Raw genomic sequence first — 57,671 nt, forward strand, 5'->3', positions numbered from 1 at the left:
CCCTCCACACGGGGAGCGAAAGGCCGAACCAAAAAAAATTTGGCACTGACATTCATCGACACACTATTGAGTTCTCAAAGAACACACGCACACACATCCAATCCGGAAACAACCGGACCTTCAATGAGGCAACTTTTCCAGCCTAATCGGAGCCTAGATCGAAGTCAAGCCTCGTCCAAGATCGTGATCTTGCGGTGTTATCAGGCGCTCCTCGTCCTACCTCGTTTCCCAGTCCTTCCGCTCAGCTTTTCCGCTGGGCTTCTCGGCTCCGGGTCGGTGTCCGTGTCGCTCTGACTTGGATAAAGTTACGCGGCGGAAAACGCTACGTCAAATCGCGTGAACGAGTAGGCGTTTCAGCAGGTCACAGGCTCGCAGACCGGGGAGAAGCGGGCTTGAATCACACGGATGTGACTCAAGCCACTGCGATCTTCATGCGTCCGCCCGCAGAACCCCCGCCAGGTTCTTCTTGCCGCGCCGTAGTACCAGCCACCGGCCGTGCAGGTAGTCGGCGTCAGCCGGGGTCCATTCGATGTCGGAGACCTTGACGTTGTTCGCCGATGCCCCGCCTTCCTGCACCGCACGCCGGGCGGCGCCCCGGCTTTCGCAGAGACCGGTCGCGACCAGTAAATCCACGATGGTGTTCGGCTCGCCCGCCTTGACCTGCGCGACCTCGCCGTCGACCGCGGCTTCACGCAACGCGGCACCCAGCGTCAGCTCATCGAGGTCACGCAACTCCCCGCGCCCGAACAGCGCCTGGCTGGCCAGCTGCACCGCGAGTGTGTTCGCCTCGCCGTGCACCAGTGTGGTCATCTCGGCCGCGAGCCTGCGCTGCGCCTCTCTGGCATGCGGCCGCTCGACGGTCGCGCGCTCCAACTCGTCGAGCTCCTGGCGGGACAAGAAGGTGAACCAGCGCAGGTACCGCACCACATCGGCGTCGGCGGTATTCACGAAGTACTGGTACCAGGCGTAGGGGCTGGTCATATCGGGGTCCAGCCACAGACTGCCGCCGCCGGTGGACTTCCCGAATTTCTTGCCATCGGCGGAAGTGACCAGCGGCACGGTCAACGCATGCACGGACTCGCCGTCGACGCGGCGGTTCAGTTCGACACCCGCGATGATGTTGCCCCACTGGTCGGATCCGCCTACCTGCAGCGTGCAGCCGTAACTGCGACGCAACTGCAGGTAGTCGTTGGCCTGCAGAAGCATGTAACTGAATTCGGTGTAGGAGATGCCCTCGCCGTCGAGCCGCCGTCTGATGGTGTCCCGGGCGAGCATGACGTTCACCGAGAAATGCTTGCCGATGTCGCGCAGGAAGTCGACGACCGACAGCGGCCCGGTCCAGTCCATGTTGTCGACGATGACGGCGCCGGTCGGCGAATCGTCCAAGTCGACGAAGCGCGCCAGCTGGGAGCGGATCCGCTCGGCCCAGTCGGCCACCGTATCGGTCGAGTTCATCGTCCGCTCGCCGACGTCGCGGGGGTCACCGATGAGTCCGGTGGCGCCACCGGCCAGCACGATCGGGCGATGACCCGCGCGCTGAAAACGCTTCAACGCGAGCAGTGGAATCAGATGACCCGCGTGCAGACTGGCGGCGGTGGGATCGAAGCCGGCATAGAGGGTCAGCTGCCCGGCGGTCGCCGCCGCGCGCAGCGCATCCAGGTCGGTGGACTGCGCGATCAGTCCGCGCCAGGTCAGTTCGTCGATGATGTCGCCGGTCACGCTGTCCTATCTTTCCGCACGAAGTCCGCGGCCCTGTCCGCGCCTCGGTGTCCTTGCGTGGCGTGGACATGTCCAGAGTTTCGGCGGGTCTCGAGCAACCCGGCCGATGTACCACCGGAGAACACCGAAGACGTCGCGCCTCCGCAGAGCGTCACGACGATCGGCGAACCGAAGTCACCGATCGTGGTGTTGATCGAAGCGCTCAGCGAGACGGCAGCTGCGACATCGAGACGGTGGTGTAGCGCCGCCGGTATGCCATCCCGACGAAAGATATCGTCAGTACCAGGGAAGAGCGGCGCAAGGCCCGGAGCGCCAAGACAAACGTCTGCGTGCCTGCGGCCAGCACCGCGACGGTCGGAAGGCCGGTCGCGGCAAGCCCGCTCACCCGGGGCAGCGCACCGAAATTGTTCGAGCGGTGGTCACACTGTTTCCGCGGCGGTCAGCGCGGCGCGGGGACTGCGCCGATAGACCGAAACGGCCCGTGAACCGGACAACCAGAACCGCCACGGCACATCCGCCGCGCTGCTCACGCCCACCCGGGGACCGCTGGCGATCTCGGCAGCCTCGACCGGCCGATGCAACTCCATTCGAATGGCGGAGGATGGATCGAACAGCGGGGTTCCATAATCGCTCAGTGCGATTCCCAGCGCACCGCCGAGGTTGCCAGGGCCGCGCGCGAAGTCGAGTTCGGAACGCGCGCCTGGACGCCGCGGCCGCACCGTCTCCCGCCCGGCGATCACTTCGCCGGAGCGGATCAGTACGGCACTGGCCGTCCCATCCGGTCCGGTCGTCACGTTCACGCAGGTATGCATGCCGTAGCTGAGATACACGTACAACACCCCGGCCGGTCCGAACATCACTCCGTTGCGCTTGGTTCGCCCGCGTCCCGAGTGCGAGGCCGGGTCCGGCCACGGCCCCGACGGGTCTCCCCCATATGCCTCGACCTCGACGACGCGTACCCCGACCGATCCCGACCACAGCGTTGCCCCGAGCAGACGCCGCGCGGCGGCGGGCGGTTCGACGGCAAGTTCCTCGGCAGACACAACCGCCATTGTGCTCGACGGCCACGACGAAATATTCGCAGGCCACCCGGAGCCCCCGTCGGCCTTGCGACGGTATCGGCCAACGACCAGGCAAAGAATCGGATACCTCCCGGAGGGGGTCCGCACTGTGTCGATCTCGACCGTCGTGCCATGCCGTCGGATCCGGCAGCACAGCTGACCGCGGGGTGTCGTCATCCTCGGTTCATTCGGGTCATCGGTGGTGCTTGTCCGAGTTCTCTGCTCTGGCAGTTCTCTGCTCTGGCACGAAGACCAGAGAAGCTGGGCCGGTTCGTGGCCGCGGACCTGGGCGAGGGCAGGGACATTGTCGCGGCACGAGGGCGACACCGATCTTCCGTGGGCGACACGCGATCGTGTCTTGCCCGTCTGTCGGGACCGCGCTAAATTCATCACACAGTGAATTCAACACTCGATGAATTGAGCCGACCGTGTCGCAACTGCTGTCACCTCCCGTCGTCGACGTCAGGAACCTGCGGGTCGTCCGCGGCGGCCGCAAAGTCCTGCACGATGTCTCCCTGACCATCCCGCGCGGCTCCATCACCGGGCTGCTCGGCCCGTCCGGCTGCGGTAAAACCACGCTGATGCGCAGCATCGTCGGTACCCAGATCGTCGAATCAGGGGACGTGTCCGCGCTCGGCCTCCCCGCCGGCTCGGCCGCGTTGCGCCATCGGATCGGTTATGTCACCCAGGCGCCGAGCATCTACTCCGATATCAGCGTCCGCGAAAACGTCGCGTATTTCGCCGCGCTCTACGGCCGCGATCGCGATGCCGTCGACGACGCGGTCGCGGCGGTCGGACTCGGCCCGCACGCCCGACAGCGCGGTGACGAACTCTCCGGCGGCCAGCAGACCCGTGCCTCGCTCGCCTGCGCTTTGGTCGCCCAACCGGAGCTGCTGATCCTGGACGAACCGACGGTCGGTCTGGATCCCGTTCTGCGCGTCGACCTCTGGAAACAGTTCCGCGAATTGGCTTCGAGCGGAACGACATTGCTGGTGTCCAGTCATGTCATGGACGAGGCCGACCACTGCGACCGCCTCCTACTGATGCGCGAAGGGCGCCTGCTTGCCCAGCTCAGCCCCGACGAGCTGCGGGCCGAAACCGGAGAGCAGAACCTGGAGACCGCCTTCCTCACACTGATCACGATGGGACAGAACGCATGACCGCCACTCTCCCCCTGACGCGACGGACACCGACGCTGCGCCCCTACGCCGCGACCACCGGCCGAATCCTTCGCCAGCTGCGCAACGACCATCGGACGGTCGGGATGATCCTGGTGGTCCCGGCGCTGCTGATGGCACTGCTGTACTTCATCTACCAGGACACCCCGACCAGTCCGCTGAACCCGGTCTCGCTGTTCGACCGGGTCGGCATCAGCATGCTCGGAATTCTGCCGTTCATCGTGATGTTCCTGATCACCGCCATCGCCATGCAGCGCGAACGCGCCTCGGGCACGCTCGAGCGGCTGCTGACCACGCCGCTGTCGAAGCTCGATCTGCTCGCCGGATACGGCACCGCCTTCTCGCTGGCCGCGGCCGCGCAGGCGGTGGTCGCCTGTCTGGTCTCCTTCGGCCTGCTCGGGCTCGACTCGGCGGGCAATCCCGGCTGGGTGGTGCTGATCGCGGTGATCGATGCGGTATGCGGGGTCGCCCTCGGCCTGCTGGCAAGCGCGTTCGCACGTACGGAATTTCAGGCCGTGCAGTTCATGCCGGTTGTGGTGGCGCCACAAATCTTCCTGTGTGGCTTGCTCGTTCCACGCGGCCAACTGCCCGGTTGGTTGGAGGCGATCAGCAACGTGATGCCGTTGAGTTACGCGGTCGATGCGCTGCAACGGGTTTCGACACATCCGGAGGTGACCGGCGAGATGTGGGGCGACCTGGCGATCGTCCTCGGATTCACGATCGTCGCGCTATGCCTGGGCGCTGCGACGCTACGACGGCGGACCGCGTGACGGCCGCGGACGACGGATCCGACGACACCGACCGTCCCAGCCGATCCGGCCGCAGACCCGGACAGTCGGGCGCCCGCGAGGCCATCCTCGCGGCCGCCCGCACGCGCTTCGCGGATGTCGGCCTGGACAAGACCTCGGTGCGCGCGATCGCTACCGACGCGGGTGTCGACCCAGCCTTGGTGCACCACTACTTCGGCACCAAACAACAGCTTTTCGCCGCGGTGGTGGAACTGCCGGTGGACCCGGAGGCCACATTGCGGATCATCGAATCCGCGCCACTAGACCATGTGGGCGAGAACATCATTAGCGCGGTGTCCGCCGTGTGGGACTCGCCCGCGGGACCCGGTGTCGTCGCGGTGGTGCGCAGCATCCTGACCGGCAGCGACAACCCGGCCCTGGCGAAGAAGTTCCTGTTGGAAGTCGTCTTGGAGCGCGTCCGGCAACGTATCGCCACCCCGGACGATGATGGCCGCACCAGGGTCGCACTGGTCGCGTCGCAGATGATCGGTGTCCTGGTGGCCCGCAAGATCGTCGGCGTCGAACCGCTGGCCTCCATGCCCGCGGCCGAACTGGTCGCAGCGGTCGGCCCGACGCTCCAGCGCTACCTCACTGGCGACATCGGGCCGATCCAGAACCCCGATCCGCTCGGCGGTCAGCGCATTCGCGGCGACGCGGCCGCCAGGTCACTTCACGACTTCGACGATGTCACCGGGCCATAGATACTCGTAGAACTCCTTGGCGGCCTCATGCAGCATCCGAACACAACCGTGCGACTTCTGCTCGATCGGTCCGACATGAAAGGCGATGTCGCCGTTGAAGAAAACCGCATACGGCATCGGAGCGTTGTGCATCGTGCTCCAGTGGAACTCCTTCTTGAACGACACGCGGAACACCCCGGGCGGCGTCTCATATCCCGGCATGCCGTGTGAAATCGGAGTCGGGCCGTAGACCACCCTTCCCTCGTCCATCAACCAAGCGTCGTCGGTCGACAGGCGCAGACAGGCGCGCGCAGCCGTGGAACACGGCGCCGTGGGCGGTGGAGGCGCCGGGGGTGGAATCAGTGCCGGCATACCAGGAATGTCGGGGCCGCCCGGCCACAACGGTTCGGCCTGCGCGGGCACCGCCATCGCCAACCCCGCCGCCATTACACCGAGAAGAATCGCCCATCGGGCTGTCCAGTTACGTAAACGCGGTCTGCTCATTACGTTCCTGACCTCTCTACCCTTACGCCACCTGTGTCGTTCACCAGGTTGGTCGGACCGCTCCTTCGCCGGAGCGGGCGGAGCTTTCTGAGGTGTAAATGATCATGGCGGACTCTGCTTCACACGGTCAACGTTCGTACCCGAACGTGACGGATCCGTTGCCGAGCGGTCTCGGCGACCGCCGCGTCGCCGCCGCGTCGCCGGTGCGTCACGGCAGGACAAGAGTGCGCGGACAGGAAGAAAGCAGCGGGCCACGACCGGCCAGGTCTGGTCTCGCGCAGGGATCAGATGTCGGACTGCGCTCCGGTGAACGCATCGTGTTCTGCGTCGGTGACATCGCGCGCTTCATCGATGAGTAGCACCGGGATGCCGCCCTCGACCGGATACGCCCGGCGCAGGCGCGGGTTGTAGAGCAGCGTGCTGCCGTCGGCGGCATGGACCAGCTGCAGCGGGCCCTTGTCCTGCGGGCAGGCCAGCAGGCTCAGCAGTGTCGTATCCAAGGTGGTGTGCTCAGGCATAACGTGAACCTACCTGTCGTCCGGGTCCGGCCGGGAACCGTCGGCGTCGGCCGCTGGAGTGCGACGAAACGAGATGTGCCGGTGCGCGAAAAAACTGGCGGCCGCGACCAGCGTCATCACCACGACCGCCGACGGAATACTCGGCGCGTGCAGGACTGACACGGCGAGCTGGAGCAACACCATGTTCATCAGCAACCCGCCGGAATTCACCGCGACGAATGCGACGAAATCGCGCAGCAGACGTCCGTGCACCCGGAACACCAGAGTGCGGTGCAGGACGAACGCGACGAACACGCTGAGGGCATACGCCGCGGCAGGCGCGACCGCGGCGGGTACCCGATCGCCGAAAACCGCGAGCCACATCACCGTCAACACCATGCCGAGGCCGGTATTCACCACACCCACGATGGCGAAAGCGATCTCCTGCCGTCGCACCAACCGCAGCAACGGCCCCGGATCCGCGGTAACCGGCGCGGGTACATCGACGCGGCCGGGCCCGCTCACTGCCGGAGTCGGCGTCTCGGCCACGGGTACCTCGGTGGGTGCCGTGGTTTCCGGGCGTCGCGGGCCCGCTGTGCGCGCGCCGACCGCGTCCGCCGCGCTCATCGGACGGCGTCTGCCAGACCGGACTCGGCCGACTCGGGGGCAGCGGCGTCCGGTGGCGTCGGCTCGTCGATCGGCTCGGCGAGCTCCTCCGCACGTCGCCTGCCGCGCAGGTATGCCCACTCCAGCAACCCGACGCCGAGCAGCCCGAACACTATGGCGGCGCCGCCGATCTTCCAGCCGGGCGGCCGCCAGGTCAACACCAGGTCACCGGACTTCGTGCCCGCCGGAATATCCACCGCGACAAAGGTCTTCGCGACCACATCGAAGGGAATGTCGCGACCGTCGAGGGTCACGCGGTAGCCGGGCCAGCCCAGCCGCGCGAACACCACCCGTCCGCCGTCATCCGAACTCACCCGCACCCGGCTGGTCAGATCCGACTCGGCGATCGAGGTGGCGGTCCCGCCCTGCATCGCGGCCACCCGCCCGTTCCGCGTCGAGATCAGGCCGCCTTCGCGTTCCAGCACCGCGATGTACTTTTCGTGGCCCGGGTAATCGACCCATTTCCAGCCGGGCGGTGCGGGCTGGTTACGCGCGTCCGGATACAGCGCGCGCTGTAGCACAACCCGATCGACTTTCATCAGGTCGACGATGGTTTTTCCGGTGGCCGGCTCGGTCGCGAACGCCCGCCGGTAGGCGTCAGGGCAAACACTGGTGTCCCAGCGCATGCACAGCATGTCGCCGAACCAGAAATGCCCGTTCGGGGTGTATCCGCTGACGTAGGTGAGTTCGAGATCCTTGGCGTAATTCCCGAACACCAGCGACCCGTACGCACCTTGCAGAGTGCGCTCGCCCGGCGGGATCAGCGCACGGTCACCGAGCTGCAACGTGGTACCGGCAAGATCAGGGAACGCGGCCTTCATCTCCGACCGGTTCTCCGGCAGATTCCAGCTCATCGGCGTCGGCTGGGCCGCGCGCACCTGGAGGTACACGATCGGGAATGCCGAAGCGATCACCAGTGCGCACGCCGCGGCCATGCCGCGGTTGCGCCCGAGCCACACCACGGCGGCCCCGAGCGCCGCGACACCGAGCGCCGCGACGACGTGCCACACCACCTCGTGCGGCGCCGCCGAGAACGATCGCACCCAGAGCAGGCCGATGAGCACTGCGGCGGCGGCTCCGCGCCGCCGCCATCCGTCGAAGGTCGCGAAACGCCCGAGTAAGACGCACACCAGCACCAATAGTCCGAGCGCCACCATCGGAAGCACCCTGGCCGGCCAGCGCAGGGGGCCGATGGTGCCCGGCCCCGCGGTCCACATCAGGGCCATCACCGCGAACAGTGCGGGCGCGCTGAGTTCCCGCGCCGAATCGCGCGCCTTGCGCCAGTCGACGAAGGCCAGCGCCGGAACAAGGAACCAGGCGATGTAGACCACCGGCATCGGCTGCACATAGCCCCACCAGGAACTGAACGCGGGCAATGTGCTGGGCAGGCTCGCGTTCAGCGACTCCGACCACGGCACGGTGAGGAACTGATCGTTGTTGATCTGCGCGGTACCCCGCCACGTCACCTTCGCTGACAACATGCTCGGCAGGTAGGTCGCCAACCCCGCCAGTGCGGCGAAGGCCGCCATCGTGAGCAGGCGCAGCGAGGGACGCCACGCCTTCTGATAGACGAGTTCGCCGAGCGCGACGGCACCGATCATCAGACCGGACTCGACCGCAGGGAAGATGTACTGCACCGAAATCGCCAGGTACAAGAACACGAAGGCCGGAATGGGACCGCTGCGCCCGCGCGCGTATCGCACGCCGGACGCCCAGGCGTGGACCATCCACGCGGTACCGGTGAACGCGGTCATCCAGCTGGCTTCGTCGAAGAACAGCAGCCATCCGGTGAACGGGATGGCACTGCCGGCCACCGCCGCCCAGGACGCCTTCGCACCGTAGACCAGACAGATCCGGTACACGCCGAGCCCCAGGATGATGGCGAAGATCAGTTTGACCACGGTGACGTACAGCACAAGGTTGTCGACCGAAGGCGCAATCAGATCGATCAGCAGCTGCGGCGGATTGAGCAGACCCGCCTCTTCGATGGTGTAGTTACCGGCCATCCAGTGCTCGGGAACCAGCGCCGGTAACTGCCCTTCGCGCAGATGTCTACCGAGCATCACCCACAGCGGGGTGTACTGCGACTCGGTGTCGTCGGTGTAGAAATGCCGGACGTTGGCGAGCAGAACGGCAACATATCCCGCGACTACTCCGAGCGCGGTAATGATCCCCCACTTGTAGACGTCTCGCGAAGCAAGTGTGCTACTTTCCACCACGAGTCACAGACCCTACAGGCAAGCCGCTGCGCTGGCATTGTCCGATGCCGCAAAGTCGATGTCGCCGTAGGCCCGGCGACCGCACGGCCGCCGCACGAACCCCGCCGGATCGCGTGTTAGAGTTCACGGCGGCTCGGGCTCAGCCACCAGCGACGAGTTCCTGGCACGCCCCGTCGTCGAAAGTCGATCACGCAAATGCCGATTCCTTCCGCACATACTCCCCGGTCCAACCTGGTGGCGTCGAGTGTCCTGTCGCATGCCGGGTCGAATCGCAACGGTTCCGAGCGAGTGCATTCGGTCTCCGTCGTAGTCCCCGTCTACCGCGGCGAACAGACGATCACCGCACTGGTGCAGGAGCTGGACCGATATAGTCGGCCGAGTCGCACCAGCGGTGGCATCCCGTTCATCGTCGACGAGATCATCCTGGTTCATGACAATGGACCGGATCGCTCCGATGTCGTGGTGCAGCGTCTGGCGCACGATTTTCGCCAGGTCCGCGCGGTCTGGCTGAGCCGCAACTTCGGCCAAGACGCGGCGACCATCGCCGGCATGGCGGTCGCGCAGGGCCAGTGGATCGTCACGATGGACGAAGACGGACAGCACGATCCTGTCTTCATCGCGGACTTCCTGGACGCCGCGCTGGCCGAACGGGCCGATCTGGTCTACTCGAAGCCGACGAACACCCGGCCGCACGGCTTTCTGCGCAATCTCACCTCGCGCGGATCGAAGATCGTGCTCGCCACGGTGTTCGCCTTCCCGGACTCGACCAGATTCGAAAGCTTCCGGCTGATCCGCGGTGACATCGGCCGCCAGCTGGCGGAGGTCGCCGCCAACGGCGTCTACCTCGACGTCGCCCTGACCTGGGTGGTCGGCAACGCCATCTCGGCACCGGTGGTGCTGCGCGCCGAAGGACGCGAGGAGTCCGGTTACAACTACCGCCGGCTGTTCTCGCTGTTCTGGAAGATGGTGCTGTGCAGCGGAACTCGTGGCCTACGCTTGGTCAGCCTGCTCGGCGTGACGCTGGCGCTGGCCGGCGGTGTCATGGCAGCGGTCATCATCTGCCAGGCACTGTTCGGCGCCAACAATGATCCCGAGGGCTGGGCCTCGATGATCGTCGTGCTGCTGCTGTGCTCGGGCGCGATCCTGTTCTCACTCGGCCTGATCGCCGAGTATCTCGGTGTTGCCCTGCATATCCTGGTCGGCAAGCCGCTCTATCTCACCGTCGACTCACCGACTCCACGCCCGGACAACATCGCGCGGACGAGCAGCTCCGAACATCGTGTAACCGAACACCACGCTGCCGTCGTAGCGGCAGTCGCGACCGAGAAGGGCCAGGGGGAATGACGACAGACCGCATCATCTTCAGTCGGCCGTACCGCGCCGGACGCGAGCTGGCGAACCTCGAGGTGGTGCTGAGTTCCGACCACAGTCATGGTGACGGGCAGTTCACCAGATCGGTGACGGCGCGGCTGAAGGAGATCACCGGCGCGCCGCACGCATTGCTGACCACCTCCTGCACCCATGCCCTCGAGCTGGGTGGACTGCTGCTCGAACTGGGCCCGGCCGACGAGGTCATCGTGCCGAGCTTCGCGTTCACCTCAGCCGCGACATCGATCGCCCTGCGCGGCGCGACCTGCGTGTTCGTCGATATCGACGAGGAGACCGGCAATATCGATCCCGCGTCGGTCGCCGATGCGATCACCGAGCGCACCAAAGCGGTGCTCGTCATGCACTATGGTGGCGTCGCCGCCGACATGGCGGCGCTGCTCGCGTTGGCCGATCGGTACGGACTCGCCCTCATCGAGGACAACGCGCACGGCCTCGGCGGCACCTGGCGCGGGCGCGCGCTCGGCACCATCGGCACCATGGGCACGCAGAGTTTTCACGACACCAAGAATGTGCACTGCGGCGAGGGCGGCGCACTGCTGCTGGCCGACGACATCCTGATGGGGCGCGCGGAGATCATGCGGGAGAAGGGCACCGATCGTGCCCGGTTCCTGCGCGGACAGGTGGACAAGTACTCCTGGCAGGACATCGGCTCCAGCTATCTGCCGAGCGAACTCAACGCCGCGGTGCTCGATGCCCAACTCGACGAGTTCGACACGATCCACCGGCAGCGGCACCGTGCGTGGGACACCTACGCCGCCGCACTCCCCGACTGGGCCGGGCGCAACGACGTCCGGCTCATGCAGGTACCGCCGGATCGCGAGCACACCGCGCACCTGTTCTACCTGCGGATGCCAACCGAGGAGAGCCGCGACGGCATGATCAGGCACTTGGCCGCGCAGGGGATCGTCGCGCCATTCCACTACATTCCCCTGGATTCCAGCCCAGCGGGATTGAAGTATGGGCGCACACCGGTTCCCTGCACACGCAGCGCCGAGTTCTCCGCGACGATCGTGCGTCTGCCGCTTTACCCCATGCTGACGGCCGAGCAGCTCGATCGGGTGATCGACGCCGTAACCGCATACTCGTGGTGAATAAGGCGTCGTGCTGACGCGATGCGCCTCCTCCGGGGGTTCGGCCGGGGCTCTCGACGCCGGGGCCGACCGCCGCCATCAGTCGCCGAGCAGCATGTGCGCTTGGTCCTCGGTGAGGACCTCGTATGCCTCCGACGCTCGGTTGTACCACCAGGTGTCCGGACCCGGCTGCGGACGACCGGCTGCCTGCACCGCTCGGGCGGAGGGCCGGTAGGACGTACTGCGCGGGATTTCCCGCACCGTGTAGATCAGGTCCGGACGCTGGTCGGGTTCCAATGCGTGCAGCGCTTCGGTGAGGTCCTTCGGGTCGAGCTGGAAGCCCTCGCGCACGCAGACCGCGGACACCGCGAGGCAATGGTCACCGACGTCGAGGCCATAGACGACCTCCATGTCGACCGCGGAGATGTCATTGAGCACGTCGACGATCGGCTGACCGAAAACCGGTCCGCGAGGGGTGCGGATGACGGTGTCCGTCCGGTCGATCAGCCAGAAGTCACCGTCACTGTCGCGACGGAACAGATTCTCCGTCGGCATCCAGGCGTCGCCGGGGGCGAACACTCCGCGTAGGCCGCCAGCGGAGAGATCGACGCCGTCGGAGGCTTTTCCGAGCAGCAGACCGACCTCGTTGTCCGCGCAGCGACGGGCGAAGCCGGTCCGATCGAGCAGGATCCGCTCGGTCATGGGGTCGTAGGCGACCAGCTCCACTTTCGCGGTGCCGGGGACCGGCCTGCCCTTGCAACCACGCTTCACCCCGGTCACGTTGGCCAGCACCACATCGCCCTCGATCGAGGCGTAGAACTCCAGTACTCCGGCGGGATCGAACTGCTCGACGGTGCGTCGCCACAGACCCGCCGGCATACCGGATCCGATGAACAGACGAATCGGGTGGCGATGCCCGGCCGGGAAGACCCTGGCGTCCAGGATGTCGCGCAGCATGGTCCAGGTGTAGGTCACCACGGTGACGCCGTAGCGGTGCACCTCCTCGGTGAAATGCGCTGGGTCGAGCGAACGGGCCAGTGCGATCCGGCTCCCGCCCGCGATCGCGCCACCGAGGCTGACCAGCAATCCGGACGAATGATGCAGCGGCGCAAGACAGTACACCGTGTCATGTTGGTCGAGGTCGGCGGTGGTCGCCGTGCCGAACGCCGACAGAGCCCAGCGGTGGTTGGTGATGTACTTCGCCTCCAGCCGGTTGCCGGCGCCGGTGACCAGCACGAAGGCCAACTCGCGAGCGAGGCCGGGGTCCGGTCGGAACCAGGCGGGCAGCGCCACCCCGGCGGGATCGATCTGTTCCAGGTCGATCACCCGGTCGCCGACGGCAATCGGCAGTTCGCGCGCATCGCCGCCGCCGAGCACCAGCACCCTGGCACCGGTCGTCGCGGCCTGTCGCAGGCTCTCCGGATCGGCGATCACGGTATCGACGCCGGTGAGTTCGATCGCTCGATCCAGCTCGCTGTCGGGGGCAAGCAGCACGGCCACCGCGCCGAGCCGCGATAGAGCGGCCACCGCGGCCAGTCCGCTCGGCCGAGTCTCCATCACCACACCGACCCGCATCGCGGGCCGTACACCGACCGAGATGAGGCCGCGCACCACATTGTCGATGCGCACGTTGACTGCCGCGTTGGTGTGCACCCGGTCGTCGAACAAGAACAGGTCCTTCAGTGGCGCGCGGCGTGCCTGCTCGGCGAGCAGCAGACCGAGCGAGATCCGGGTATGCGGCTGGATCATGCCCAGACGGGTCAGCCTGGGCAGCGCCCGGGCTGCCTCGCCGGCCAGCTCGATCGAGCCGCGCACGGTATTGCCCGCGATACCTTCCAGGGCCTTCCCCACTCCGGCACCGGCCTCGGCCAGAGTCGCCGCGGTGTGCACGATGCGGGTAGCCGCCGAGCGCGGACGGTTGTTCGGCACATGCTCGGCCATCGGGACGATCTCCGACGGCAACGCAGCACGGTCGCTCATCCAGTCGATCCACTGCCGCACCAATGGCCAGGTGTGTTTGGTCGCCGTACTACCCGCGACCAGGCCGAAGTGTCCGGCGACCAGGGTCGCCTCATAGACCTCGGCGTTCGGCGCGGCCCGAACGACGCCGCGGACCGCGGCGGGCTGGCCGATGTCGTCGACCTCGCCGATGAACGCCAGGATCGGGCATTTCACCTCGGCCAGCGAGATCGGCTGGTCCCGGATCACGAAACCGCCGAGCATCAGCCGGTTGTGCGCGACGAACTGTTTGAGCAAATCCGCCGCGGCCGGACCCGCATAACCGACCCAACCGTCACTGTTGAGGAAGCGGCGCTGACGCTCCCTCGGCAGCAATGCCTCGCGGTCGTGCAGCTGGCGCAGGAAATCGATCCTCGACTTGGCCGTCTTCACCGGGTCGAGCAATTGGAAGCCGATCCGCACCATGGAATCGGTGATCGGCAGCCGGGTGACCACGTGGTCGGCCAAGAAGGTGGCGACATCCGACACCATCCCATACGGCAATCCGAACGGCATGCCCGCGACGATGTCGACCGGGGCGCCGAAGGTCACGATGCTGTCCACGCCCTTGCCGTATCGGTAGGCGGTGGTCTGGTAGGCGAACATGCCGCCCTGTGAGTACCCCATCAGGTGCACGCCGTTTCCGGTCGCCGCGGTGACGGTGTCGATAGCGCTGCTGATCGCGAGCACGTGGTCGGCGAGATCGCGTTCCCAGCCGCCTTCCTCGCTCGCAGGCGAACCGAAATCGACTACCCAGCAGTCGATTCCACCCCGGGACAAGATACCGACGGCGCCGTCGTCGACGTTCACGTCCCAGATGTCGGCGCTGACCATGAGCGGAGGGACGAGCAGGGCGACGGGACGGCCGGGGGTCGTGTCGTCGGGGAAGTAATGGCGCAGCCGGTACATCCGTCTGCGCTCCACCACTTCGAACGGCGACGCCTCGACGCCATGGGTCAGACCGCCGAAGCGGATGACCTCCAGGCCGTTCTGCGCGGTTGCCATCAACCGCTGCACCGAGCCCACCACATCCGTCGCACTGATCTTCACGATCGCTCCTGGCCCTACCCTAGAACGTGACCCGCATCACACAACCGACGTGCTCAGACGAGCTTGCCACACCACATCTCCATTATGTGTCCGCCGTCGCCCGTTGCATGCCCGACAGTCAGGGCCGAACGCCCAGGAGTGACAAGGTCACATTTCATAGATAAATGCGCATATCTACGTATCATTATGTTCCAAACCTGAGAAAACTCATATGAATGGCACAGGCTTTCGCCAGGACCGTTCTGGATCCTGGACGGAGTACGGGTTCTCGATGAGGTGAGGTGCGCGATGGTCGAGTTCGAGGTCACCGGGACAACGGTGACAATGCACGTTCGCGGTGCGCATCAACTGCTCGCGCTCCGTGATCAGCTGAACTTCGATCTGTCCGACATCAGTGCGATCGGCCGGGCCGGGGTGGATCGGCGTCCGCCGTGGGTGCGGGCACCCGGCACGTTCTTCCCCGGGGTCATCGCGGCAGGCACGTTTCGCGGCAAGGGCCGGAAGGAATTCTGGGACACCCGCTTCGACGGTCGCGCCATCCAGATCGACCTGGTGGGCGCCGAGGTCACCCGGCTGGTTGTCGATGTCGCCGACCCGGACACCGAGTTGCGCAAGCTCGCCTCCGCCGCGGCCGCCGCCTGATCCGCTCAGGAACCGAGCGACCGCAACACGCCGGTACACGGCTCGAGTGGCGGCGGCCCGAACTCCCCACTCACGACTTCCGCAAGCCGAGGGTGATCAGCGACTGCACGGTACGGGTCGCGGCCCGCCACTCCGTCGACCATCGACACCCCCAGCTCGGCGCCCACGGGGTGGCATAGGTCCGTCAGCCCGCGCATCCGACGACGATGACATCCGACCCGCCACGCGTCCACCGCGTTCCAGCACCCTTCGATGATGACCTTGCGCGCGTCCGGATCGGACGTGTTCGCGGGCATGCGATGCTGAAAGGACCGTGACGACAGAGAGTTTTCGATGACAGTTTCGGCAGCACAGTTCGTTGATCGCCGCTTCGCGCGCCTGGTCACCGAGTTCGACCGGCTGTTCCGGCGGCCGTCCGACGGCGGCGGCGCACTGGCGGTCTACCTGCACGGCGAGCCGATGGTGGATGTCTGGGCCGGATTCGCCCACCCCGAGGTGCGATGGGCGCGCGAGACCGTCGCCATGGCCTTCTCCACTGGTAAGGGCGTCGCGAGCACGCTGGTGCACCGACTGGCGGAGCGCGCGTTGATCGACTATGACGAACCGGTCGCGACCTACTGGCCCGAGTTCGCCGCAGCGGGCAAAGAACGCATCACTGTGCGCGAGATGCTCACCCATCGGGCCGGGTTGCATCGTCTGCGCGGGCTGCTGCCGGGGCCGATCGAGCAATTCTTCGACGACGCGGCGGTGACCGCGGCACTCGCCGCCGCGGCTCCCGACCCACGGCACCTGGTCACCAGCGGCTATCACGGCGTCACCTTCGGGCATCTTGCCGCGGAGTTGGTGCGGCGGGTGACCGGAGCGGAGTTCACCGACGTGTTGCGCAGCGAGATCGCGGAGCCGCTTGCGGCCGAAGAACTCTGGTTTCGCGTACCGAGATCCGAACGCGGGCGCATCGCCACCAACTTCCCGCGCCTGACGGTCGCGGGGATGGACTGGGAGCGTGGTTCCCGGTTGCTGGGGCGCACCCGCTTCGCGGCCGCCGTTGACCTCACCCCCGTGGGGTTCGCCGAGTTCATTTCCGATCCGCGCCTGCACGACTCGGTGATGCCCGGCCTCAACGGCGTCTTCTCCGCCCGCGCGCTGGCCCGCGTCTACGGCGCGCTGGCCAACGGCGGACAACTCGACGGCTATCAGGTACTGCGCCCGGACACCATCGAGCGGATGGCCCAGCGCCAAGTGTTCACCCCCGACTACGTCCTGGCCTTCCGGATTCCCTGGGCACTCGGTTACCACGGCGTGCCCATGAAGCCGTCCAAGTCGGACCCGGTGTCGGCGTTCGGGCACTTCGGTCTCGGCGGTTCGGGCGGTTTCGCCGATCCCGCGACCGGGATGTCGCTCGGCTTCGTCACCAACCGTCTCGGTGGCAGACTCACCCCACTCGGCGACGCCCGCCTGGCCCGGCTCGGCGCACTGGCGCACAACCTCGCCAGAGCGGCCTGACACCAACCCGGCACGCCGATACCGTCGTCGCGCGATTGCGCGGCGGCGGTGGCACCATAAGCGTCATGGAGCTGGTCGGAGTGCAGCAGGTGCAGGCAGCCACCCGGTTGCTGGCGCCGGTGATTCGGCGGACGCCGATGGTGGCGTCGCGGGTGTTGTCCGATCGCGCGGGCGCCGAAGTGTGGCTGAAATGTGAGAATCTACAGCGGACCGGGTCGTTCAAGCCACGCGGCGCCTACAACCGAATCGCGAACCTGCCGGACGAGGTGCGGTCGCGCGGAGTCGTCGCGGCGAGCGCGGGCAACCACGCGCAAGGGGTCGCGTGGTCGGCCAGCTCGCTCGGCATCGCGTCGACGGTGTTCATGCCGGTGGGCGCCTCGCTGCCGAAGCTGGTGGCGACCAAGGCGTACGGCGCGCAGGTACGCCAGGTCGGCGAGACCGTCGACGAGTCGCTGGACGCCGCACTGGAATTCGCCGATCGGACTGGTGCGACACTGATCCACCCGTTCGACCATGCCGACATCGTGGCCGGGCAGGCGACAGTAGGTGTGGAGATCCTGGAACAACTGCCGGAGGTCGGCACGGTGATCGTGCCGACCGGTGGTGGCGGTCTGCTGGCCGGAGTCGCGGTCGCGCTTCACCATTTGGCGCCGGACGTGCGGGTGATCGGGGTGCAGGCGGCGGAGGCCGCCGCATGGCCGGACTCGCTGGCGGCGGGCAAGCCGGTGCGGATCGGACGGATGTCGACGATGGCCGACGGCATCGCGGTCGGCCGTCCGGGCGCCGTACCGTTCGCCCATGTCGTCGACCATGTTCCCACTGTGCTGACGGTGGACGAGGAGGCACTGTCGACAGCGCTGCTGCTGTGTTCGGAACGGGCCAAACTGATCGTCGAACCCGCCGGGGCGGCAGCAGTCGCCGCGCTGATGAGTCGCGCATCGGAGGAACTCGACTTGCGGGGTCCGGTGTGCGCGATCCTGTCCGGTGGCAATATCGATCCGCTGCTGCTGACCAGGCTGATCGGCCACGGCCTGAGCGCGGCTGGGCGCTATCTGGCCGTGCGGGTGACCATTTCGGACCGGCCGGGCGAGCTGGTGGCCCTGCTGTCGGTGGTCGGCAAGACCGGGGCCAGTGTGGTGGACGTGGCGCACTCGCGCACCGGCACCTGGCTGGCTGTGGACGAGGTCGAGGTGTCGCTGACACTGGAGACCCGCGGGCCCGACCATCGCGATGACATGCTCACCGCGCTGACCAACGCGGGATACGCTGTGCGCGTGGCGGACCAGCTGTACTGACCCGCGCGGTCGGGAACGCGACCGGCCGACGGGTGTTCGCCGAGTGCGGTGTGGCCGCGGTGGTGATCGTAGTGCGCGTCACGACACCGTTCTCGATAGTTTCGCCTCGCGCCGAACGAACGGACCGTGCCGACCGATATTTCCGGGCGGCACATCCTCATCAACCGGTCAACACGTGCGTTTGTAGAAGTACTTCGCGTTGGCGTTCATGTCCGTCTGAGTGATCGCGATCATCGCCGTCTGGATATTCCTGGTGACCGGTTTACCCTCCAGCGCAGCGACCACCTGGTCGACGCCGGTGGCGCCGATCCCGGCCGGATCCTGGGCGATAAGGGCCTGCACAGTGCCCGCTTTCAGATCTTCGACCTGTTTGGGGCTCGCGTCGAAACCGACGAGCTTCACCTGCCCGAGCTTGTTGGCGTTGCGCAGCCCGGTGGCCGCGCCCTCGGCCGAACTCAGGTTGGTGGCGAACACGCCTGCGAGGTCCGGGTGTGCGGCCAACGTCGCGGTGATGATCGACGCCGCCTGCGCCGCCTCGTTGTTGTTGTATTGCACACCCAGCGCGGTAATGCCCGAGTAGCTCTTGATCGCGTCCTGGAAACCTTCGGCCCGCTCATCGGTGGTCGAGGTACCGGCTTTGGTGTTGATCACCAGCACCGACCCCTTCTCCCCCACCAGCTTCGCCAGTGTCGCGGCCGCGAGCGCACCGCCCTTCTTGTTGTCCGACGAGATCGACGACAGCGCGACGGACGTGTTCTGCAACGCGGTGTCCACCTCGACGATCTTGATCCCGGCGTCCTTGGCCTGCTCGAGCGGACCGGCCATGGCCGTGGCGTGCGTCGGAGCGATCAAGATGCCGGCCGGCCGGTTGGCCACCACTCCGGTGAGCACCGGGGTTTGCGCGCCCGCGTCGAATTTCGTGGGCGCCTGGGTGTCGAGCCGGTAGCCCAGTTTCGCTGCCTCGTCGCGCGCGCCGCACTGCATCGAGATGTAGAACGGCTCGTCGGCCACGCCCGGGATCAGCACCAACTGCTTGCTGTCCGTGCCGCCCGAATTACTCACTTTTCCACCGCAACTCGTCACGAGCGCGCCGACCGCGACCATCGCTCCGATCACTATGACGGTCCGCTTCACTGCGGTCCGATTCGCCACCCTCATCCGGCAACCTCCACTTACTGTGCGCTGGTACGGCAAAATCCCTACTTCCGGTCTCGCGCCCTCCGGCGGACCTGGTCGAACCAGACCGCGGCGACCAAGACCACACTCACCGCGATCGGCTGCCAGAACACCGGAACCTGCGCGATGACGAACCCCTTCTTCAGCACCGAGGGAATGAACACGCCGATCACCGTGCCCACGATCGAGCCGGCGCCGCCGAAAAGGCTGGTCCCGCCGATCACCACGCCCGCGATCGCGTCCAGATTGTCGGTGCCGTGCCCGCCGATGGTGGTGGTGCCGAAGTAGGCCAGGTTCATGAACCCGGCCAATCCGGCCAACAGCCCGGTGAGCAGATACACCAGCACCAGATGCCTGGTCACCGAGATGCCGGAGCGGTGGGCAGCCTCCCGGTTGGAGCCGATCGCATAGGTGTGGCGGCCGAAACGGGTCGTGTGCAGCACCCAGGCGGCCAGCACCGTCACGGCCGTGGCCACCAACACCAGGTTCGGCACTCCGCCCAGCGAGGTACCGAACCCCAATGAGTCACGCAACTTTTCGGGCACCGTGCGGGTATCCACGCCGCCGGTGATCAGCTGGGCCGCGCCGAGTGCCGCACCGAAGGAACCCAGCGTGACGATCAGCGGGGGAATCCCGGCCTTGGCCACGAGCAGACCGTTGACCAGGCCCCAGCTCGCGCCGCCAGCGAGCGACAGAAGCAGTCCGACGGCGATGACGCCCCAGCCCGCACCCGTGGCGTCCGCGTTCGGACTGAGCCACTCCATGGACTTCGCGCCGAGCACACCCGCGAAGATCAGCACCATGCCGACCGAGAGGTCGATGCCCGCGGTGATGATCACGAAGGTCATTCCGACCGAGAGCACCAGCAGCACCGACGTCTCGATCAGCAGCGTCTGCAGGGTGAATCGGGTGGGGAACGCGTCGGGCCGAACAACGCTGAACACCACGCACAACACCACCAGCACGATGCCGATCCACACGGTGCTCGCGCCGAGCAGCCGTTGCAGTACGGTGCGCTCGATCGGTTCGCCGGCGGCGCCGACCTCGACATCGCTCATGGGGTGTCCTCCTGCGACAGCGCGCCGGTCATGGCACCGACGAGGTTTTCCAATGTGGCGTCGGCGGCGGTGAACCTGGCTACCCGCCTGCCGAGCCGCAGCACCTCGATGCGATCGGCGACAGCGCGGACCTCCGGCATGTTGTGGCTGATCAAGACCACGGCGACGCCTTGGTCACGGACCCGGCGGATGACGTCGAGAACACGCTCGCGCTGCACGACGCCCAGCGCCGCGGTCGGCTCGTCCAGGAAGACGACCTTGCTCGCCCACAGCACCGCCCTGGCCACAGCAACACTCTGGCGCTGGCCACCCGACAGCGCGCCGATCGGCACGTCGGCACTTTGCAGAGTTACCCCGAGCCGCCGGAAGTGGTCGATCGCCTGCGTTCGCATCGCGGCCTTGTCCAGCATCCCCAGTTTGCCCGCGAGGCCCTTGCGGAGCACTTCCCGACCGAGGAATAGATTTGCGGCGGGGTCGAGATCGGGGGCGACGGCGAGATCCTGATACACGGTCTCCACACCGAGCTTTCGTGCCGTCGTCGGAGAATTCAGCGCGACCGGAACTCCGTCGAGCACGATCGTTCCGGAGTCGGGTTGCTCGGCCCCGGAAAGACATTTCACCAGGGTCGATTTTCCGGCGCCGTTGTCGCCGATCAATGCGACGACTTCACCGGCGTTCACCTGAAAATTAGCGCCCCGCAACGCCGCCACGCCGCCATACCGCTTCACCAGTCCAACCGCTTCCAACACGACCGATGATTGGCGGGCCGCGTCGATTCGTTGCGCGGAGTCTTCGGAGGTCATCGGACACGTCCGCGTGGTCTCTGCTGAGCGAACGTCCAATCCATCGCCCGATATTACGTTCGCCGCTCATACAGTGGAAGATATTCGGGAAAATGCAAATGACGCAACGGAGCCGACCGATGCGACCATTCTTACGTGCGTAGAAAATAACGAACTAAAGGCATGACAGGCCGACTCGCACGGTATTCGACGCTGATCACGAAGGTCTGTGCACTCCGCCGAGTTCCAGCGCGAGCACACCGAGGATCACCAACCCGATGCCGCCGACCTGCACCAGGGTCAGCCGTTCGTTCAGGAACAGCACGCCGATCAGTGCGATGGCAGCGACACCGACCGCCGACCAGATTCCGTAGGCCACCCCGATCGGCATACCGCGCATCAATACCCGGGACAGGAAGAAGAACGCCGCGCCGTAACCGATCACCACCGCGATCGACGGCGCTACCTTGCTGAACCCGTCGGAATACTTCAGCGAAACGGTCGCGGTCACCTCGGAGGCAATGGCGAAGACGAGCAGCAGCAAGGTCATCGCCGCAGCGTAGCCAGCAAGAGCGGCATCGGGCGAGCGGTCCGACCTGAAACAGCCGGCGCGCGGCTTCCCGGCGCGGAGAAGACCGGTCCCATCGCGACTATTACGGGCAATACGATCGGCCGATGATCGGCAAGCTGGACGTGGCGGTGGCGGAGTTCCCCTTCGGCGAAATGACCTGTAACGAAATGTCGTTCACCGAACGCGACGAACGGTATCGGCGACTGCACGAGTGGCCGGAGCCGACCTATTCGCATCCATCCGGACTGCGCATGATCTGGAAATACGCGGACGTGCGCGAGGTGCTCGATGCGACGACACCCGGATTGTCCACCGCGAATTCGCTAGATCCACTGGTGGGTTTCGGGCGGATCGCGGCAACGCCGCGTGCCCTCCCGCATGTCGTCCGGCACCTGGTTCCGCCGCCCGCCGAGGCGACCGCCAACCTCACCGACGACGAGTTGCACAAGCGGGTATGGAGCACCATGGCCGGTCCGACGGGCCACTTCACCATCGCCCCTGGCGAGCGGCCGGACCGTGCCGCGGCCATGGCTGAGCACTTCCATGCGGTGCGCGATTCGTTGCACCGGCCCCACGCGGGCGCCTACCTCGACGTCACCGCGGTATCGATCGCGTACGCCGCGCAGACGGTCGGCGCGGCCGTCGGCTTGCCTCCGGCGGACTGGCCGCAGGTGGCGGTCTGGAGCGGCGCGCAATCGGGGCTGCTCGGTCGGGTCATGCGGGGTCGCGAACTGGCCGATGCGGTCCGCGCGCTCGGCTGGTTGTTCACCGTGAGCAGCCGAGCGACCAGGACTGGTCGCGGCGACGAGGCGACCGGCTTCGCACGCAGGTTGCGCGACGCGGGGATCTCCCATCGAATTGCCGTGTCGGCCATGGCGAATTCGCTTGCCGCCGGGGTGCACACCGTGAGCGGCACCCTCCAACAAGGCGTGCAGCGGTTGCTCGCCGATCCGGAGCGGAAATGGTGGAAACTGCTCGCCGAGCCGGACGGCTGCGGGCGAGTCGCCGCGAAACTGCTCCAACTCGACCCGGGACTCGTGGCGTGGAAACGCCAGGCCGACACCTCGGTCGTCCTGCGCAGCGGCACGCCGCTTCCCGCCGGACCGCTCCTGGTCATGTTCGGCGCAGCGAACCGCGACCCGGCGGTCTTTCCGGACTGCCTGGACCTGCACGGGTCCGGCAAGCTGCCGTTGACCTTCGGGTTCGGCAGGCACATCTGCCCCGGCAAGAGCATGGCCACGCTCGCCGTCGAAGTGTTCCTTCGTCAGCTATACGAACTGGCGCCCGACGCCGAACTCCTACCGCCCGCGGGCCACACGGCGGCGCGACGAAGCGATCTGCTGTTCAGCGGAGCCGACATCACGATCCGCTGGTAGACACCGCACGCACCGGGTCCGCGCACCACCCGCTGGTCAGCCCAGCCAGGCGCGGGCCTTATCCGCCGCCGTGCGTATCTGCGCGAGCTGCGCCGCGACCTGCACGCCCGCGGTTCCACCACGGGCGTTGCGGGAGGCGATCGAGCCTTGCACGGTGAGCACCTCACGTACCTTTCCGGTCAACACCGGGTCGATGGCGGCGAACTCCTCGTCGGTGAGTTCATCGAGGCCGACGCCGCGCGATTCGGCAGCGCGCACGCACGCGCCCGCCGCCTCGTGCGCGACACGGAACGGAATGCCCTGGCGGACAAGCCACTCGGCGATATCGGTGGCCAGCGTGAAACCGGCGGGGGCGAGTTCGGCCATCCGGTCGGTATGGAAGGTCAGCGTCGAGACCAGACCCGCGATAGCCGGGAGCAGCAGCTCGAGCTGTGCGACCGAGTCGAACAGCGGCTCCTTGTCCTCCTGGAGGTCACGGTTGTAGGCCAGTGGCTGCGCCTTGAGGGTTGCCAGCAGGCCGGTGAGGTTCCCGATCAACCGGCCCGCCTTGCCTCGGGTGAGCTCGGAGACGTCCGGGTTCTTCTTCTGCGGCATGATCGAGGAGCCGGTGGACCACGCGTCGGCGAGCGTGAGGTAACCGAACTCCGGTGTGCTCCAGATGATCACCTCTTCGGCCATCCGGCTCAGGTCCACACCGATCATGGCCAGCACGAACGCGGCCTCGGCGGCGAAGTCCCGCGCGGAGGTGGCGTCGATCGAGTTGGCGGCGGCCGCGTCGAAATCCAGTTCCGCGGCGATCGCCTCCGGGTCGAGTCCGAGCGATGAGCCCGCGAGCGCGCCGGAACCGTAGGGCGAGATCGCCGCTCGCTTGTCGAAGTCGCGCAACCGGTCGAGGTCGCGCAGCAAGGGATGAGCGTGTGCGAGCAGATGGTGCGCCAACAGCACCGGCTGAGCCGCCTGGAGATGGGTCTTGCCCGGCATCACCGCGTCCGGATGCGCGCCGGCCTGCGCGACCAGCGCGTCGACCACCGCGAGCACGCCTGTCGCGACCCGTCGCGCACCGTCGCGCAACCACATGCGGAACAAGGTGGCCACCTGGTCGTTGCGTGAGCGGCCGGCCCGCAGCCGGCCACCGAGTTCGGCACCCACCCGCTCGATCAGGCCACGCTCCAGCGCGCCGTGCACATCCTCATCGGAGTCGGCTGGTCCGAACGCGCCGGATTCCACGTCGGCCGACAGCCGCTCCAACCCCGCGAGCATCCCCGCCAGATCGCTGTCGGACAGCAGACCCGCCTTGTGCAACACCCGTGCGTGCGCCTTCGACGCGCGGATGTCGTAGGGGGCGAGCACCCAATCGAAATGGGTCGACTTGCTCAGCGCGGCCATGGCATCGGCAGGTCCGGAGGCGAATCGCCCGCCCCAGAGCGCACCCTGGTTCGTGCTGCCGCTCTGCGTCATCGTGTGCTGTCTCCTCGAATCGCGGTCATCAGTGTCTGGCTCTTCATTTCGTCGGTGATGTCCTCGGGCATCGCGCGGCCGCGGTCGGCGAGGACGGAAATCGGGCCGGTGCGTTCGGTGGTCCAGCCCTGCGCGGCGAACCAGTCGACCGGATCGCTGCGGCCCTCGGCCGGATACCACAGGTCGGTCAGATCGACATCGATCCCCAACGTGGCCATCATGCGAGAACGACCCGCGCGCAACCGATCCGCGTTGGGTGTGTCGCCCGTGTGGTTGGCCGCGAATCGACTGCCCGATGCGCTCAGCGCGACGACATTCTCGAACAACCGGTCCTGTGCGTCCGACGGGAGGTAGCGCAGTAGGCCTTCGGCCAGCCATGCCGTCGGAGCCTGCGGGTCGAAGCCTTTCTCCCGCAACGCGGTCGGCCAGTCTTGTCGCAGATCTACCGCCACCTCGCGCCGGTCCACCGCCGGACGGACCCGCGCGAGTGCGGACGCCTTGAAATCGAGCACCTTCGGTTGATCCAGCTCGAACAGCGTCGCGCCGTCCGGCCAGTCCAGCCGGTAGGCCCGCGCGTCCAGTCCCGCCGCCAGAATGACGATCTGCCGCACTTCCGCGGCGGATGCCGCGTCGAAATAGTCGTCGAAATAGCAGGTCCTGGCGACCAGAAAGCCGCCGAGCGGACCGTAGACTCGCGCGATCTCGGCGTCGAGACTGCTGACGTCACCGCTGACCAGTTTCTGCCAGCCGGGCAGGCCGACCGCCGACACCAACTGTTCGGCGTACGGATCGTGGAACAGGGCGTCCGGGCGTCTACTCTCGGCGGCGCGCATAGCTGCCACGCCGAGCGCGGTCGCGCCGACACCGGTCACGATGTCCCAACTGTCGTCATCGGTCCGCATATCGCTCTCCCTTCTGGCCGACCTGTTCCGAGACTACGACCGTGGCGGACCATGACGGTGACGCGAGCGGGTATCCGGCCGGCGAGCCGCTCGCGCCGGGAGCGCGATCGGCCCGGTACCGGCCGGCTCGGCGACTACTTCTGGTTCAGGTCGCGACGCGCGGCGACCTTGGACGACAGGCCGTGGATCTGCACGAAGCCCTTGGCGAGCGACTGGTCGAAGGTGTCGCCCTCGTCGTAGGTGGCCAGGTTGAAGTCGTAGAGCGACTGCTCGGAGCGGCGGCCGTTGACCACGGCGGAACCGCCGTGCAGAACCATTCGGATGTCGCCGGACACGTGCTGCTGGGTGTCGCCGATGAAGGCGTCCAGGGCGCGCTTGAGCGGGGAGAACCACAGGCCGTCGTAGGCCAGTTCACCCCAGCGCTGCTCGAGCTGCCGCTTGTAGCGGCCCAGTTCGCGCTCGAGGGTGACATTCTCCAGCGCCTGGTGCGCGGTGATCAGCGCGATGGCGCCGGGCGCCTCATAGATCTCGCGGCTCTTGATGCCGACCAGCCGGTCCTCGACCATGTCGAGGCGGCCGACGCCCTGGCGGCCGGCGCGGTGGTTCAACTCGACGATGGCCTCGAGCACGCTGACCTGGCGGCCGTCGATGGCCACCGGGACACCCTTGTCGAAGGTGACGATGAGCTCGTCGGGCGCCTCGAAGTTGACGGTCGGATCAGAGGTGTAGTCGTAGACGTCCTTGGTCGGAGCGTTCCACAGGTCCTCGAGGAAGCCGGTCTCGACGGCGCGGCCCCAAACGTTCTGGTCGATGGAGAACGGCGACTTCTTGGTCACGTTGATCGGCAGCGTGTTCTCTTCGGCGAACGCGATGGCCTTCTCCCTGGTCCACGCGTAGTCGCGGACCGGAGCGATCACGGTCAGGTCGGGCGCGAGAGCGCCGATGCCGACCTCGAAGCGGACCTGGTCGTTGCCTTTGCCGGTGCAGCCGTGCGCCACGGTACCGGCCCCGTGGAACTTGGCGGCCTCGACCAGATGCTTGACGATCAGCGGACGGCTGATCGCTGACACCAGCGGGTACTGGCCCTGGTACAGGGCGTTGGCCTGGATGGTGGGCAGACAGTACTCGTCGGCGAACTCGTCACGAGCGTCGACCACGATCGCCTCGACGGCGCCGCAGTCCAGCGCGCGCTGGCGCACCACGTTCATGTCCTCGCCGCCCTGGCCGAGGTCGATGGCCACGGCGACCACCTCGGCGCCCGTCTCCTTGCCGATCCAACTGATCGCGACGGAGGTGTCCAGCCCACCGGAGTAGGCGAGTACGACGCGCTCGGACATGTCTATGTGCTCCTCGGTTTCGGTGCTCGTCTGCGTAGTACGGATCGGCCGCCCGGCAAGCGGCCCGCACCGTTCTGCAAATGATTATGCATGATGATGCAAGCCCATGCACACTTGGGCTGATGTCACCGCCACGCTGGGACAACAGCCGCGCATATACCCTCGCACAGGGACCAGCCTTCGCGCTCTCCGTCGGTAGTGGCGGTCGATCTGCCGACGACATTCGCGCAGCCACAGTCGTCGATGGGCGAGACGGAGGCAGTGGATGATCCACCGGGAACGCTGCCGGTGCACTACACCTGATGTGACGCCGTCGGCTGCTGACATACCCGGATCATGTGCCATTCGGCAGATTTGGTGAGCTACCCGATCCCCAATCCCGGCTGCGACCGTGGATCATGTGTCGAACAGCCGGATGTGGACGAAGCGGCTCGACGGGTCCCGCTCGTCCACGATGACGATCCGATTGACCGACTTTCCGCGCCAGGCCTGCCGTGTACAGCGCTGCCATTCGCTTGTCCGAGACCGTGACACTGGCGATCTCGGTGCTCTTGTGCCCCTTCAACCAGCGAACCCTTGATCCCGCGTACCGCAGCGGGGCCGACGACTCAGGCCAGTTGTTCGATCTTCGCGGCTAGTTCGGCCCCGGTCAGCGGCTCCCTCGCGATCACGGCGATGGTGTCGTCACCCGCGATGGTGCCGACGATCTCCGGCAGTGCGGCGCGGTCCAGGGCGCTGGCCAGGAAGTGGGCGGCGCCCGGCGGGGTGCGCAGGACAGCGATGTTTCCGCTGGAATCGGTAGAGACCAAAAAATCACCCAGCAGCTTCGACAGCCGGTTGGTGCCTCCGGTCACGCCACGGACCGGGCTGCCGTCCTCGGGAACGACGTAGACGCCCGCGCCGCCGTCGGCGGCACGCAGTTTCACCGCGCCCAGCTCGTCCAGATCCCGTGACAACGTCGCCTGGGTGGTCTCGATCCCCTCCGCGGCGAGCAGCGTGGCCAGCTCGGTCTGGCTGCGCACCACGTGTGCCGACAGCAGGTCGACGATGCGCGACTGCCTTCCGGCCCTGGTCTGCGCTATCACGGCACTGCCCTTGCCCGACTCCGACTGCGAGACCGTCACGACTGCGCCTCGCCGGAGCGCCGTCGCGTCATGCGCGGCCACGTGCCGCGCACTGGCAGACGCTCGCGCCCTTCGCCCCGTCCCGAATCGGCTCGCTCGCCACTTCCCGTCACACCGTGCCCCCGTATCGTCGTTCCAACAGCCAGACCAGTAGCGCCTTCTGCGCGTGCAGCCGATTCTCCGCCTCGTCCCACACCAGACTGTGCGAACCGTCCAGCACCTCGTCGGTGATCTCCTCGCCGCGGTGCGCGGGGAGACAATGCAGCACAACGGCATCCGCCTGCGCGCGCGCCAGCAGATCGGCATTGAGCTGGAACGGACGGAACGGCCCGACCCGGTCCAGACCGTCGCCCTCCTGCCCCATCGAGGTCCAGGTGTCGGTCACCAACGCGTCGGCGCCTTCGGCGGCGGCGATCGGGTCATCGGTGAGTGTGATGGTGGCGCCGGTCTCGGCGGCCCGCTTACGCGCCGCCTCCACGATCCAGGGCAGCGGCTCGAAGCCGCTGGGCGCGGCGATGGTCACATTCAGACCCGCGGTGACGCCGCCGAGCAGCAGCGAGTGCGCCATGTTGTTCGCGCCGTCGCCGAAGTAGGTCAGATTGCGGCCGGACAACTCGCCCTTGCGCTCGGCGAGCGTCTGTAGATCAGCGAGCACCTGGCACGGATGGAACTCGTTGGACAGCGCGTTGACCACCGGAACCGTTGCGGAGGCCGCCATTTCGTCCAGCCTGCTCTGCTCGAAGGTGCGCCAGACGATCGCGTCGACGTAACGCGAGAGCACCCGTCCGGTGTCGCCGAGCGTCTCCTCCCGGCCCAACTGGGTGTCGCGGCCGTCGACAACCACCGCGTGCCCACCGAGTTGGACGATGCCCATCTCGAAGGAGAACCTGGTGCGAGTGGAGTTCTTCTCGAAGATCACGCCGACGCCGCGCGGGCCGGCCAGCGGACGCCGCGACAGCGGCGCCTTCTTGAGTTCGGCCGCGAGCGCGAGGATATCGGCCTGCTCGACCGGGCTGAGGTCGTCATCGCGAAGGAAATGTCTGAGGTTATCAGAAGTCATTGCGGTGCAGTTCCTTTCGCATCCGCGAGCGCGCCGTCCAAGATTTCCGGCAGATCCGCGACGAAGTTGTCGGCTTGGGTTTCGGTGAGCACCAGTGGCGGAGCGAGCCGGATGACGTCGGGCTTGGCGGGGTTCACCAGGTAGCCGGCCGCCCGCGCCCGCGCCTCGACCTGGGCCGACAGGTCGTCGGTGAGCACGATGCCCAGCAGTAGTCCCGCGCCGCGCACTTGGTCGATCAGTGGATGCTCCAGCAGTTCGATGCCGTCGCGCAGCCGCTTGCCGACCGACTCCACCTGCGAGAGCACATCGTTGTCGTCGATCGTGCGGAGCACCGCGAGTGCGGCCGCCGCGCACACCGGGTTGCCGCCGAAGGTGGTGCCGTGCAAACCAGGCGTAAGCAGTTCGGCCGCACGGCCGTTGGCCAGCACCGCGCCGATCGGCAGGCCGCCGCCGAGGCCCTTGGCCAGGGTGATCACGTCCGGCACGATGCCGACGGCTTGGTGCGCGTAGAACTTCCCGGTTCGGCCGATGCCGGTCTGCACCTCATCGAGCACCAGCAACGCCCCGTTGCGGGCGGTGATCTCGCGGGCCTTCGCCAGATAGTCGATCGGCGGAACCACCACGCCGCTCTCACCCATGATCGGCTCGAGGAACACCGCGGCGGTGTCCGTGTCGACCACGGCTTCCAATGCGGCCGCGTCGCCGTAGGGCACATGCACCACACCCGGTGGCATCGGCTCGAACGGCGCCCGCTTGGACGGTTGCCCGGTGAGGGCCAGCGCCCCCATGGTGCGGCCGTGGAATGCCTCGTCACACGCGATGATCTTGTGCCGCCCGGTCAGACGCGCGATCTTGAACGCCGCCTCGACAGCCTCGGTGCCCGAGTTGCAGAAGAACGCCCGTCCCTCGCCGTCACCGAAGTGCGCGAGCAGCCGCTCGGCCAGCTCGACCACCGGCTCGGTGGCGTAGAGATTCGAGACATGCCCGAGCGTACCGAGCTGGTGGGTGACCGCTTCCAGGATCGCCGGGTGCGCGTGGCCGAGACTGTTGACCGCGATGCCGCCGAGGAAATCGACATAGCGCTTGCCGTCCGCGTCGTAGACCACCGCTCCCGCGCCGCGTACCAACGCGACCTTCGGGGTGCCGTAGTTGTTCATCAGCGCGGCGGACCACCGCTTCTGCAGTTCAGCTGTGCTCATTGTCTCGTTCCGTCCAGTGAGCCCGACCCGTTCGGGGCGAGCGGGGCGGGCGTCACCATCGTGCCGATTCCTTCTCCGGTGAACAGTTCCAGCAACACCGCGTGCGGGACCCGACCATCGATCACGTGCGCGGTCGGCACCCCTGCTCGCACGGCGCGCAGGCAGGCTTCCATCTTGGGCACCATGCCCGTATCCAGGCTGGGCAGCAACTCGGCCAGTTCGGCGGTGTCGATGCGCGAGGTGAGCGACGAGCGGTCCGGCCAGTTCGTGTAGAGGCCTTCGACGTCGGTGAGCACGACCAGCTTCTCGGCGCCGATGCCGGCGGCGAGCGCCGCGGCGGCGGTGTCGGCATTGATGTTGTGCACCACACCGTCGACGTCCGGCGCGATGGTGGACACCACCGGGATGCGGCCGGCGCCGATCAAGTCGAGCACCGCGTCCGGGTTGACATCGGTGACGTCGCCGACCAAGCCGACATCGGTCGGCTCGCCGTCCACGTCGACGGTGCGGCGCGTCGCGGTGAACAGTCCGGCGTCCTCACCGGAAATGCCGACCGCGTACGGGCCGTGCGCGTTGATCAGGCCGACCAGCTCACGGCCGACCTGACCGAACAAGACCATCCGCACCACGTCCATCACCTCGGGTGTGGTCACCCGGAAACCGCCACGAAATTCCCCGTGCATGTTCAGCTTTTTCAGCATCGCACTGATCTGCGGTCCGCCGCCGTGCACCACCACGGGGTGCACGCCGACCGTGCGTAGAAAAGCCATGTCGGCGGCGAAGGCCCGCTTGAGTTCCGCGTCGATCATGGCGTTCCCGCCATACTTCACCACGACGATCTTGTCCCGGAACTTCTGCAACCACGGCAGCGCGCCGGCCAGGACGTGTGCTTTGTCCAGCGCTGAGAGCGTGGGCCACACCTGGCTGGTCATGAGCTGTAGGCCGAGTTCTCTTCGACGTAGTCGTGCGAGAGGTCCGTGGTGCGAATGGTCGCGCTTGCCGTACCGACGTTCAGGTCGATCAGCACCTCGATGTCGTCACCGGACAGATCGACCTCCCGGGCACCCGGCGCACCGACACTGTCGACGCACACCGGGTTTCCGTTGAACGATACCGAGATCCGATTCGGGTCGAGCGTGACCGGCGCCATACCGACAGCCGCGAGTACGCGCCCCCAGTTCGGGTCGGAGCCGAACAGTGCCGTCTTGACCAGGCTGTCCCGCGCGACAGTGCGCGCGGCGATGACCGCCTCGTCCTCGCTGACAGCACCCGCGACGGTGACCCGCACCCGCTTGGTGACGCCCTCGGCGTCCGCCATCAGCTGGGCGGCCAGGTCGTCGCAGACCGCGAGCACGGCGGCGTCGAGTTCCGCTTGGCTCGGGGTGACCTCGCTGGCACCGTTGGCCAGCAGCAGCACGGTGTCATTGGTAGAGCAGGATCCGTCCACGTCGAGGCGGTCGAAAGTGCGCGCGGTGGCATTACGCAGCGCCTGGTCGAGTTGCTCGGCGGAGACGGCGGCGTCGGTGGTGAGCACCACCAGCATGGTCGCCAGCGACGGTGCCAGCATGCCCGCACCTTTGGCCATGCCGCCGACATTCCATTTGTCATCGTGGTGGTAGGCCGCTTCCTTCGGCACGGTGTCGGTGGTCATGATGGCGTACGCGGCATCTGAGCCGCCGGAGAGACCGCCACCCATCTCGTGCACGATCTCGGTGACCGCGGGGATCAGCTTGTCCATCGGCAGCCGATCGCCGATCAGCCCGGTCGAGCAGACGGCGATCTCGCCCGCGCCGGTCTCGGTACCCCAATTGCTCAGCGCGGTGGCGAGTTCCTCGGCGGTCCGGTGCGTGTCCTGGAATCCGGCCGGACCGGTGCAGGCGTTGGCGCCGCCGGAGTTCAGCAGCACCGCGCGCAGTCGCTTGCCGGTCAGCACCTGCTGCGACCACAGCACCGGAGCGGCCTTCACCTTGTTTCTGGTGAATACTCCGGCGGCCGCGTACTCAGGGCCTTCGTTGAACACCAGCGCCAGATCGAGTTTGCCGCTTTTCTTGATACCGGCGGCGATGCCCGCCGCGCGGAAGCCGAGCGGCGCCGTGACGCCCTGGTTGCGCACCAGCTTGCCGCTCGCGGTCTCGGTTGTCGTCACGGTGCCACTCCTACAGTGGAAAGGCCTGCGGTCTCGTCGAAACCGATGGCCAGATTCATCGATTGCACCGCGGCGCCCGCGGTGCCTTTGGTCAAGTTGTCGATCGCGCCGATCACGACAAGCATGTCCGCGTCGGCGTCCACCGCCACCTGCAGCGTGACGACATTGGAGCCGAGCACCGAACCGGTCTGCGGCAGCAGGCCTTCCGGCAGCAGGTGCACGAAGGGCTCATCGGCGTAAGCCTTTTCGTAGACCGCGCGTGCCTGCGCGGCGTCGACCCGGGTAGGCGCGGTACAGGTCGCCAAGATGCCGCGCGGCATCGGCGCGAGCACCGGGGTGAACGACACGGCGATATCCATGCCGCCCGCCACGGCCAGGTTCTGCGCGATCTCCGGGGTATGCCGGTGCGCGCCCGCGATGCCATAGGCCCGCACCGAACCCATCACCTCGGACCCGAGCAGCCCCACATCGAGCTTGCGACCCGCACCGGACGTGCCGCTCACCGCGACCACGTGCACCGCGGGCTCCACGATGCCCGCCGCCACGGCGGGCGCCAGTGCGAGGCTGGCCACCGTCGGGTAGCACCCGGGAACCGCGATCCGGTGCGCGCCGCGCAGCTTGTCCCGGCCGCCGGGCAGTTCGGGCAAGCCGTACGGCCAGCTACCCGCATGCGGGCTGCCGTAGTACTTCTCCCATGCTTTCGGGTCGGTGAGCCGGAAGTCCGCGCCGCAGTCGATGATCACCGTCGACTCGGGCAACTCCCGCGCGATGGTGGCCGACTGGCCGTGCGGCAGGGCCAGGAAGACCACGTCGTGTCCGGCCAGTTCCCCGGCTGTGGTCGGCGCGAGCACCCGGTCGGCCAGCGGGAGCAGATGCGGCTGCAACTCCCCCAGTGCGGCGCCCGCGTTCGATCCGGCGGTCAGCGTCCCGATGACGAGACGCCCGGATCGGTACGCCGGATGCCCCAGCAGCAGACGCAGCACCTCACCACCCGCGTACCCGCTCGCACCAGCCACCGCGACCCGCATAGCGGGTCCCGGCGGGCTCGGGACATCCGAGGAATCAACCATGTGATGATTATGCACGACTATGCAATCTCATTCACAGTCCGGGGTTCGTCCGGGTCCACGGGGCAGGCCATACCCGGCGCACAGTGACCCAAACAACGGCACCGCCTGCCCCTCCGGGGCTCTGACCAGCCATTTACCCCAGATCTGGCAGTAGCGACGACCACCCGCCGCAGAGTTTTCGGGGCCGCTGTCGATATTTCGATGGTCCGTTCGTGTAGGTGATGAGGCCGGTTCCCCACCGGCTACGACAAGGAGCGGACATGAGCAAGATCATCGCGGTGGAGCATCTGACCCTGGACGGTGTCATGCAGGCCCCTGGCCGTGTGGACGAGGACACCAGAGACGGGTTCACGCACGGCGGGTGGGCGCACCGATACGACGACCCGGTGCAGGCCCAGTCACAGGTCGAGATCACTGAGGGCGGGCAGGTCACTCGCCGCGATACCGCGCACGACATCCGGCGACACGCCACAGGTCTGCACCGTCAACTCGCGCAGTCGATCGTGCCGGACAGCAGGAAAGGTCAAGTCCTGGCCGCCGCGCACCCCGAACTCCTCGAGCGCGGGAAATGCCTCCAGCACTTCGGTCACCCGGCCCTGGGTGATCCAGGACAACTCGCACTCTTCCGGCTCGATGTCGCCGAGGAACAGTCCGCGCAACGCGGGCAACCTGTGCCGGGCCGCCACCAGAGCCTCGATCACCGCGTCAGGGCCGACCTCGTAGTCCTCACTCCAGACACCCACTATCACCGCCCGCACCTGCGTCGCGTCGACGATGTCGAGGAACTGCGCGAAGACGTCCTCCCATGAGTCCGCGTCGCCCAAGGTGATGCGCCAAGCCACCGATTCGGGCGCGGGCAGTTCTCGCGCCTCGGTGAGCTGCCCCGCGACTTGTCGATCTCAGTATTGGAAGTCGAAGGCCTCCAACCCACACACGTACCCGATGTGGAAGATTTCTGACACGTAGTGTCGCCCCTTCGCGCTATGCCGGTGTCGTTCGGTGAGTTCTATCAAAACCCACCGACATTGATGACGCGTCGCCCCGAACATCGTGTCTCCCGAGGAATTTCGATGATGCAGGAGCCGCGCGGGCACCGCCCATAACTCGAACAACCCGCAAGGTCGTGGCCTGGACGTTTCGGCCCGAGCGCCGAAAATATCGGCCGGTCCGGCAGACGTGGGCAAGCCTCCGAATGGTCGATCATTACCCAGATCAGCATCTCCCGAGTACTCGCTCGGCACTGATCGCGAGGTCACCGACAGCGCGTGTCTCAGCGGCGGGCCGACCGGCGCCCCACCCCGCCCGCCTCAGTGCTTGCGTACCACTCGCTCGCCCTCGCCCGGCTTCCAGATGGTGATGTCGAGGTGGTCGTCGACGATCTCCACCGTCGAAGCGCCGGTGAGGTCGGCGACGTAGAAATGGTCGAACTCCTCGCGCCGGATGTCGAGGCCGATGTCGTCGAAGAGGTCCTGGGCGAAGCGGGCATGCACATCTCGGGCCGGAAGGTCGACCACGGTGCCGAAGAGTTTGGCGTCGCCGTCGGACACCTTGGTGTCGACGGTGGCGGTGTGCAGACAGAATCGCGGATCCCGGGCCAGGTCGCGGAACTTGGTGGTCCCCGGCATGCCCACGATCACGAGCATCTCTTCGAAGATCCTCGGCTCGACCGGACTGATGCGTGGAAATCCGTCGGAACGGAGCGTCCCGAGCATGCAGAGATTGCCCACGGCTCGATGCCTACGGGTGAAGATCTCGGCGACGCGGGGCGCTTCCTCGGTGAATCGGCTCCAAGTGGTCATGTCGAACGACGGTACCGTTAATTCCTGACATCTCCTGTCAGGTTTTCCAGCTAGTCTCGCGGTCATGCGTGCGAGTCGACTGGTGCAACTGTTGCTGGTGCTGCAGACCCGGGGCCGCTGCACCGCGGCCGAGCTGGCCGAACTGCTCGAAGTGTCGGTACGCACCATCTACCGGGACATCGAGGCGCTGTCGGCCGCGGGCGTGCCGGTGTACAGCGAGCCGGGTCGCGCGGGCGGCGTCCAGCTGGTGGATGGCTATCGGACTCGGCTCACCGGACTCACCACGGAGGAGGCCGATGCCGTGTTGCTGGCCGGATTGCCCAGCGCCGCAGGCGATCTCGGTCTCGGCACCGTATTGGCCACCGCGCAACTGAAGGTGCTCGCCGCATTGCCACCGGAACTGCGCGGTCGCGCGACGCGCATCGCCGAGCGAGTGCACGTCGACGCGCCGGGCTGGTTCCACCGACCGGACCAGACGCCGATGCTCGCCGCGGTCGCCGACGCGCTCTGGCACGACCGCAGGCTGCACGTGCGCTACGGCCGCAAGGACAAGGTGGTCGAACGCCACCTCGACCCGCTCGGTCTGGTACTGAAGGCGGGCACCTGGTATCTCGTCGCACGCGGCGGATCGGCGGTCCGCTCGTACCGAGTCGGCCGAATCCTCGCCGCCGAACCGACCGGCGAGACCTTCGTTCGCCCCGCGGAATTCGACCTGCAGGCGCATTGGGTGGATGCCGCAGACGATTTCGCGCGCTCGATGCTGCGCGTCCGCGCTCGATGCCGGATCGCCGCCACGCACCTGCCGCTACTGCGACTGATGAACGAGCCGGCCGCAGTCGCCGAGGCGCTGGCGTCCGCCGGACCCCCCGATGCCGAAGGGTGGGTGCAGGTGGTCCTGCCCTCGGAGTCCTACGAGGTGCTCGCGCATGGCATCCTTCCGCTCGGCGAATTCCTCGAGGTCCTCGAACCGCCGGAACTGCGCGACCAGCTCGCGGCGACGGCCGCCGCCATGCACGCGCGGTATTCAGACACCCTGGGGCTGTCTCGAAGTGGGCCCGTGGCGTGAGACCGACTGGCGGGCAGGAGTTTTGAACCGGGTGCCCTTCATCGTGTCACGCTGCAGGTGTTCTCGAGCGCCCCGCAATGCCGATCGGTGGATGATGAGCGCTTGGAATTGCAGGAAGGGAGATTCGTCAAGGGATGGGGAAATCAAGCTGTATCCGTGTACCGAGCCAATCGTCCGAGCGAGGCAATAATGGTGGTGCCCGCCTGGGCAACGGTCCGTTTTCCAGCCTAGGCATAGAAAAACCTGGCTGGTTCACTCGCTCGGGCACTCGCCATTCGAAATGTCTGGCGAACTATCACATCGAGGAATGTGGCACTCGTGGCGGATCAACGGGCGGGAAGGGCTCGGCATCGAGTCCATCCGGAAGCACTTCCTGACGGTACCGCGCTGGTACGAGTGAACCGCCATGGTCAGCGTTCGGGGGCAGTGACGTGGACATCCGGTGTTCGTTCACATCCGCTCCTGCCCGTTGGTGGATTCGTGAACGCTGGCGACCATGTGGCAATCGGCCGGTACTCCCACCGATAGCGCAGCTCACCTTCACACACCGACCCCTGAGACGTACAGACACCACCCCGCAATGCGCTGTGAGCAAACTGCCGTTCCCTACCAGGCGTGCATCTACCCGTAGGCATATCCCCCATGTCCGGATCGATCCAGGTCGGGTTATTTTATTCACCCCTCACCGCTGAATCCATTATGACGGATAGGTGTTGTGGTGAGACGAAAATCCGCGGCCGACGGCCCGGGTCGAAAGGATATGACAATGAAGAAGATCAGCGCGATGACAACGAGCATGGCTGCGATGGCCCGGATCGCCATTGTCGCCGCCGCCAGTACGGGGCTCGCGACGTTAGGGACGGGTGTTGCCAGCGCCGTTCTCGAAAGCGACCGTGCGATCAAGGGCGATGTCGCAGCAGTGGTGTGGGACCGCTGAGCGTGTTCGGTCTACCTTGGGGCCGGCGTCACGGGACGTCGGCCCCGCAGATCCCGTCCACCCCGGTGGAGACAGCGGGCGACAAGCGGGCGATGAATGGATACGACATTCTCGCCGAGGTCGTGCGACTGCCGATCAGCACATGGCGGTATGAGTGGGAGCCGCCTGAGGTGCGTCATCTCGGTCCGATGGCACAGGATTGGCGAGCCAGCTTCGGGCTCGGTGACACCGACAAGAGGATTCACATTGCCGACGCCAATGGCGTTGCTTTGGTGTGTATTCAGGCGCTACACAAGCAGATCGACGAGCTCCGCGCCGAACTCGACCAACTCGGCGGTGCCGCGCGGGAGGAATAGCGCGGCAGCCAACGGCTCGTCGAAATCCTGATCGGCGATTCCGATCCCCGACACCCAGACGTCATCACCGCAGCGGGTTGGTGGTTCCGCTCCGGCGAGGAGCGATACCCAGCGCCGAGCCGACCTCACGCCGCTCGTCGCGACCACACCACGCCGCGTACTCGGTACGCGCACCGCCGCCGGAACCGATCATCGAAGTCCGGTGTCAGAACGTGTACCGGTGGTACTGCGCCATATAGCGCAGCGAAGGCACCAGCGACATCACCTTGCCCAGCACCCGATAGACACCAGGTGCCTGTGCGAAGGTATCGGAATCGAATGGCGACACCCGGTCCACCAACTGAAGGCCGGGCACCGCCGCCACGATGTCGTCGGGCCCGTTGATCGCCCAGTGCAGCCTGGATCCGGACCGGCGCACCACGGCGTTGGACCACTGCGACTTGATGCCCAGCGAGTTGAACGCGTCGAACTGCAATTCACCGGTGGCGCAGTGCTCGACCACACGGCGCAGCAGCGCGATGCCCTCCGCGTCGGTGAGATACATGGTCAGGCCTTCGCCGACGATCAACGCCGGGCGGTCATCCGGGATGCCCGCCAGCCACCCAGGATCGGTCACCGATGCGGAAACGACGTGGTAGTGCTCGCGTCGCGGATACAGCCGTTCTCGCAGCGTGGCGACGTCGGGGTAGTCGACGTCGTACCACTCCACTCCCGGACCGGGATTCAGCCGAAAGAATCTGCTGTCCAGCCCGGCGCCGAGATGCAGCACGACTGCCTCGGGATGGCTGGCGAGGAACTGACGGGCCCAGTTGTCGAAATGCGCGGTGCGGGTTGTCACCGCAGGAGCGGTGTGCGCGGTAATGGTCGTCTTTTTCCAGTCGTAATCGATTCGCTCGACAATCGCTTTCGCGTACTGGTCGCCGAGGATCGGCTTCGGGAAGTCCGCGTCCAACGCTTTGGCATACAGCGTCGCCAGCATGGTCTGTGGGGCGCCGATGAGGTCGACGTGCACCTTTTCGCCATCGCTCATGGCATCCGAGGCTACCTTGCGCCGACCAGCCGACCGAGCATCTCGCGGCACGGATCTGCCCTCACGCTTGGCGTTTGGCAGATTTCAGGGCACCGCGGGCTATCGGCTCGGCGCAGGAGCCACACTGCCCCCGTTGCTGCTCGACGACGAGGCGGTCGCGGTGGCGGTCGGCCTGCGCGGGGCCGCGGGCGGCAGCGTGCCGGCATCGAGGAAGCATCACTTCGGGCGCTCGCCAAGTTGGAGCAGGTGCTACCGCCCCGATTGCGGCATCGGGTCCGCACCCTGCGCGGCGCGCCCCTGCGCGTAGGCACACCCGGCACGACCGTGCGCGTAGAGACGCTGATGGCCATAGCGGACGCCTGTCAGCGGCACGAACGTCTGCGGTTCGACTACCGCGCACACCGCGGAGCGTCGAGCGTCCGCCGCGTCGAGCCGCATACCCTTGTGCACTTCAGCAGGTATTGGTACTGGTCGCCTGGGATGTGGACCGCGCCGACTGGCGTACCTTCCGGGCCGACCGGATCACGCCGCGATTCCGACCGGCCCGCGCTTCCCGCCGCGCGACCCACCGGAAGGCGATGTCGCGGCGTACCTTTCGATGCAGTTGTCCGCGCGCTCATGGCCCCATCAGGCGACGGTGTCGCTGCACTGCTCCGCCGAAGTCGCCGCGGACAACATATGGCCCGGCATGGGCGTCGTGGAGGCCGTCGACGACCACAATTGCCGTCCGTACGTCGGCGGCGACTCACCGGAAGTGCTGGTCTGGATGATCACTTCCGTCGACATCGATTTCACCTTGCTCGCCGGCCCACCGGAACTGGTCGACGCGATCCGCGCGCAGGCCGATCGCTGTGACCGCGCCGTGGTCGACTTTCCCGCACCATAGCTCCGTGCCGATCCGACTCGGCGTACCGATCAGCGGGTTCGATCCAACACCGACGCAAGCGATTCGAGTGGCCCGGAAGCCGGAAGGACACGGACCCATCCTCCTCCGGCTCAACCGAAGAGCCAGGTGAACCGCGAATGCAGTGCGGCGACTACGTATAGTCGTCGCCACTACCGATGTAGTACCACCAGGCGGCCTGCAAGCGCGAACTCCTCTTGGATGCGGCGATCGACCTGCTCGGATCGCGCGGCACCCGCGCGCTCACCCACCGCGCGGTCGACCAGGCGGCGGCCATGCCCGTCGGGTCGGCCTCCAACTGCTTCCGCACCCGCGAGGTGTTGTTGTGCGGCATGACCGACCGGCTGGAGAAGCAGGAGAACGCGGACTGGGCGACGCTGAACCGCTCGCCGACACCACGCACGATCGACGAACTCGTCGACGTCACGGCGAACTTCGTCGTACACGCGGTGCGGGCCGATCGCACCAGAACACTGGCTCGGTACGCCCTTTTCCTGGAAGCACAGACCGTGCCCGCGCTGCACGAGAGCATGCGGCGCGGGCACCCCCGGCTGGCCGAATGGGCGGCGAGACTGCTGACGAACCTAGGCGCCGAGCGAGCGTCGGCCAGGATTCTCGTCGCTTATCTCGACGGTGTGATCCTGCACCAGCTGGTGAACCCGGTGACGGACTTCGACCCGCGCAGCGCGCTGGACCAGATGGTCCGCGCGCTGCTCGGCACCGCGGTCAGCTGACGATCGCGAACAGGATCGCGGCCACCGCGAAACTCACCACCGACAGGACTGTCTCCAGCACGGACCAGGTCTGCAGCGTTTGCTTCACCGTCAGGTTGAAGAACTTCGCGATGATCCAGAACCCGCCGTCGTTGACGTGGCTGAGAATGATCGATCCCGCTGCGATAGCCATGGCGATCAAAGCAATGGACACCTGCGAGTAGCCCTGCTCGGCGACCAACGGGGCGACGATTCCGCCGGTGGTCACGATGGCGACAGTGGCCGAGCCCTGCGCGATACGCAGTCCGCAGCTGATCAGGTAGGCCAGCACGATCACCGGAAGTCCCGCCGCCGACATGGTGTCGGCAAGCGCGGTGCCGATTCCGGTCGCGGAGATGACTTTTCCGAAGAACGCACCGGCGCCGACGACCAGCAGCAGCATGCCGACCGGTCGCAGCGACTCCGCGGTCAGCGTGCTCAGTTGCTGTACCGTCGATCCGCGCCGCACCCCGAGTACATAGAAGGCGACGAGCACCGCGATCAACAGCGCTACGGCGGGGGTCCCGAGGAAGGTCAGCACCGACAGCAGCGTGGAGCCTGCGTCCAGCAGTTGGGTACCGAAGGTGGCGCCGAGAATCAGCACCAACGGGATCGCGATGATGGCGCCGATCAACCAGACCGACGGCGGTCGCAACTCGGTCTTCGTCGCTCCTGCCGCCGAGACCGCGCCGGGGCCGTCCCCGGCGTGCGCGGCAACCTTGTCCTGGCGCTTGTCCTGGGGCCGTACCAGGAACTCGTCGGGTACCTCTACCTTAATCCGCTTGCCGATGAAAGTTCCCCAGACCAGACCGGCGGCGATGAACCCCGGGATACCACAGACGAATCCCATCAAGATCAACCAACCGAGGCTCACGCCGAGCAGCCCGCCGAGCGCGACCGGCCCAGGGTGCGGGGGGAGAAACGCGTGCGTCATGGACAATCCGGCCAGCATCGGCATCGCGTAGAGCACCAGCGACCGGCCACCCTGTTTGGCGGCCACGTAGATCAGTGGCGCGAGCACGAAGATACCGATATCGAAGAAGACCGGAATGCCGAAGATCAGCCCGAGCAGGCCCATAGCGACCGGCGCGCCTTTGTCGCCGAACAGATTCAGCAGTTTGCCGGTCAAAACATCCGCACCACCGGAGCGTTCGAGAATCGCGCCGAGCACGGTCCCGAGTCCGATGATGACCGCGATGTGTCCGAGGATGCTGCCGAATCCGGTTTCCAACAGCGAATCCCCGGATTTGATCGCCGTGCCGACGATCTTGGTGACCGGGAGTCCAGCGGCCAACGCCAGGCCCAATCCGGTCAGCAGCAGCGCGATGAACGGCTCCAGCTTGAACTTGATGATCGCGAGCAGCAAAACCGCAATCGCGAGACCGCAGAGCACCAGCAGCCCTGGGGTGGTGGTGCGCAGCCAGTCGACGGTGGCGCCCATGGGTACCTCTCAATTCATGGATCGAACGAACGACGCCGCACGTGCGGCGATGGCGAACCAGCGGCCCGCGGCGACGTCGGAGGGGGCAACGACATCGGTTCCCGCGCTCACGGCGACAGCGCCGCAGGCGAGGAATTCGGCGGCATTGCCTGCGTTGACGCCACCGGAAGGGATGAACGCCACGTCGGGGAACGGACCACGCAGGTCCTTCAGATAGCCGGGGCCCAACGCCCTGGCCGGGAAGATCTTCACCGCTGCCGCGCCGTGATCGAGCGCCTGCATGACCTCGGTGGCCGTGAACGCGCCCATGACAACGGGGATATCGCGACGCACCGCGACGGCGGCGACCTCCGCACGCACGCCAGGAGTGACCAGGAACCGGGCGCCGTTGTCGATGGCGGCCTCGGCCTGATCGGCTGTCGTCACGGTGCCGACGCCGACCACGGCGCCCTTCACCTCGGCCGCGGCGGCGAGATGACCCAGCACGCCAGGTGTGGTGAAGGTGAGTTCGACCGCGCGAATTCCCGCGCGCGCCAGCGCGTCCGCCAGCGACACCGGATCCGGGATCTCGGGCGCCCGGACCACGCTGAGCACCCGATCGGCCCGGATGACGTCCACGGCGGATGCCGTGATAGAAGAGATCGTGTTCACACTGTCTCCTTCCGCGCGGTATCCATGCGCAGCGCGCGGCCCGCGAGATGTCCGGTGGGGGCGCCGTTCTCGATCGCGAACTCGCCGTTGACGAGCACGTGCCGGATTCCCCGTGCCTGCTGTTTCGGGTGGTCGAAGGTCGCCGTGTCCGCGACGGTCGCCGGGTCGAACACCACGAGATCGGCGGCGTAGCCGGGCCGGACCAGGCCGCGGTCGCGCAGCCGGAGCCGGCCGGCGGGCCGTCCGGTCAGGTGGTGCACGCAGTCCTCCAGCCCGAGCACACCGAGATCGCGCACATAATGTCCGAGATAGCGCGGAAACGTGCCCCATGCTCGAGGATGGGGGCGGTCGCCGACGAGCAACGCGTCGCTACCGCCCATATGCGCGGGATGCGCCATGATCGCGCGCACGTTCTCCTCATGCCCGACATGCTGGAGAATCGTGGTGGCCAACTGGTCACGGCGCAGCAGGTCGAAGAACACCTCGACCGGGGCGATTCCGCGGTCGGCGGCGATCTGCTGGACCGTCTTGCCGACGTACTGGTCCAACACCGCGGTGCCGACACCGCTGATCTGGATGGTCTGCCATTCGACGGTGACGCCGTGGCACCCGTCCGAGCCGTTCACGTCGACATCCACGGCGATTCGTGCCCGAGCCGCCGCGTCGTCCAGCCGTGCCAACGCGGCGTCCGGCCCACCGGACATCGCCCAACTCGGCAGCAATGCCGACAGCGTCGTCGAGCCGGGTAGGTACGGATAGGTGTCCAGCGTGATGTCACAGCCCTCGGCCCGCGCCGCGTCGACGAGGGCCAAGAATTCCGGTGCGCGCCCCCGATTCACACCGAAGTTCATCGTGGCGTGGGTCAGATGAAGGGCACATCCGGTCGTCCGTGCCAGTTCGATCATCTCGGCGTAGGCCGCCAGCGCACCAGCGCCGTAGGAGCGGGTGTGCGGCGCGTAGAAGCCGCCGAAGCCGGCGACAACCTCGCACAACGCGGCCAATTCGCCAGTGTCGGCATACATTCCCGGCGTGTAGGTGAGTCCGCTCGACATGCCGACCGCACCCTCCCGCAATCCCTGGGCGAGCAGCTCCCGCATGCGCTGGATCTCGGCCGGGGTTGCCGCGCGCTGTTCGGCGCCGACGACCAGCAATCGCAGCGTGCCCTGTGGAACCAGGTAGGCGGCGTTCGGCGTGATGCCCTGGTCGAGCCGGTCCAGGTACTCCGCGACGCTGCGCCAGGAGAAGTCCAGATCCGCGGGATTGCCGTTCCACCCGGCGATCTGACGGCGCACCACCGCGAGAGCGGCGTCGTCGACCGGGGCGTAGGACAGGCCGTCCTGCCCGATCACCTCGGTGGTGATGCCCTGACTGACCTTCGGAAAGTGTCCGGGCTCGGTCAGCAGATGCAAATCGGAATGGGCATGCATGTCGATGAAGCCTGGGCACAGAACGGCGCCGGGACCTGCGTCGACGATCCGATCAGCACTCTCGATGACGCCCGGCTCGGCAATCCGGGCGATGCGCCCGTGCTCGACGAGGACGTCACCACGTGAGCGCGGGGCGCCGGTGCCGTCGATGATGTCGACAGCGCGGAACAGTAGGTCGGTCATAGGTTTCGGCTCATCAGAAGAAGGTGTGCAGGAAGTCGACGACGCGCGGCGTCGGGGCGTCGGCGTCGTCGATCACGGGGATGAGCCGCCATTTGTCGAAAGCGGTGCACGGATGGGACAGCCCGAGGCGCACCACGGCGCCGATCGGCAATTCCGTTGCGGCGCCACCCGGCAGACGCAGGAAGGTGTGCTGGTCGTTGAGCGCCGACACCGTCGCGTCCGGATCCAGTGCGGTGCCGTCCGGTCCCGCAACGCGTTGCGGGACCGGAAGCCCCTCATCGTAGGGAAGATCACGCTTCCCCGCGTCCAGCAAGGCGAGCGCGGGCTCGGGCCGGGAAAGAGCGCGCGCCCAACCGTGCATCGCCGAGCGCAGCGGCTTCTCGCTGCGCGGCGGCGCCAAGGGTGAAATGCCCGCGTAGAAGCCGTCGTCGTGGATGAGGTACGCGCCGGAACGCAGCACGACCGTCGTCACCGTGCCGCGTGCGCCGTCTTCGTCCGCGAGCGGGGCGAGGCGTTCGACCACCAGGTCGGGGTACGCGCTGCCGCCCGCGGTGACGATCGCGGGGACGCGATACAGTCCCGCCGCGTCGATCTCGCGATGCAGATGCTCGAGCCCGTCGAGATAGTCGCGTACCGCGCGGATGCCGTTTGGGGTGCGGTCGTGTGCGAGTGCGCCTTCGTACCCGCCGACACCGGCCAGCGTCAAGCGCGACGCCGCATCGATCGCCCTGGCCACGGCAAGGGCCTGCTCGACGGTGCGCGCCCCGGTGCGGCCGTGTGGCCCGCCGAGTTCCACCAGCACCCGGACCCGCTCCGCGCCCGGTAGTGCGCTCAACTGCTCCTGCATCAACGCGACCGTTTCGACGCTGTCGGCCCAGCAGGTGAACTCGAAGGACGGGTCGCGCGCTGATTCCGCTGCCACCCAGCGCAATCCGACCGGATCGACCAGCGAGTTGGCCAGCAGCACCCGCGCGACGCCGAACGAACGCGCCACCTGCGTTTGCCAGATGGTAGCCAGGGTGATCCCCCACGATCCAGCGGCGAGCTGGTCGGCCCACAACTGCGGAGCCATCGTGGTCTTGCCGTGCGGTGCCAACCGCACGCCCGCCGCGACCACCCAGTCGGCCATGATCGCGATGTTCGCCGCGACCGCCGCGCGATCGATGGTCAGGATCGGCGTCTCGAGTCGGTCGAGAGTCGGTGCGGTGGCCAGGAACTCGCGCACAGTGCGCCCCCAGGACTCGGGCGGCATGCCTTTGTGCTCGGGACCGATCGTGCGGTCCCCGAGTGCTGCCACGGCTGCTTTGTCTATCGACACGAGACTCCTTCCTGACTAGGCCCGCGTGCATCGCTGATCACTGTTACATCTCTGAGCGCTGTTGCAGTTCTGCTATTGCATAATATGCAACGCTTGTTGCACATTGCGTTTGGTCTGGTTATTCTGCACGCAAGGGCCAGTGCCCGCAAGAGCAGAGAGGAGATCCGTGTGACGTGGCTCAACGCGCCCGAGCGGACGAACATCCGCCCGTCGCGCACGTCGAGCCGCCCACGGGTGGTGACCGTCGGCGAAGGACTCGCGGTTCTGGTGGCCCAACCGGGCCCGCTGGAGGAGTCCGAGACCTTCGACCGGACCGTGGGCGGCGCCGAGGCGAACGTGGCCACCGTGCTAGCCCAGTTGGGCGTGGACGCGGCGTGGCTGTCCCGAGTCGGCGACGACGGGTTCGGCCGGTATCTCGTGCACCATCTGGCGGATCGCGGTGTGGACGTGTCGGCGGTCGGCACCGATCCGCGACGACCTACGGCGATGTACGTCAAGGAACGCGGCGGCGGTTCCGGCCGGGCCACCGATCTGGGCGAACGGATGAGCCGAATGCTGTACTACCGCACCGGGTCCGCGGCCAGCGCGCTGTCGCAGGCCGATCTTACCGCCGGGTCCGCCGCCCGATTGCTCGCGGATTGCGAACTGATCCACGTCACCGGCATCACCACCGCGCTGTCGGAGTCGGCGACCGAACTCACCGAGGCCCTGATCACACTCCCCCGCGAGGGCAGGTTGGTGAGTTTCGACCTGAACTTCCGCCCCGCGCTGTGGACCGGCCGCGCCATCGCTGCGACCGAGATCCTCGCGCGCCACGTGCGCGGCAGCGACGTGGTGTTCCTCGGCGCGGACGAGGCACTCGCGGTGTTCGGCACCGGGCACGCCGACGAACTGCGCGCGCTGTTTCCCGAACCACGGCAGTTGATCGTCAAGAACGACGCGCACACGGTCACCGGCTTCGACGGAACCCAGCGCGTCGAGGTGCCCGCGCTACGACTCGATGTCACCGAACGCATCGGCGCCGGCGACGCGTTCGCGGGCGGCTATCTGGCCGCGCTGCTGTACCACTGGCCGCTGGAGCAGCGCCTGCGCCTCGGGCATCTGTGTGCCGCGGCAGCGCTCACCGGGCCCGGCGATGTACCCCTGCTCCCGCCCCGCCCGATGCTGGAGCGGCTGGCCACGATGGCGGAATCCGCGTGGGCCGAGCTGTATTACAGCGACGCCGTAGGCACCGAGAATAGGGCGTCATGAGCCAGAGTTTGTCGCGTGCATTGACCATTCTCGTGTCGCTGGGTGAGGACTCCCAGTCGCTGGACCAGTTGGCGAACCAGCTGGGCGTGCACAAGTCGACCGTGCTGCGCCTGCTGCAAACCATGGAGGCACAGCGCTTCGTGACCCACGACAGCCAGCATCGGTACATGTTGGGCTCGCGGCTGTTCGAGTTGGCCAACCGCACGCTCGAACAGCGCGACGTGCGGACCCTGGCACGCCCACACCTCACCGCGCTCAATGCCGCGACGAAGCAGACGATCCATCTCGCCACCTACGAGTCCGGCGAGGCGATCTACATCGACAAGTTCGATGCGACCGAGAGTGTGCGCATGTACTCGCGGATCGGACGGCCCGCCCCGCTGCACTGCACCGCAGTCGGCAAAGTGCTGGTGTCGGCGCGGCCGCGCGCGGAGTGGCCGTCGATCGCCGAGCAGATCGACTACCGCCCATTCACCGAACACACCATCCGCACACCGGAGAGCTACCTGCGGGAACTGGAAAAAGTCGCGGCACAGGGCTTTGCCGAGGACCACGAGGAGCACGAGAGTTTCGTCAACTGCATCGGCGTCCCGGTGCACGACGGCACCGGCGCCGTAGTCGCTGCGGTCTCCATGTCGGTGCCGGACATGCTGCTTGAGCACGACCAAGTGCTGGCCGAACTGCCGCGGGTCCGCGCGACAGCCGAGGCTATCTCCGCCGAACTCGGCTGGACTCCCAGCCAGGTCACGATCACCACGAAAGGCCGACCATGAGCGAGAAGATCGCCATCCGCACCACCGACGCGCCCGCCCCGGCGCACACCTTCTCCCAGGGCGTCCGCAAAGGCCCGTTCGTGCAGGTCTCCGGCCAGGGCCCGGTAGACCCCGCCACCGGGGAGTATCTGCACCCGGGTGACGTCGCGGCGCAGACGGTCCGCGTGCTGCGCAACGTCAAGGCGATCGTCGAGGCGAGCGGCGCCAGCTTCGACGACGTCGTCATGCTGCGCGTCTACCTCACCACCCGCGACGACTTCGCCGCGATGAACGACGCGTACGGCGAGTTCGTCACCGCCAATACCGCCGGCGGCGTGCTGCCCAGCCGCACCACCGTGTTCACCGGACTGCCGCACCCCGACATGCTCGTGGAAATCGACGCCATCGCCATCGTCGCCGCCTGACCCGACCGACAGCGCTCGGCGCGGGCCGCGTCCCGTGCCGAAGCGTCCGGCCACCGCGCTCGGTCAGCCGGAGTTGCGCAGTGCGGTCGCCAAGCCGTTCATGGTCAACAGAATTCCTCGTTTCACCAGCTCCGAGTCATCACCGGCGCGCAGCCTGCGCAGCAGGTCCACCTGCATCTGGTTGAGCGGTTCCAGGTAGGGGAAGCGGTTGTGGATCGACTCGGCCAGCGAGGGATTGTCGGCGAGCAGGTGGTCGTTGCCGGTGATCGCGGCGTGCACGCGGACGGTGCGGGCGTGCTCGGCGCGGATCATGCCGAAGATCCGTTCCCGCAACTGCACATCGTCGACGAGTTCGGCATAGCGGGCGGCGATGTCGAGATCACTCTTGGCCATCACCTGGGCCAGGTTCGACAGCACCGTGCGGAAGAACGGCCAACGGCGGTACAGATCGGCCAGAGTCGCCAGGCGTTCCGGGTCACCGTCGATCCACTGCTCGAGCGCGGTCCCGGTCCCGTACCAGCCGGGCAACATCACCCGCGCCTGGCTCCAGGACATCACCCACGGGATGGCGCGGAGGTCTGCGACCGAGTTCGTCGGCTTGCGTGCGGCGGGCCTGCTGCCGATGTTCAGGTCGCCGACCTCGGCGACCGGCGTGGACTGCCGGAAATACTGCACGAATCCCGGCGTTTCGTGCACCAGGTGCGCGTACGCCGCGCGGGCACGCGTTGCCAGGTCGTCCATGATCTCGTAGGACGGCTCCGCGTCCGGGCCGAGCCCCTCCATGTCGAGCAGCGTCGATTCCAAGGTGCCCGCGATCAGTGACTCCAGATTACGATGCGCCGCACCGGGTTCGGCGTACTTGGCGGCGATCACCTCACCCTGCTCGGTGAGCCGCAACGAGCCGCGCACCGCGCCGGCGGGCTGGGCGAGAATGGCGTCGTAACTGCGGCCGCCACCCCGGCCGACCGTACCGCCGCGACCGTGGAACAGCCGCAATCGAATTCCGGTCGCACGCGCGACGTCGATCAGATCCAGCTCCGCCCGGTACAGCGCCCAGTTGGCGGCCAGATAACCGCCGTCCTTGTTGGAGTCGGAGTAGCCGAGCATCACTTCCTGGCGCATTCCCTGTGCCGTCACCAGCTCGCGGTAGAACGGAATCTCCAGTGCTGCCGACAGGGTCGCCGCACCGGCGCTCAAGTCCTCGATGGTCTCGAACAGCGGAACGATGCCCACCGAGCAGCTCGGGGACCCGTCCGGCTCGCCGGGATCGAGCAGCCCGCCCTCTTTCAACAGCAGCGCGGCCTCCAGCAGGTCACTGACCGAGGTACACATGCTGATGACGTAGGTGGGTATCGCCTCTGCGCCGAGCGCAGCCACGACATCTCGTGCGGCGCGGACGATGTCGAGTTCCTTCGCGGCGAGTTCGCTCAGTCGAGCATGCGGGCCCAGCAGCGGGCGGCGCGTGCTCAGCTCGGTCGCGAGCAACTCCACCCGCTGCCGCTCGGGCAGGCTCGGGTAGTCCGGGTGCACACCTGCCCAGGCCAGCAAGTCGGCTACCACCTGCTCGTGCACCTCGGAGTTCTGTCGCATATCCAATGCCTGCAGGTGGAAACCGAACGTCTCCACCGCGTGGCGCAACCTCGCGAGCCGGTCGTCGGCGAGCAGATCGTCCCCGCCGGCCCGCAGCGAGGCATCCACCGCGTCGAGGTCGTCGAGCACCGCCTGCGGCGTGGGATAAGGCAACGCCCCGACATCGAGGCCGTCCGACGGAACCGTACTGAGCGCTGCCTTCGCCGTGGCGGTCATACGGCTCCGAATATGATGCAGCGCACGGCGATACGGCTCGTCGGCGTGCGTTGCCGGATCGGAGTAGCCGGTTGTGGCGAGGGCGGCCACCTCAGGTGTCACCGCGACGAGACGCGCCGAGAGCGCCAGCGTTTTCTCCAGCTCGACCAGCTCGCGTAGATAGCGCTCGAAGGCGACGGTCGCGGCCCGGTCCACCGCCTGACGCACGACCCCAGCGGTCACGTAGGGGTTCCCGTCGCGATCACCACCGATCCAGGAGCCGGGGCGCAGGATCGGGCGCGCCAGCAACTCGACCCCTGGCCAGCGTGCCCGCAGCGCGGCACGCACCTGCGCGTTGATCGCCGGAATCACGTCGAACAAAGTGAGGTCGTAGTACCGCAGGCCCACCGAGATCTCGTCCTGGATCCGCAGACGAGCCAACCGGATCAGCGCGGTGCGCCACAGGCTCAGCACCTGACGACGGATCCGCAGCTCGATATCGGCCCGCTCGCGTTCGGTCTCGGTGTAGCGCTGGCGCAGGCGCATCAATTCGGTGATCCGGGTCTGTGCGTCGAATACCGTGCGGCGGCGGGTCTCGGTCGGGTGCGCGGTGATCACCGGGGACACCAGCGCGTCCACCAGCAGATCCGCGACCCGGTCTCCCGCCAGCGCGGCTGCGTCCAGCTTGCGGTAGGTCGCCGCCAGCGACGAATCCTGCGGCGGCTCCCCGGCCGCCTCGTGCGCGGCGCGACGCCGATCGCGCTGCAGGTCCTCAGCCAGGTTGGCCAGCAGCACGAAGTAGCTGAACGCACGGATCAGCGGCAGGGCCACCGCGATATCGACGCCGTCCAGCATCTCCGCGACAGCACTTCGCTCGACCTCCTCGCGGCGAATCCGGAACGCTTCGACGCGCACGCGCTCGATGAGGTCGAAGACCTCCGGCCCCTCATGGTCGCGGATGGTGTCACCCAGCACGCCACCGAGAAACCGGATGTCGTCACGCAGCGGCCGGGTGGCGTCGTAGTGGGTCTCGATCGTCGATTCGCCCATGCTCAGACAGTATTGCCCCGGCAGCGGGCGGGTGTCGGCGCGTCGCGGGTCAGCCGCGCCTGCGCCGCCTCGCGGGCGGCCTCGTCCGGCACCATCTCGGGAACCTCGAGGATGAACTCGATGCCGGGCGGTCGGCGAATTCATCGGTCGTTGCCACGACTACCCGCGACCGCGGACCGCACGACGACGAGAACGCCAGTACGCCACGCGCTCGCCGCCCGGTGTCTATTGAGCAGACTCTCCTAGTCGATAGGGCAGTGCGTTGGGGTCGATCTCAACCTCTTCGAGGGGCGGCCACCCTCACGGCCATGTCGGGCAGCCGCCCGAAATACTCCCTGCCCTAGCGGCCCCAGAACTTCGCTTGACATTGTCGCAGCGACAACGTTTTTACTGGAGCCATGCGGATCAAAGAGCTCGCCGATGTGGTCGGGATCACCACACGCGCCGTGCGGCACTACCATCGCATCGGGCTGTTGCCCGAGCCCCCACGTCAACCCAACGGCTATCGCTGGTACGGGCTGCGCGACGCGGTCCGGCTCGCTCGCATCCGCCGTCTCACGGAGCTGGGATTGAGTCTGGACGAGGTGCGCGACGTGCTGGCAGCGGACGCGGGCAAGGACTTGGCCGAGGTGCTCGACGAGCTCGACGCGGATCTGGCACGTCAGGAGGAGGTCATCCGGCAGCGACGCGCCCGCTTGGCGCAGCTGCTGCGACCGGCGCGCGACAGTGGCGGACTGTCCACCGAGGCGCCGGTTTCTCCAGCGCTCGCCGCGCTGTTCGACGACATGTCCCGCACTTGCGGCCAGCTTCCCGAGCCGGAGCCTGCGATGGCGGCCAAAGAACGTGAGCTGTTGGCGTTGCTGGAAACCAACACCCCGGGCGGTGATCGCGGCTGGATCACCGAGATGACGCACGCGCTGAGGTCCGATCCGGAGGTCATCGCGCGGGCGTATGAGGTCTATGCCCAGCTCGACGAGCTGTCGGGTGCGCCAGCGGACGATCCACGTGTGGAGCAGGCGGCCCGTGCCATGGCCGGCAGCATTCCGGAAGGGGTGCTCGAAGCGATGAATGTCCCCGGCGAACAGTGGCTGGCGGCGGCAGGGGCGGGCGGTTTCGCAGCGGCGTTCTTCGCGGACTTCGCGCCTGCCCAGGCTGCGGCTATGCGCCGCGCCATCGAACTGCTGCAAGAGCAGGCCCGATGAAAGGGCTGCAGGCACTGCGCAGGACTGTACGGTGGGCGTTCGCGGCAGTGATTCCCGGCGAATTGATTCTGGTGGTGTGCCTCGCGGCGGGGATACGCATCGCACCGCCCGCGCGCGCGGCTGTGGAGCTGGCAGTGTTCGCCGTGATGGTGGCCGCAGCCGTGTTGCTGACTCTGGACTCTCACCGTCACAGGCGCGATGGCCTGACCTGGCGAGATGCCATCGTCGCTGCCGTGACGGATGTGGTTCCCGGGGTCGTAGGCAAGCTCATCGTGCACGAGTCGCGTCTGTTCGCCAGCTTTCTGCGCTGGATAACTCGTCGCGGGCCGCATGGTGTGCGCGAGGGCGACATGGCGGTGCCCTACGCCGCTGGGCAGACGGCCATCATGTACGGCTTCCTCGTCGTCTGTGTCGTAGAGACCGTGGCTCTCGCGTACCTCATCCCCTGGCCCGTGGTGCACACCATCGTTCTCGGCCTCGACGTCTGGGGAGTGTTCTTCCTTATCGCCTTGCATGCCTCCTGTGTCGTGCGCCCGCATGTCATCGGCGCTGACGGCTCACTGCGGCTGCGTTATGGAGCGCTGCTCGACATCCACATCCCCGCCCATCGCATAGCCTCGGCGCGCGTGGAACGCCGCTACCCCGAGACCGGGCTGGCAGCCGTGGACGGCAACGGCGGAGCGGACCTCGCCGTGGCCAGCCAGACGACGGTCACCGTGGAATTAACGGAACCGGTCGCATTTACCCGACCGTTGGGCAAACGGGCGGAGGCCCGCAACTTCCGTTACTTCGCTGAGGATCCGGAATCCACTGTCGCGCAACTGCGCGCCCGCACATCCCTCGACAAAACATAAGTGGCCTGCTGACGTCCCAGTTGCTCGCTGAGCGCAGTGTTGCTGAGCGCAGTGTTATGGCTGCTGTTCTGCCCCCTGATCACCACCGTTCGACTGCGCTGAAAGGGAGAGCTCTTCGGACCGGGCGCCGGAAACTCGACAGCTCAGAGTGCATCTGAATGCGGTAGCAGTGGCAACAACGAGTGCAGGTAGCCCCGGAACAGCCTGGGCTGTTTCCGCGACACACTAGCTGCTCCGGGTCTTACCAACCGTGTGATTCGGTGATCTTCATGGGACGACGTGCTGGTTGGGGCTTATGCAGCAGCGCGTCACGAGAGCAGGCCTGGGGCGTTGGCCGTGCTTCAGCAGCTTCGGCGCAAGCCGCCGGAATGGCCTGTGAAACACCAGTTTGCACTTATTCGGCCCTGCTCTGTCAGTCGGCGGGTGTGGCCCGATGGGCGATGAGAGCCGGTATCAGCAGATCCAGCGCTGAGACCTCCTCGGCGGCGGGTGCGTTGTCGAGAATCGAATCGAGGACCGGCGCGGCGTACAGGCGTCCGGTGTCGGGACCGACCACGGTGCGGGCGCTGACGATCAACTCGTACAGCACTTCCGCGAACACCTGCGCGCGGTCGGTGTCGCTGAGTTCGCTGCCGAGGGCGGTCGGGCTGGTGTCCGCAAGAATGGCGAGAACGTCAGCAAGGATTGCGATTTCGGCCTCGCCGCGGTAGTCGTATGTCATGGCCTGGTCTGCCGGCCGCGAATGCGGGACGCGCCGGGATGCGGTTCGCTGCGGTTGTCTTGAAAGACGGCGCGATCATCGACCACACGGATTCCGATCCATGGGCACTTGCCGGGCACGATCGCGTCAAGGGGTGAGGTATGTGTCGCAATCCTGCCGCGCACGACGGGCACGAGGGCATTCGAGCGAAACCCGCACGGACAGCCGATGCCGAGCAGTTCGCCCGTGACAGCATCGAATTTTGCTACACCACAATGCGATACGGTGATCCACGGCTCGCATTCCGGCCCACACCCTGGTACTGCGGTGGTGATGCGGTCAGGCATGAGCCATCCCCCGCCGTCGCTTGTCCGCGCGCTGCTCGACGCATCCTCGAATGGCTTCGACGACTGTATGACCAGAGGGCCGAACCGAGTTACGAGGTGGTTGCACCCATGCCCGGAACAGGCCGGGACGCTGCCCCGGACCCGGTAGAGCGATGACACCTCCAGTGCTGATGACGGAAACTTGCAGTCGGGACATCTCAGCGAACAATCTGACGTCATTTGGAAAGCCTGGGCCGGTCAGGAACGTCCAGCGCTGGGAGCGCGGGTGCGTCAGGATCGGCCCCACCGGGTGGTCGCGGCACTGCATCCATGCCTTCACCTCCGAGCCGATGAAGGCGGGCATCATCAGCCCACACACCCGCCCGGTCCGTAGAACGATTCGCCCGAGGTGCGGTGGATCCACCTCTGCGGGTAACCCGCACACTTGCCGGTAGAAGTGACACACCGACAATGGCGTGTCTCCGAACTCTTCTGGTGAACTCATCCGCGCCTCCCTCGCACAATTCATTGGTGAGCGCCCGACGCCGGGGAGTCGATAGGGTTCGACATCAACCCGACGGCGGGGCCGAATTCAGCTTCGGGGCTTGCATCGACGGGTGCAATGGGAGTCCTGAGCAGCGATGTTGCAAAGTGCTAATTCGGAGGTCTAACGGAGTCGCTTGTGCCCACGTACCGTTGGTGTATGGGCGCACAACTAGGGGATCGCCTGCGCAGCATCCGCAAACGGCGCGGGCTCACGCAGACCGAGCTCGCAGACCGATCCGGTGTTTCGGTTCAACTGATCAGGCTGCTCGAGCAGGGCGGGCAGGAATCGACCAGGACCGAGACAGCGCGACGACTGGCGAGCGCCCTTCGCGTCGAAACCTCCGCATTGATTGTCACACCAGATGCGGCCGACCCCGAGACAACAGATGTCGAACTGTGGGCCGAAGTTCGACAGGCGCTGGCCGGTATCTACCCGGTCGATGAGTTCAGCGAGCCGCCGACGGTCGCGGGTGTCGAGGCGACGTTCGCCGAAGCCAAGCCGTTGTTCCGCGGCGGACGGTTCGCTGAACTTGCGCCACAGCTCGTGCCAATGCTGCGGGACGCGGATTACCTGGTGTCCGCGGCGGATTCGGGCACGACCGATGCGCGGAGGTTACGCTCGCGGATACGCCAGATGGTCGCCTGGCAGATGTGCCTGACCTGGCAGTTCGATGCGGCCGACCATGCTATCTCCCTCGCGCTGGATGATGCGCCGGACCTCCGCGCCGCCGCGCCGTTGGCGGATGCGGATTGCTGGCGGTGGATCCGAAAAGGGGACCTCGCCAAGGCGCGGGAGGTAGCAACCAAATGGGCGGACGACCTCGAACCGCGCCGCATCTCCAAGGCGTCACGGGAAGACCTCGCCAGTTGGGGACTGATGCTGCAACGGGTCTCGACAGCGGCGATCCGCGATAACCGACCGGGCGAGGCCGAGGACGCATTGGCATTCGCCCGCGTCGCCGGGATGGCGATCCGTCACGGTGAGCACGACTCCAAGGACGGTTTGCTGCATGCATTCGGACCCGTCACTGTGCAGATGCTCGCGGCCGAGAACGCCATCGTCCTCGATAAACCAGAAGCAACGCTGGCGATTTCGGCACAGCTGGCGGGGACGAGATATCCGCTGCCGTGGCCGTGGCAACGTCACCGCCTCGACGTCGCGGCAGCACACACGGCCGTGCGGCAATACCCCGAAGCGTTGGCCGTGCTTCAGCAGATTCGACAAGAGCTACCGGAATGGCTTGTGAAACAACGATTTGCGCGTGACATCCTCGCAGTAATGATCGAGAAACGGCGGACGTTGAAGCCAGAGGTCCGAGAGCTGGCCGACTTCGTCAATGTCCCCTACTGACCACTCCGCATTGTTCGAGCCGAACAGGAATGCCGGTCCTCGCCGACCTGGAGGACTCCGTGTCCTCGACGCGCACATTGCGTCTGCTTGAACCCGTACGAGTAGCGGCGGAAGGCCGGTCCGAAGAGTTCTCGACACGATTCGATGAATTGGCCGGAAGGGTGATCACCCCATGAGTTCAGAGCGTTCCGCGCACGCAGTCGAAGGCGTCGACTTTCAGCGCTACACCGCAGCACAGGCGCGCGAACTGCGCGAGGAAGTCGAGTACATCTTCCGCGACTCCTATATCGACGCAATCGAATCCGGCGAAGAGTTCGAGTCGCCCGAGGCATTCATGCACCGGTTCGATGCCTACACCGATCCTGCCCGCGCGGGCGCATTCGAGTTGGTGATAGCCCGCTTCGACGGGGAACCGTGCGGCCAGGCATGGGGTTGGCCGCTCACCGCGAGGACCGGTTGGTGGGTCGGGCTGCATCTCGAGGCCGGCGATCCGGCTACGTTCACTGCCGAGAGCGGCTCCCGCACATTCGCGTTCAGCGAGCTCATGGTGCGCAAACAGTTCACGAGGAAGGGCATTGCGCGTGCCCTGCACGACGAATTACTCGCGGCCCGACCGGAGCAGCGTGCAACGCTGCTGGTCGACCCGGAAAACCAGCGGGCCTACGGCAACTATCGCCGATGGGGCTGGCACCGGGTCGGTACCCTGCGGCCGGACTGGCCGGACGCGCCTCAGTTCGATGTTCTTCTGCGCGATCTTCCGCTCGGTGGCACACGCTAAGACGTACCTCCGTGCTCTTCTTCGCGCCCACCAGCGTCCAACGACGTCTCGACGACCTTCCGATCGGCCTGAGCGGTTTCGGCGGAGGGCCGATAACGCGACGGTCGTAGCACGCGCACATCGTAAATCCAGCCCAGGCACGGGCCGACCGCTGCTTCGACCAGATCACCCTCGGCCAGCCCAACCCACTCGGCTTGCTCGATTCCATAGGCGTGCGTGGTGCGAGCGCGCCCGTCGTCGATGGCGATCCAGTAGCGATAAGTCGTGTTGCTGTCGCTTTGTCTCTCGACGACTCGCCGATGCCGAAGAATCTGCCCCTGCACTGTCGTTCTCTTCGTCGAATCGGCGACCGCGAGAACGATCGGCCCCGCCGCGATGAGCAGTACACACAGCAGCGCGAACCGGATCGGAGCGCCAGGAAAGCCGACAAAGACTGTCATCAATATCGAGATCACCAGAATGGGCCCGGAGTATGTCAGCGCGCCGCGTAGGCCGTAACCGATTGCGCTCTTTGCTGAGCGACCCCAGAACACACGCCCCCACAGATACTTTCCGCGGTACCGGACATACACGAGATGCCACATCCCGCCGAAGTCCGACCATGCCTTGCTGGCGTCGGGCGGCGTGCTGATCGGCAGGCTGGCCACCGCTCGTTCGGCCAACCCCAGCGCCGCTGCGTAGGCCAGCGGCCGGCCCCACACGGTGACTCCCGCGGCGGGCTGATCGCCGAAGCGCGCAGCAGCCATCGGATCGCGTACACCGAACCACCGCCCGGCCACCTGTGCTCCGTCCTGCGTCCCCTGCTCGGTATCGATCCGCTGCTGCAGCCAGACCAGCAGGGCGAATACGCCTACCGATACACCGACGAAGCCACTGAGCGGATCTCGATCGCCGTCGGGTAGGTACAGTTCCCCGGCCAACCCTGTCCCGAGCGCAGGCAGCACCGCGGCCACCCGCAGAATCGTTCGGTGGATCGAGCTCCAACGCGGCTTGGAAAGCCCTGCGGCCCTTGCCTCGTCGCGCACCGCGTGCGCGAATCGCTTTCGCCAGGTGCCCAGATGTCGTGCACCTTCGGCCAACGCACCCGTCGCCACTACCCCGTCGGCGGTCGCCAGCTCGGTGACATGCTCGAGCACCAGGCGCTCGTAACCGGTCAGCATCGAGGTGTCGACCTCGCGGCGCACGCGCACCAGCGACAAGTCCGGGCCGATTGCCTCGATCGCAACGAACCGGCGGGCCGCCAGATCGAGCAGTGTGGCCGGGCCCGCG

Annotated in this window: 53 protein-coding genes and 2 pseudogenes (1 of these 55 running past the window's edge); 23 read left to right on the forward strand and 32 right to left on the reverse strand. The window is 66.8% G+C overall.

What is annotated here, in order from left to right; genetic code table 11:
* Positions 1-429: 429 nt before the first annotated feature.
* From tyrS to AB0C34_RS27320, 3 genes are all read right to left on the reverse strand, one after another.
* Positions 430-1,719, reverse strand: a complete 1,290-nt coding sequence (tyrS, locus tag AB0C34_RS27310; protein WP_357078852.1) for a tyrosine--tRNA ligase — start codon at positions 1,717-1,719, stop codon at positions 430-432.
* Positions 1,720-1,921: 202 nt separating this feature from the next.
* Positions 1,922-2,104 carry a hypothetical protein gene (locus tag AB0C34_RS27315; RefSeq protein WP_357078855.1) on the reverse strand — a complete coding sequence of 61 codons (183 nt, stop codon included), beginning with the start codon at positions 2,102-2,104 and terminating at the stop codon, positions 1,922-1,924.
* A 34-nt stretch (positions 2,105-2,138) separates the two neighbouring features.
* Positions 2,139-2,771, reverse strand: a complete 633-nt coding sequence (locus tag AB0C34_RS27320; protein WP_357078857.1) for a DNA-3-methyladenine glycosylase — start codon at positions 2,769-2,771, stop codon at positions 2,139-2,141.
* Positions 2,772-3,217: 446 nt separating this feature from the next.
* Here AB0C34_RS27320 and AB0C34_RS27325 point away from each other — a divergent pair, with 446 nt between their 5' ends.
* From AB0C34_RS27325 to AB0C34_RS27335, 3 genes are read left to right on the forward strand one after another with little or no spacing between them, the layout of a single operon-like run.
* Positions 3,218-3,940 carry an ABC transporter ATP-binding protein gene (locus AB0C34_RS27325; RefSeq protein WP_357079081.1) on the forward strand — a complete coding sequence of 241 codons (723 nt, stop codon included), beginning with the start codon at positions 3,218-3,220 and terminating at the stop codon, positions 3,938-3,940.
* Positions 3,937-4,728, forward strand: a complete 792-nt coding sequence (locus AB0C34_RS27330; protein WP_357078860.1) for an ABC transporter permease — start codon at positions 3,937-3,939, stop codon at positions 4,726-4,728. The genes AB0C34_RS27325 and AB0C34_RS27330 overlap by 4 nt, the downstream gene beginning before the upstream one ends.
* Positions 4,725-5,447, forward strand: a complete 723-nt coding sequence (locus AB0C34_RS27335) for a TetR family transcriptional regulator (RefSeq protein WP_357078863.1) — start codon at positions 4,725-4,727, stop codon at positions 5,445-5,447. The genes AB0C34_RS27330 and AB0C34_RS27335 overlap by 4 nt, the downstream gene beginning before the upstream one ends.
* Here the strand turns inward: AB0C34_RS27335 and AB0C34_RS27340 are convergent.
* The 4 genes from AB0C34_RS27340 to AB0C34_RS27355 form a co-directional block, all read right to left on the reverse strand.
* Positions 5,412-5,930 carry a L,D-transpeptidase gene (locus AB0C34_RS27340; RefSeq protein ID WP_357078866.1) on the reverse strand — a complete coding sequence of 173 codons (519 nt, stop codon included), beginning with the start codon at positions 5,928-5,930 and terminating at the stop codon, positions 5,412-5,414. The genes AB0C34_RS27335 and AB0C34_RS27340 overlap by 36 nt on opposite strands.
* A gap of 284 nt (positions 5,931-6,214) precedes the next feature.
* Entirely contained in the window at positions 6,215-6,448 is a 234-nt protein-coding gene (locus tag AB0C34_RS27345; protein ID WP_357078869.1) for a Trm112 family protein, read from the reverse strand.
* Positions 6,449-6,457: 9 nt separating this feature from the next.
* Positions 6,458-7,054, reverse strand: coding sequence for a GtrA family protein (locus AB0C34_RS27350; RefSeq protein WP_357078872.1), 597 nt, complete (start codon positions 7,052-7,054; stop codon positions 6,458-6,460).
* Positions 7,051-9,309 carry a hypothetical protein gene (locus tag AB0C34_RS27355; protein ID WP_357079083.1) on the reverse strand — a complete coding sequence of 753 codons (2,259 nt, stop codon included), beginning with the start codon at positions 9,307-9,309 and terminating at the stop codon, positions 7,051-7,053. Before AB0C34_RS27355 ends, AB0C34_RS27350 begins: the two co-directional genes overlap by 4 nt.
* 291 nt (positions 9,310-9,600) lie before the next feature.
* Here AB0C34_RS27355 and AB0C34_RS27360 point away from each other — a divergent pair, with 291 nt between their 5' ends.
* A complete protein-coding gene (locus tag AB0C34_RS27360; RefSeq protein ID WP_357079086.1) occupies positions 9,601-10,656 on the forward strand; it encodes a glycosyltransferase in 1,056 nt (351 codons plus the stop codon).
* Positions 10,653-11,792 carry a dTDP-4-amino-4,6-dideoxygalactose transaminase gene (gene rffA, locus AB0C34_RS27365; protein WP_357078875.1) on the forward strand — a complete coding sequence of 380 codons (1,140 nt, stop codon included), beginning with the start codon at positions 10,653-10,655 and terminating at the stop codon, positions 11,790-11,792. Before AB0C34_RS27360 ends, rffA begins: the two co-directional genes overlap by 4 nt.
* Before the next feature lie 78 nt (positions 11,793-11,870).
* Here the strand turns inward: rffA and AB0C34_RS27370 are convergent, their stop codons facing one another.
* A complete protein-coding gene (locus AB0C34_RS27370; protein WP_357078878.1) occupies positions 11,871-14,819 on the reverse strand; it encodes an AMP-binding protein in 2,949 nt (982 codons plus the stop codon).
* 288 nt (positions 14,820-15,107) lie between these two features.
* Here AB0C34_RS27370 and AB0C34_RS27375 point away from each other — a divergent pair, with 288 nt between their 5' ends.
* A complete protein-coding gene (locus AB0C34_RS27375; RefSeq protein WP_357078880.1) occupies positions 15,108-15,461 on the forward strand; it encodes a hypothetical protein in 354 nt (117 codons plus the stop codon).
* A 5-nt stretch (positions 15,462-15,466) separates the two neighbouring features.
* On the opposite strand, the gene AB0C34_RS27380 is transcribed toward AB0C34_RS27375, so the two are convergent.
* On the reverse strand, positions 15,467-15,757 hold the full coding sequence (locus AB0C34_RS27380) for a hypothetical protein (RefSeq protein ID WP_357078883.1): 291 nt from the start codon (positions 15,755-15,757) through the stop codon (positions 15,467-15,469).
* Positions 15,758-15,794: 37 nt separating this feature from the next.
* On the opposite strand from AB0C34_RS27380, the gene AB0C34_RS27385 reads away from it, so the two are divergent.
* A complete protein-coding gene (locus AB0C34_RS27385; protein ID WP_357078886.1) occupies positions 15,795-16,964 on the forward strand; it encodes a serine hydrolase domain-containing protein in 1,170 nt (389 codons plus the stop codon).
* Between the two features lie 65 nt (positions 16,965-17,029).
* Entirely contained in the window at positions 17,030-18,259 is a 1,230-nt protein-coding gene (ilvA, locus tag AB0C34_RS27390) for a threonine ammonia-lyase (RefSeq protein WP_357078889.1), read from the forward strand.
* Between the two features lie 168 nt (positions 18,260-18,427).
* Here ilvA and AB0C34_RS27395 read toward each other — a convergent pair whose 3' ends face one another.
* The 4 genes from AB0C34_RS27395 to AB0C34_RS27410 form a co-directional block, all read right to left on the reverse strand.
* Entirely contained in the window at positions 18,428-19,417 is a 990-nt protein-coding gene (locus AB0C34_RS27395) for an ABC transporter substrate-binding protein (protein WP_357078891.1), read from the reverse strand.
* Positions 19,418-19,458: 41 nt separating this feature from the next.
* Entirely contained in the window at positions 19,459-20,493 is a 1,035-nt protein-coding gene (locus AB0C34_RS27400; protein ID WP_357078894.1) for an ABC transporter permease, read from the reverse strand.
* Positions 20,490-21,296 (reverse strand): ATP-binding cassette domain-containing protein, encoded by an 807-nt coding sequence (locus AB0C34_RS27405; protein ID WP_357078897.1) that lies wholly within the window; start codon positions 21,294-21,296, stop codon positions 20,490-20,492. Before AB0C34_RS27405 ends, AB0C34_RS27400 begins: the two co-directional genes overlap by 4 nt.
* 196 nt (positions 21,297-21,492) lie before the next feature.
* Entirely contained in the window at positions 21,493-21,825 is a 333-nt protein-coding gene (locus tag AB0C34_RS27410) for a multidrug efflux SMR transporter (protein ID WP_357078900.1), read from the reverse strand.
* A 125-nt stretch (positions 21,826-21,950) separates the two neighbouring features.
* Here AB0C34_RS27410 and AB0C34_RS27415 point away from each other — a divergent pair, with 125 nt between their 5' ends.
* On the forward strand, positions 21,951-23,222 hold the full coding sequence (locus tag AB0C34_RS27415; RefSeq protein ID WP_357078902.1) for a hypothetical protein: 1,272 nt from the start codon (positions 21,951-21,953) through the stop codon (positions 23,220-23,222).
* A gap of 36 nt (positions 23,223-23,258) precedes the next feature.
* Here the strand turns inward: AB0C34_RS27415 and argH are convergent, their stop codons facing one another.
* The 9 genes from argH to argC form a co-directional block, all read right to left on the reverse strand.
* A complete protein-coding gene (gene argH, locus AB0C34_RS27420) occupies positions 23,259-24,680 on the reverse strand; it encodes an argininosuccinate lyase (protein WP_357078905.1) in 1,422 nt (473 codons plus the stop codon).
* On the reverse strand, positions 24,677-25,582 hold the full coding sequence (locus tag AB0C34_RS27425; RefSeq protein ID WP_357078908.1) for an SAM-dependent methyltransferase: 906 nt from the start codon (positions 25,580-25,582) through the stop codon (positions 24,677-24,679). Before AB0C34_RS27425 ends, argH begins: the two co-directional genes overlap by 4 nt.
* Before the next feature lie 134 nt (positions 25,583-25,716).
* Positions 25,717-26,919, reverse strand: coding sequence for an argininosuccinate synthase (locus AB0C34_RS27430; RefSeq protein ID WP_357078911.1), 1,203 nt, complete (start codon positions 26,917-26,919; stop codon positions 25,717-25,719).
* A gap of 608 nt (positions 26,920-27,527) precedes the next feature.
* Positions 27,528-28,004, reverse strand: coding sequence for an arginine repressor (locus AB0C34_RS27435; RefSeq protein ID WP_357079088.1), 477 nt, complete (start codon positions 28,002-28,004; stop codon positions 27,528-27,530).
* A 148-nt stretch (positions 28,005-28,152) separates the two neighbouring features.
* A complete protein-coding gene (argF, locus tag AB0C34_RS27440; RefSeq protein ID WP_357078914.1) occupies positions 28,153-29,103 on the reverse strand; it encodes an ornithine carbamoyltransferase in 951 nt (316 codons plus the stop codon).
* On the reverse strand, positions 29,100-30,302 hold the full coding sequence (locus AB0C34_RS27445) for an acetylornithine transaminase (RefSeq protein WP_357078917.1): 1,203 nt from the start codon (positions 30,300-30,302) through the stop codon (positions 29,100-29,102). Before AB0C34_RS27445 ends, argF begins: the two co-directional genes overlap by 4 nt.
* Positions 30,299-31,234, reverse strand: a complete 936-nt coding sequence (gene argB / locus AB0C34_RS27450) for an acetylglutamate kinase (protein ID WP_357078920.1) — start codon at positions 31,232-31,234, stop codon at positions 30,299-30,301. The genes AB0C34_RS27445 and argB overlap by 4 nt, the downstream gene beginning before the upstream one ends.
* Positions 31,231-32,448, reverse strand: a complete 1,218-nt coding sequence (gene argJ / locus AB0C34_RS27455; RefSeq protein ID WP_357078923.1) for a bifunctional glutamate N-acetyltransferase/amino-acid acetyltransferase ArgJ — start codon at positions 32,446-32,448, stop codon at positions 31,231-31,233. The genes argB and argJ overlap by 4 nt, the downstream gene beginning before the upstream one ends.
* Positions 32,445-33,518 (reverse strand): N-acetyl-gamma-glutamyl-phosphate reductase, encoded by a 1,074-nt coding sequence (gene argC / locus AB0C34_RS27460; RefSeq protein ID WP_357078926.1) that lies wholly within the window; start codon positions 33,516-33,518, stop codon positions 32,445-32,447. Before argC ends, argJ begins: the two co-directional genes overlap by 4 nt.
* A gap of 260 nt (positions 33,519-33,778) precedes the next feature.
* On the opposite strand from argC, the pseudogene AB0C34_RS27465 reads away from it, so the two are divergent.
* Positions 33,779-33,883, forward strand: a pseudogene (locus AB0C34_RS27465) (dihydrofolate reductase); the annotation flags it as partial.
* Between the two features lie 33 nt (positions 33,884-33,916).
* On the opposite strand, the gene AB0C34_RS27470 reads toward AB0C34_RS27465, so the two are convergent.
* Positions 33,917-34,342 (reverse strand): hypothetical protein, encoded by a 426-nt coding sequence (locus AB0C34_RS27470; protein ID WP_357079105.1) that lies wholly within the window; start codon positions 34,340-34,342, stop codon positions 33,917-33,919.
* 483 nt (positions 34,343-34,825) lie between these two features.
* Positions 34,826-35,317, reverse strand: coding sequence for a pyridoxamine 5'-phosphate oxidase family protein (locus AB0C34_RS27475; RefSeq protein ID WP_357078928.1), 492 nt, complete (start codon positions 35,315-35,317; stop codon positions 34,826-34,828).
* A 64-nt stretch (positions 35,318-35,381) separates the two neighbouring features.
* On the opposite strand from AB0C34_RS27475, the gene AB0C34_RS27480 reads away from it, so the two are divergent.
* The 3 genes from AB0C34_RS27480 to AB0C34_RS27490 all read left to right on the forward strand — a co-directional run bounded on the left by AB0C34_RS27480 (position 35,382) and on the right by AB0C34_RS27490 (position 37,676).
* Positions 35,382-36,383, forward strand: coding sequence for a YafY family protein (locus AB0C34_RS27480; RefSeq protein ID WP_357078931.1), 1,002 nt, complete (start codon positions 35,382-35,384; stop codon positions 36,381-36,383).
* Positions 36,384-37,149: 766 nt separating this feature from the next.
* Positions 37,150-37,320: a hypothetical protein gene (locus AB0C34_RS27485; protein WP_357078934.1), complete on the forward strand. Its 171-nt coding sequence runs from the start codon at positions 37,150-37,152 to the stop codon at positions 37,318-37,320.
* 2 nt (positions 37,321-37,322) lie between these two features.
* Positions 37,323-37,676, forward strand: a complete 354-nt coding sequence (locus AB0C34_RS27490) for a tail fiber domain-containing protein (protein ID WP_357078937.1) — start codon at positions 37,323-37,325, stop codon at positions 37,674-37,676.
* Between the two features lie 205 nt (positions 37,677-37,881).
* On the opposite strand, the gene AB0C34_RS27495 is transcribed toward AB0C34_RS27490, so the two are convergent.
* Entirely contained in the window at positions 37,882-38,706 is an 825-nt protein-coding gene (locus AB0C34_RS27495) for a class I SAM-dependent methyltransferase (protein ID WP_357078940.1), read from the reverse strand.
* A gap of 342 nt (positions 38,707-39,048) precedes the next feature.
* Between AB0C34_RS27495 and AB0C34_RS27500 the strand changes: the two are divergent.
* The 3 genes and pseudogenes from AB0C34_RS27500 to AB0C34_RS27510 all read left to right on the forward strand — a co-directional run.
* A pseudogene (locus tag AB0C34_RS27500) lies at positions 39,049-39,114 on the forward strand (hypothetical protein); the annotation flags it as partial.
* Between the two features lie 34 nt (positions 39,115-39,148).
* Complete coding sequence (locus AB0C34_RS27505) at positions 39,149-39,592, forward strand: WYL domain-containing protein (protein WP_357078943.1); 444 nt, start codon at positions 39,149-39,151, stop codon at positions 39,590-39,592.
* Between the two features lie 215 nt (positions 39,593-39,807).
* Complete coding sequence (locus AB0C34_RS27510) at positions 39,808-40,344, forward strand: TetR/AcrR family transcriptional regulator (protein ID WP_357078946.1); 537 nt, start codon at positions 39,808-39,810, stop codon at positions 40,342-40,344.
* On the opposite strand, the gene AB0C34_RS27515 is transcribed toward AB0C34_RS27510, so the two are convergent.
* The 4 genes from AB0C34_RS27515 to AB0C34_RS27530 are packed head-to-tail and all read right to left on the reverse strand — an operon-like array spanning position 40,337 to position 45,382.
* Complete coding sequence (locus tag AB0C34_RS27515) at positions 40,337-41,803, reverse strand: gluconate:H+ symporter (RefSeq protein ID WP_357078950.1); 1,467 nt, start codon at positions 41,801-41,803, stop codon at positions 40,337-40,339. The two genes, AB0C34_RS27510 and AB0C34_RS27515, sit on opposite strands and share 8 nt — an antisense overlap.
* 9 nt (positions 41,804-41,812) lie before the next feature.
* Entirely contained in the window at positions 41,813-42,454 is a 642-nt protein-coding gene (locus tag AB0C34_RS27520) for a bifunctional 4-hydroxy-2-oxoglutarate aldolase/2-dehydro-3-deoxy-phosphogluconate aldolase (RefSeq protein WP_357078953.1), read from the reverse strand.
* Complete coding sequence (locus AB0C34_RS27525) at positions 42,451-44,064, reverse strand: D-aminoacylase (protein WP_357078956.1); 1,614 nt, start codon at positions 44,062-44,064, stop codon at positions 42,451-42,453. The genes AB0C34_RS27520 and AB0C34_RS27525 overlap by 4 nt, the downstream gene beginning before the upstream one ends.
* A 13-nt stretch (positions 44,065-44,077) precedes the next feature.
* Entirely contained in the window at positions 44,078-45,382 is a 1,305-nt protein-coding gene (locus AB0C34_RS27530; protein WP_357078959.1) for an amino acid deaminase, read from the reverse strand.
* A gap of 168 nt (positions 45,383-45,550) precedes the next feature.
* Here AB0C34_RS27530 and AB0C34_RS27535 point away from each other — a divergent pair, with 168 nt between their 5' ends.
* From AB0C34_RS27535 to AB0C34_RS27545, 3 genes are read left to right on the forward strand one after another with little or no spacing between them, the layout of a single operon-like run.
* Positions 45,551-46,633, forward strand: a complete 1,083-nt coding sequence (locus AB0C34_RS27535) for a sugar kinase (RefSeq protein WP_357078962.1) — start codon at positions 45,551-45,553, stop codon at positions 46,631-46,633.
* Positions 46,630-47,406, forward strand: coding sequence for an IclR family transcriptional regulator (locus AB0C34_RS27540; protein ID WP_357078965.1), 777 nt, complete (start codon positions 46,630-46,632; stop codon positions 47,404-47,406). The genes AB0C34_RS27535 and AB0C34_RS27540 overlap by 4 nt, the downstream gene beginning before the upstream one ends.
* Positions 47,403-47,810: a RidA family protein gene (locus AB0C34_RS27545; protein ID WP_357078969.1), complete on the forward strand. Its 408-nt coding sequence runs from the start codon at positions 47,403-47,405 to the stop codon at positions 47,808-47,810. The genes AB0C34_RS27540 and AB0C34_RS27545 overlap by 4 nt, the downstream gene beginning before the upstream one ends.
* A gap of 63 nt (positions 47,811-47,873) precedes the next feature.
* Here AB0C34_RS27545 and ppc read toward each other — a convergent pair whose 3' ends face one another.
* A complete protein-coding gene (gene ppc, locus AB0C34_RS27550) occupies positions 47,874-50,645 on the reverse strand; it encodes a phosphoenolpyruvate carboxylase (RefSeq protein ID WP_357078972.1) in 2,772 nt (923 codons plus the stop codon).
* 398 nt (positions 50,646-51,043) lie between these two features.
* Here ppc and AB0C34_RS27555 point away from each other — a divergent pair, with 398 nt between their 5' ends.
* Positions 51,044-51,847 (forward strand): MerR family transcriptional regulator, encoded by an 804-nt coding sequence (locus tag AB0C34_RS27555; protein ID WP_357078975.1) that lies wholly within the window; start codon positions 51,044-51,046, stop codon positions 51,845-51,847.
* Entirely contained in the window at positions 51,844-52,701 is an 858-nt protein-coding gene (locus AB0C34_RS27560) for a hypothetical protein (protein ID WP_357078978.1), read from the forward strand. The genes AB0C34_RS27555 and AB0C34_RS27560 overlap by 4 nt, the downstream gene beginning before the upstream one ends.
* 412 nt (positions 52,702-53,113) lie before the next feature.
* On the opposite strand, the gene AB0C34_RS27565 is transcribed toward AB0C34_RS27560, so the two are convergent.
* On the reverse strand, positions 53,114-53,422 hold the full coding sequence (locus AB0C34_RS27565; protein WP_357078980.1) for a hypothetical protein: 309 nt from the start codon (positions 53,420-53,422) through the stop codon (positions 53,114-53,116).
* Positions 53,423-54,430: 1,008 nt separating this feature from the next.
* Here AB0C34_RS27565 and AB0C34_RS27570 point away from each other — a divergent pair.
* Together AB0C34_RS27570 and AB0C34_RS27575 are read left to right on the forward strand one after the other, a co-directional pair.
* Positions 54,431-55,624 carry a helix-turn-helix transcriptional regulator gene (locus AB0C34_RS27570; protein ID WP_357078983.1) on the forward strand — a complete coding sequence of 398 codons (1,194 nt, stop codon included), beginning with the start codon at positions 54,431-54,433 and terminating at the stop codon, positions 55,622-55,624.
* 172 nt (positions 55,625-55,796) lie between these two features.
* Positions 55,797-56,402, forward strand: coding sequence for a GNAT family N-acetyltransferase (locus AB0C34_RS27575; protein WP_357078986.1), 606 nt, complete (start codon positions 55,797-55,799; stop codon positions 56,400-56,402).
* Here the strand turns inward: AB0C34_RS27575 and AB0C34_RS27580 are convergent.
* Positions 56,399-57,671 carry the 3' portion of a hypothetical protein gene (locus tag AB0C34_RS27580; protein WP_357078989.1) on the reverse strand. 191 nt of this gene lie beyond the right edge of the window, so 1,273 of the gene's 1,464 nt are visible here — the last part of the coding sequence; its start codon lies off the right edge, out of view; its stop codon occupies positions 56,399-56,401. The genes AB0C34_RS27575 and AB0C34_RS27580 overlap by 4 nt on opposite strands.

It is taken from the genome of Nocardia sp. NPDC049220, assembly GCF_040647855.1.
Classification (GTDB): domain Bacteria; phylum Actinomycetota; class Actinomycetes; order Mycobacteriales; family Mycobacteriaceae; genus Nocardia.

Bases quoted from the DNA above. Each gene is read 5' to 3' on its own strand.
- AB0C34_RS27480 (WP_357078931.1), top strand. From the start codon at position 35,382: ATGCGTGCGAGTCGACTGGTGCAACTGTTGCTGGTGCTGCAGACCCGG.
- AB0C34_RS27375 (WP_357078880.1), top strand. From the start codon at position 15,108: ATGGTCGAGTTCGAGGTCACCGGGACAACGGTGACAATGCACGTTCGC.
- AB0C34_RS27560 (WP_357078978.1), top strand. From the start codon at position 51,844: ATGAAAGGGCTGCAGGCACTGCGCAGGACTGTACGGTGGGCGTTCGCG.
- AB0C34_RS27570 (WP_357078983.1), top strand. From the start codon at position 54,431: ATGGGCGCACAACTAGGGGATCGCCTGCGCAGCATCCGCAAACGGCGC.
- AB0C34_RS27385 (WP_357078886.1), top strand. From the start codon at position 15,795: ATGACAGTTTCGGCAGCACAGTTCGTTGATCGCCGCTTCGCGCGCCTG.
- AB0C34_RS27545 (WP_357078969.1), top strand. From the start codon at position 47,403: ATGAGCGAGAAGATCGCCATCCGCACCACCGACGCGCCCGCCCCGGCG.
- AB0C34_RS27340 (WP_357078866.1), bottom strand. From the start codon at position 5,930: ATGAGCAGACCGCGTTTACGTAACTGGACAGCCCGATGGGCGATTCTT.
- AB0C34_RS27485 (WP_357078934.1), top strand. From the start codon at position 37,150: ATGAAGAAGATCAGCGCGATGACAACGAGCATGGCTGCGATGGCCCGG.
- argB (WP_357078920.1), bottom strand. From the start codon at position 31,234: ATGACCAGCCAGGTGTGGCCCACGCTCTCAGCGCTGGACAAAGCACAC.
- AB0C34_RS27515 (WP_357078950.1), bottom strand. From the start codon at position 41,803: ATGGGCGCCACCGTCGACTGGCTGCGCACCACCACCCCAGGGCTGCTG.
- AB0C34_RS27415 (WP_357078902.1), top strand. From the start codon at position 21,951: ATGATCGGCAAGCTGGACGTGGCGGTGGCGGAGTTCCCCTTCGGCGAA.
- AB0C34_RS27400 (WP_357078894.1), bottom strand. From the start codon at position 20,493: ATGAGCGATGTCGAGGTCGGCGCCGCCGGCGAACCGATCGAGCGCACC.
- AB0C34_RS27565 (WP_357078980.1), bottom strand. From the start codon at position 53,422: ATGACATACGACTACCGCGGCGAGGCCGAAATCGCAATCCTTGCTGAC.
- AB0C34_RS27540 (WP_357078965.1), top strand. From the start codon at position 46,630: ATGAGCCAGAGTTTGTCGCGTGCATTGACCATTCTCGTGTCGCTGGGT.
- AB0C34_RS27410 (WP_357078900.1), bottom strand. From the start codon at position 21,825: ATGACCTTGCTGCTGCTCGTCTTCGCCATTGCCTCCGAGGTGACCGCG.
- argF (WP_357078914.1), bottom strand. From the start codon at position 29,103: ATGACTTCTGATAACCTCAGACATTTCCTTCGCGATGACGACCTCAGC.
- AB0C34_RS27345 (WP_357078869.1), bottom strand. From the start codon at position 6,448: ATGCCTGAGCACACCACCTTGGATACGACACTGCTGAGCCTGCTGGCC.
- AB0C34_RS27330 (WP_357078860.1), top strand. From the start codon at position 3,937: ATGACCGCCACTCTCCCCCTGACGCGACGGACACCGACGCTGCGCCCC.
- AB0C34_RS27405 (WP_357078897.1), bottom strand. From the start codon at position 21,296: ATGACCTCCGAAGACTCCGCGCAACGAATCGACGCGGCCCGCCAATCA.
- AB0C34_RS27525 (WP_357078956.1), bottom strand. From the start codon at position 44,064: ATGACCGACCTACTGTTCCGCGCTGTCGACATCATCGACGGCACCGGC.
- AB0C34_RS27380 (WP_357078883.1), bottom strand. From the start codon at position 15,757: ATGCCCGCGAACACGTCCGATCCGGACGCGCGCAAGGTCATCATCGAA.
- rffA (WP_357078875.1), top strand. From the start codon at position 10,653: ATGACGACAGACCGCATCATCTTCAGTCGGCCGTACCGCGCCGGACGC.
- AB0C34_RS27555 (WP_357078975.1), top strand. From the start codon at position 51,044: ATGCGGATCAAAGAGCTCGCCGATGTGGTCGGGATCACCACACGCGCC.
- AB0C34_RS27395 (WP_357078891.1), bottom strand. From the start codon at position 19,417: ATGAGGGTGGCGAATCGGACCGCAGTGAAGCGGACCGTCATAGTGATC.
- AB0C34_RS27495 (WP_357078940.1), bottom strand. From the start codon at position 38,706: ATGAGCGATGGCGAAAAGGTGCACGTCGACCTCATCGGCGCCCCACAG.
- argH (WP_357078905.1), bottom strand. From the start codon at position 24,680: ATGACGCAGAGCGGCAGCACGAACCAGGGTGCGCTCTGGGGCGGGCGA.
- AB0C34_RS27425 (WP_357078908.1), bottom strand. From the start codon at position 25,582: ATGCGGACCGATGACGACAGTTGGGACATCGTGACCGGTGTCGGCGCG.
- AB0C34_RS27575 (WP_357078986.1), top strand. From the start codon at position 55,797: ATGAGTTCAGAGCGTTCCGCGCACGCAGTCGAAGGCGTCGACTTTCAG.
- ilvA (WP_357078889.1), top strand. From the start codon at position 17,030: ATGGAGCTGGTCGGAGTGCAGCAGGTGCAGGCAGCCACCCGGTTGCTG.
- AB0C34_RS27445 (WP_357078917.1), bottom strand. From the start codon at position 30,302: ATGAGCACAGCTGAACTGCAGAAGCGGTGGTCCGCCGCGCTGATGAAC.
- ppc (WP_357078972.1), bottom strand. From the start codon at position 50,645: ATGGGCGAATCGACGATCGAGACCCACTACGACGCCACCCGGCCGCTG.
- argC (WP_357078926.1), bottom strand. From the start codon at position 33,518: ATGGTTGATTCCTCGGATGTCCCGAGCCCGCCGGGACCCGCTATGCGG.
- AB0C34_RS27350 (WP_357078872.1), bottom strand. From the start codon at position 7,054: ATGAGCGCGGCGGACGCGGTCGGCGCGCGCACAGCGGGCCCGCGACGC.
- AB0C34_RS27430 (WP_357078911.1), bottom strand. From the start codon at position 26,919: ATGTCCGAGCGCGTCGTACTCGCCTACTCCGGTGGGCTGGACACCTCC.
- AB0C34_RS27320 (WP_357078857.1), bottom strand. From the start codon at position 2,771: ATGGCGGTTGTGTCTGCCGAGGAACTTGCCGTCGAACCGCCCGCCGCC.
- AB0C34_RS27475 (WP_357078928.1), bottom strand. From the start codon at position 35,317: ATGACCACTTGGAGCCGATTCACCGAGGAAGCGCCCCGCGTCGCCGAG.